This is a genomic window from Acinetobacter sp. WC-323, assembly GCF_000314615.1.
Lineage (GTDB): Bacteria > Pseudomonadota > Gammaproteobacteria > Pseudomonadales > Moraxellaceae > Acinetobacter > Acinetobacter courvalinii.
Window position 1 is genome coordinate 115,343 of sequence record NZ_AMZS01000046.1, and the last position, 57,671, is coordinate 173,013.

Consider the following 57,671-nt stretch of genomic DNA (forward strand, 5'->3'; position numbering starts at 1 on the left):
TCTGACGACTAAGGAAGGCAGGAAGCTGGATAATGTCTGCAACTTCAGCGACAGGCGCTGCCTGGTAAGGTTCATGGACATCGGTAATGATTGGCACATTAAAATGCTTTTTAATATCTGCCAACCATTCGATGCCCTTTTCCAGACCGGGGCCACGGAATGAATTCAGGCTCGAACGATTTGCCTTGTCAAAGCTTGCCTTGAACACGTAAGGAATATCTAAGCGTTTGCAAATATCAACATACGTTTCAGCAATTTCAAATGCTAAATCTTTCGATTCAAGTACGTTCATTCCGCCAAATAATACAAATGGCAAATGATTTGCCATTTGTATATCGCCTAAACGTACAACTTCTTGTGGTTTTAATTGTGACATTTAAACTATCCCAGTTTATTTAAAACTCAGTATTTACTTTTGGTGCTGATTTTTAGCAGCCCCGATAAAACTAGCAAATAATGGGTGTCCATCACGTGGTGAACTTGTAAATTCCGGGTGGAATTGTACAGCAATAAACCAAGGATGTTCAGGAATTTCTACAGTTTCAACTAAATGTTGTACTGATGAATAACCTGAAATTTTCATACCAGCTTGTTCAAGTGCCGGGATAAAACGATCGTTCATTTCATAACGATGGCGATGACGCTCAGTAATTTCAGCTTTGCCATAGACTTCACGGGTCTTGGTGCCTTCAACCAGTTCTGATTTTTGTGCACCCAAACGCATGGTACCGCCCAAGTCAGACTCAAGGCTACGTTGCTGTAACTCACCACGTTCGTCTAACCATTCAGTGATTAAACCAATCAATGGATATTTGGTTGAACGGTTAAATTCTGTTGAACTTGCTTCTGGCATCGCTGCAACGTTACGTGCATATTCAATCACGGCCAATTGCATACCTAAACAGATGCCAAGGAATGGAATCTTGTTTTCACGTGCATACTGAATCGCTTTCATTTTGCCTTCAGTACCGCGCTCACCAAAACCACCTGGGACCAAGATCGCATCAGCTGTACTTAAAACACTAATGTCTTGCTGTTCAAGCTCTTCAGCATTGACATAATCAATCTGAACTTTAACGCGGTTCTGGATACCTGCATGTAGAAGTGCTTCGTTTACAGATTTATAAGCATCTGGAAGTTCTACATATTTACCGACCATTGCAACACGTACTGTGTATTCAGGATTCAATAATGCTTCAACAACATTGTCCCAATCTTCAAGATTTGCTTCTGGAAGATCATTGAAACCAAAACGTTCGCAAATCAAGTCATCAACATTCTGTTCGTAGAATGTACGTGGAATTTGATAAATGGTTTTAGCATCTTTACATACCACAACGGCACGCGCTTCAACATTGGTGAACAATGCAATTTTACGTTTGGTATCAACATCGACATCGTATTCAGTACGGCAGATCAGGATATCTGGCTGAATACCAATTGAAAGAAGTTCTTTCACAGAATGCTGGGTTGGCTTGGTTTTCAATTCCGCAGCAGATTTGATATAGGGTAACAAGGTCAAATGCATCAGCATTGTGCGTTTATGACCCAACTCAACCATAAGCTGACGGACTGATTCCATAAATGGAAGTGATTCGATATCACCAACAGTACCACCAATCTCAACGATTGCAACGTCGTAACCTTCACCTGCGCGAAGTACGCGTTCTTTAATGTTATCGGTAATATGTGGAATAACTTGAACCGTACCACCCAGGTAGTCACCACGACGTTCTTTGTTTAAAACGTCCTGATATACACGACCGCTGGTAAAGTTATTCAGTTTGGTCATTTTCGCACGACGTAAGAAACGTTCGTAATATCCCAAATCTAAGTCAGTTTCAGCACCATCCTCTGTGACGAAAACTTCACCATGCTGAAATGGACTCATGGTACCTGGATCGACATTAATGTATGGATCCATTTTTACCATAGTGACTTTTAAGCCACGAGCTTCCAAAAGTGCAGCAACAGAAGCAGCAGAAATACCTTTACCTAGTGATGAAACCACACCACCAGTGACAAAAATAAAATGGGTCATTGAGTTTCTCGTACAATCGAGCCGAAATCGGCCTACAATGTTGGGCAATTTTACTGTACTCTGCCCCTATAAAGCAAAGTCAAACCGCATCAATTCAAAGAACTATAAACAACTGGTTATTCTATCAGCATTTTCGATAAAAATTTACGGGATTTGTCGATTTTTCATCCTTAAATTACGTTTCATCGTGCAAATTTGTCCTCAACGCCGTTAAAAATCTGTTTTTCAATTTCTACAAATGAACCATTCGGCTGACGACAATTTGCAAGCAATTATAAAATATAAACAAACTCAACAAAGCATGGGGATTTCTTCACTTACTTTTACTGTTATAATTGCGGCTGTCCTTATTCAATATGTTGTTTTAGCAATGGCAAATAAAAAACTTTTAATTTGTGCAGCACTGGCGACTGGTCTTTTATTAACTGCGTGCGTGAAAAAAGAAGAACCTAAAAACGAAGAGCAGCAAGACCAGACCACGACTGAAACTCAAACTCAGCCACAACCTGAACCTGAACAAATTCAGGAGTTTGAATCGCTAGAAAGTGTTGATAAGCAAGAGGCTCCTGCGGCTGCTGTTGAAACAACGCGTGAACAAACTGAAAATACCACCACTGAAATTCGTCGTGAAATCCGCCCTGCTCAGACTGAAACACCTGATGCAACCGAAACGCCACGTACTGAACAACCAAAACCGGCTAAGACAGAACAGCCTAAAGCTGAGCAATCTGTAAAAGCTGAACCAAAACCAGCGAAAGTAGAGCAGCCTAAAGCTGAACCAACTGCAAAAGCGCCAAAATCATCTACACCAGCTCAAAGTGAAGATGATGCTGTTGCCGCTGCCATTGCTGCTGCTACGCCTGCATTAAACAACTAATGTTTTAATCGCTTGCTGTAAAAAGCCATGAGCTGACTCAATTACAGCTCATGGCTTTTTTATTTCTACAACATTAATAGTTCTTAAAGAAATCAGCCATCAAACGTGAAGCCCAGGATTTTACACTTAACGTTTCATAGAAACCGCAATGACTACCCTTCTTGGTGGTGACCACGGCTATATTTTCCATCTGCTGTATGGCTTCTTTATATGGCTCCAGATTCTTGATTGAGCATACTGGATCATCTTCGGCATTCAAAATCATCAATGGAATTTTGACATTTTCAAATACATAGATCGGGTTGATGGCCTGACAATAACTTTGATAATCCTGAAATCCTGCCATTTCAAAATATTCTTTCTCAAACTCTTCCAGGCTGGTTGTGGCAAGCACTTTTTCTATAGATGCAAGCTGTGTCCATGTGTTCTGATAGGGATAAATGAAGTATTTAAACAGCTTCTTGGTCATCATCTTGCTATAAAATGGATGAACATTCTTAAAGCCAATTTCTGTGTTATAGCCTGGACACATTGCAAATGCAGCTTTGAACGGTGTATCTGCACCTTGTTCACCGAGATAGCGTACTAGCAAACCGGTACCCGCAGAAGAACCAACGGCATATAAGTCTGATTCCGGAAACAAGCCTTGAATATGCGCCAATTGTTCTTTTAGATCACTGGTCGAACCAAATAGTGAAATGCGTGGCACAGGCATCGGTAACCCCGCATGACCACGGCGCAAACACAGCGCAATTCTCCATCCGGTATATTCATGCAAGTCTTTGACCAGTTCGCGCATACTCTCAGGTGTCCCAGTAATGGTATGCATGATCACAACCGTTGGCGTATCTGCCGGTAAATCATAGCCATACCATGCAATTGCCGTTACCCCACCATCCTGCATGTGCAATTGCTCGATTCGATCATATTTGAGTTTGACCATCTTTTTACGAATCACATCAAAATACAGAAGATGGAGATGGGTATTGCTCAGCCACGGTGTTGGACGATATTTTTGCTTTAATTGCGGTAATTTTTCCAGAACATCTTTAATTTTCCCTTTAGGGTCATAATACATTTTCGGTTGTTCGGCACCGAGCACTGTATCAAAAAGTTCTGAACCTAAAACTTTGATTTTATCTAAAGCTGATATACCCATATCTAGTACCGCCTCTAATGATGAGTAAATGTTTGTCGCACTAAAGTAGCGACCTGTTGTCCCCAGATGGCATAAATTTCTTTGCCAGGATGAAAACCATCGCTGGCCATTGGCAGATTCATCGCCTGAAAAGTTTCTACATCATATTGAATGAAATGAAATTGTGGCTGCGGCGCCAGCCATTGTTGTAATACTTGATTCATCTGTTCTGCATATTGTCCAAATAACCAGGCCAAAGGATTCGGCAAGGCTGGAAAATGCTGCATCGGTGGTACACCAGACACAATAATAAGCTTGGGCTGAAACTGTTGTTGGATATAACTAAAAAGTTGTTTTTGCTGTTTCAACCAAGACTTTGCCGAAGTCAGTTTGGTGACGTCATTGACACCAATCGAGGTGACGATTACATCATAACATTGCTGATCTAACTGTTGTACTGTTTGGTAAACTTGTGCAGTGGTATCGCCTGTTTTTGCTTGCAGTTTCCATTGTAAGCGATATTCATTTTGCAACTCGGAAATGATGGCGCCCGATAAAGCCTGTTGTTGGGTTTCCACTCCCACGCCTGCAGCAGCTGAATCTCCGATAATCAGCAGAGACAATGGCTTGCCTTGGCCAATAATACCTTCGCGCGCGCCATCGGCCTCTAAAAGTCGTGGTGTATTTTTACGAACTTTCGTACCCTGAATGAGTAATACAGGCAATAAAGCCAAAGTTGAAAGTTTTAACCACATTTTAAATCTCTTTATATTACTTAGGCTATTTTTAGCACTTTAGTTGGGTTGATACTTGGCAAATCTTGCGCCCATCTTCTCTGCCAATGCTGCCAAACCACTCATCGGACGGATCATGACTTCAAAATCAATGATTTTTCCTTGCGCATTAAAACGAATCATATCAATACCCTTGAGCGATTTCCCGCTGACATTAGCACTAAATTCCAGCACTACATTCTCACCATCTTCAGTATAAAATTCACGGTGATAAGTAAAGTTCTCAAATACCTGAATCACATTGGTCAAAATAAAAAAGACCACATGTTTGCCTTCATAAGGTTTATAAGCAACGGGTGAGCGGAATACCACATCTTCTGCGAGCAAGTCATTCAACGCAGACAAATCGCCAGCTTTGATCATGTCATGCCAGATTGCTAAGGCTTGTTTTGTTGTTTCAAGTGTCATTGTTATTTTCCTTCCTATCTAAAAGTGAATGAGCACTTCCTCTCATGAGAAAATACTCATTTCCACCTTATAAAACAGCTGCTAATTCAGCACCTTGACGAATTGCACGTTTGGCATCCAGCTCACCTGCTTCTTTCGCGCCCCCAATCAGATGAACATTTTTACCATCTGCTTTAAGTTGGTCGAACATTGCAGTATAGGATTCCTGACCCGCACAAATCACCACATTGTCTACCTCAAGCACCCGGCTCTGACCATCGACGGTAATATGTAGACCTTGGTCGTCAACCTTGTCGTAGCTTGCTCCTGCAATCATTTTCACATCACGATGTTTTAAGCCAGTACGGTGAATCCAGCCCGTAGTTTTACCTAAACCAGCGCCAACAGATGCTGTCTTACGTTGTAATAAGTAAATTTCACGTTCAGACTTTTCCAACTCAGCTGCTTTTAATCCGCCGACATGCTGGTAAGTTGTATCAATTCCCCACTCTGCATAGAACTTTTCAGGGTTTAAGCTGCCACTATCCCCTTCGTGAGTTAGATATTCTGCAGTATCAAAACCAATACCACCGGCACCAATAATGGCAACACGCTTACCGACAGGTACACGCTCTTTTAAGACCTGGATATAGCTCAACACTTTAGGATGATCAATACCTTCGAATTGTAATTGACGCGGTGTTACACCTGTTGCAATCACGATATCATCATAGTTGGCCTGACTTAGCTCTTCGTAAGTGGCTGTATGATTCAGCACTAACTCAATATTCGGCTGTAATTCAATCTGGCGTTTGAAATAGCGTAAGGTTTCGTAGAATTCTTCTTTACCCGGAATGGTTTTGGCGATATTGAATTGCCCACCAATCTGGTTGCTGGCATCAAAGACTTTTACTTTATGACCACGACTGGCCGCATACACCGCAAAGCTCAAACCTGCTGGACCAGCACCAATCACTGCAATATTTTTGACTGCATGGGTTTCTTTGAAAATCAGTTCAGTTTCATAACACGCATGGGGGTTGACTAAACATGTGGCAATCTTCATAGAGAAGATATGGTCTAAACAGGCCTGGTTACAACCGATACAGGTATTGATCTCATCGCTACGGCCTTCACTGGCCTTTAATACGAACTCAGGATCGGCCAGCATTGGACGTGCCATAGACACCATATCTGCATGACCAGAGGCCAATACATGTTCCGCCATTTCAGGCGTATTGATACGGTTTGAAGTAATCAAAGGAACTGAAACTTCACCTTTGAGCTTTTCAGTCACCCATGTAAATGCTGCACGCGGTACTTTGGTTGCAATGGTGGGAATACGCGCTTCGTGCCAGCCAATCCCTGTATTGATAATGGTTGCACCCGCTTTTTCAATTTCTTTCGCCAGTTGAATCACTTCTTCCAGCGTTGAACCACCTTCAACCAGATCCAGCATCGACAAGCGATAAATAATGATGAAGTTCTCACCGACCAACGCACGGGTCCGCTTTACGATTTCAATCGGGAAACGAATACGGTTTTCATAGCTACCGCCCCATTCGTCATCACGATGGTTGGTACGGGCCGCAATAAATTCATTGATCAGGTAACCTTCCGAGCCCATGATTTCAACCCCATCATAGCCTGCATATTGGGCAAGCTTGGCGCAGTTGGCAAAGTCATCGATGGTTTGCTGCACTTCGGCTGAAGTGAGGGCTTTGGGTTTAATCGGGTTAATTGGCGCCTGAATCGCAGAGGGTGCCACAATCTCAGGCTGATAAGAATAACGGCCAGTATGCAAAATCTGCATGGCAATCTTACCGCCCGCCTCATGCACAGCTTGGGTAATCACTTTATGTTTGTCTGCTTCGTCAATACTATCGAGCTTAGACGCATGCGCGAAAGTCAGGCCAGCATCGTTTGGTGAAATCCCGCCAGTGACAATTAATCCAACATCCCCTTTGGCACGTTCCGCATAGAATGCAGCCATACGCTCATAACCTTGAGGTGCTTCTTCCAAGCCAACATGCATAGACCCCATAAGCACACGGTTTTTTAAAGTGGTAAAGCCCAAATCAAGTGGCTTTAATAAATGTGGATAAGCTGACATGTTTTCTCCTTTGGCTCGCATTCTGCTTGCTAATGCAACTTGTTGCATAAAGTTATAAACAAGATTTGATTTTTATGCAACATATTGCATAATTCTGATGAGTCATTTTTTATTATGGAACATCATGTCACTCGCCCATGTTTTATTGACCAGCCTATTAGAGAAACCGAGCACAGGTTTTGAACTGGCTCGTCGCTTTGACCGCTCAATGGGCTTCTTTTGGAATGCGACTCATCAGCAAATATATCGTGAACTCAATGGTATGCTGAAAAAAGGATGGATTTCGACATTAGAAGAACAAGCTGCAAATAGCCGAAAAAAGACCTATCAAGTGGAACAACTGGGTAGAATACAACTGGCTGCATGGATTGAACAGCAAAGCGAACCTGCACAATTACGCGATGATCTTATGGTCAGGTTAAGGGCTGAAGCTCAACTGGGCGGCAATAGCATTTTGCCGGAGCTGGAACGCCATCTATCGCTTCATAAGGAAAAATTAAGCCTTTATCAAGCCATTCATGCTAAAGATTTTGACAATAGCGAACCCACCAACCGTGTGCTGTTCATCCATAAAATGATTCTTGAACTTGGTATCATTACAGAAAGTGAATGGATAAAATGGTTGGAACAGATGATCCCTCAATTGAAAAAGTTTGAGGAAGCAAACGAGACTGGAGAACAATAATGCCATTTTATAGCATGCCGGATCAGGAAAAATTATTTGTACGACGTGTCGGTGAAGGTGAACCTGTGCTGGTGTTGTCAGGTCTGGGCATGCAAAGCTGGCAATGGCTGCCTTTCTTATTTGCCAATCGCAAACAATATGAATTTATCATTCCAGACTGGCGCGGTTTTGGCGGTTCAAAACATTGTGCGATTCCGGATCTCGATGCAATTTCGAGCCACTGGAATGATGTAAATAGTCTCATTGAGCAATTAAAACTGGATCAGTTCATCCTGATGGGCTATTCCATGGGAGCGACCACAGCCATGCATGGCATGAAGCATGGTAATTTGGCCGAGAAACTCAAAGCATATTTACATATTGACCAAACGCCAAAGATCTCAGTCGATGAATCCTGGCAGTATGGCTTATTTGGTGAAAAGCATCCGCAATTTAAAAGCCTCCTGCTCGATATTCAAACCTTGTTGCTCGAGTACAAATACGCACAGAAGCTTGAAGATTTACCGAATGATATTCGCTATAAGCTAGTGAGCTTATGGGGCGCCTTTATTGAGCTACAAGGCAGTAATAACTATAGTCCGAAAATTTTCAAACTGGCGCTCAATCGTCCTTTCCTACAAAAGTATTTACTCCCGATTCAACGTCTGGATTACTTGCTTTGGTATGTAGAAAACTATCTTAACCATGATGAAGATTATCGCGATGCAATTCGCCAGTTAAATTGCCCGACAACCTTCTTTATTGGTCGAGAATCTACCCTGTACCCTGAAATGGGACAAACCCTGATCGCAGAGAGCTTGTCAAATGCGACAGCGGTTTATTTCGAACGCTCTGGGCATACGCCTCTGATTACTGAACCAAGAAAGTTTAGTCAGGAAATTGGTCATTTTCTTGCAGCTCATTCCATTCAGGCCGCTTAAATTAAGCTGAATAAAAAAAAGCCAGTCTGATGACTGGCTTTTTTAGCTTTAGTTTTTATGTCGCATTTGTTCAGCCACATCCAGCAAAGCCTGTGCTGTTTTATCCCAACCCAGACAACCATCAGTAACTGACTGACCATAGGTCATATCACAGGAAATTTTTTGATTACCATCCACCAGATGACTCTCAATCATGACACCGCGTACTTTCGATTCAGCACGCTCTGCAATGATTTGCTGCAAGACTTGGGGTTGTTTTAGCGGATCTTTGGCACTATTGCCATGACTACAATCAATCACAAGCGCTGGTAAATGCTTATGTTTGAAATGCATGGACTGGATTGACGCCAAATCATAATTAGTACCATGATTTGAGCCGCGTAAAATCAAGTGTGGTAATGGATTACCTGCACTATGCAGGATCGCAGGCAAACCCTGTTGGGTCATCCCTAAGAATTGATGGCCATGCAGTGCTGATTGAATCGCATCTAAAGCAATTTGAATCGAGCCATCGGTGCCATTTTTAAAACCAATGCTGTATGGCATGTGGCTAGCAATTTCACGGTGAATTTGTGATTCGCTGGTTCGCGCACCAATTGCACCCCAAGCTAGCAAGTCATCAAAGTAACCCGTTGCCATTGGGCTCAGAATCTCACTGGCAATCGGCAAACCTTTTTCTATTAATTGTAAGTAAAGTTCGCGGGATTTTTCTAAACCCAGTTGTAAATCTGATGATCCATCTAAATTTGGATCGTATAAAAAACCCTTCCAGCCCACTGTGGTACGTGGTTTTTCAATGTAGGCACGCATCACCAGGAAAATCTGATCTTTGACTTGTTCTTGGAGTTGTTGCAGTCGATCAGCATATTCGAGTACTGCGACAGGATCATGAATCGAGCAAGGCCCGGTAATCACCATTAGACGATGATCTTGTCCTGATAAAATATTTTGAATCGTTTGACGATGTTTTGAAATTTGCTGCGCTAAAGTTGCAGACAAGGGATACTGCGCTTTGAGTTGTGATGGCAAGCTAAGCATTGATTCTTTTGTGTGTGTTTGTGGTTGTGTCAAAGCAGTATTTAAAGCATTCATTTTTCAATTCCTTTGGACTGGCCTTCTTCGCAGTCCTTTTCATTTATTTGAGCGAGAGTGATCTAAGCGATGTTGATTTTTTTGCAAAGTAAAACCAGGTGATCTTGCTAAAATATGAATAATTAAATGTGTACATGCTATTTCTCCTAAGATGATGATTGTTAAAGCATAAAAAAACCTGATCGGTGTTGCCGATCAGGTATTAACTGGTTGGGCAACCCTTTTTGCTGCCCGAAACGCATCAGGCAAAGATTAATATTGCCAAAAATAAAAGTATGCGTTTGTGTTTACAGTATGCTTTAACATGTTTATTTCAAATATCTAAAAAACTGTGTCTAAGTATTAAATTACGCACTATTTCAGCATTTGACAAGCATTTTTTATGTTTTTTTAATCAGCACTTCAAAATCCTGAAATTTGACCTTTGCTCGCTTAACTCATAGAATAGATGAAAAATACAGCAACCCGAGATTACGCCAATGAAGTAAGTCCTATTTTTATCATCAAAATCCATTTTTATTTTTGATGTGCAAAATAGACTTATCTATCATTTAGCAACATTCCTAAAATTATCTATATTTCTCTATTTTGCATATCCTGTTTATGAGGTTTCTTATGACTCAGCAGGCATGTATCGTTTCAAATCTATCGCTTGAATTGGCGCAGCACAAAATCTTTGATCAGCTCTCATTCCAGCTTCCCTTAAATCAGTTTTGCGGGTTGATTGGACGTAATGGTCAAGGTAAATCACTATTGATGTCCCTGCTTCAGGGACAATCGACTGAACTCGCTTATTCAGGTCAAATTAACTGGCAATGCCCACATCAGCATCTTGCTCAGCTTCAGCGTGTACAAGCCCATACCATTGCTCAAGTGTTGGATATTGAAGATTTATATCAGTGCTTTGAACGGATTCAGCAAGGTACGGCTTCATTTTCCGATTATGATCAAGTTGAACAGCTCTGGCATTTACCCACCGAATGGCAACACCTGCTAGAAAGTGCAGGATTACCTACTGCACTGGATACATCGACTCAACATTTGAGTGAAGGCCAAAAAACCAAGCTTGCGCTTTGTCGGTTATTTCTTCTTAAAGATCATTATCTTCTTCTAGATGAACCGAGTAATCATTTAGATACTCAAGGACGACAATGGTTGATTGAGCAAATGGCACAACACCCTACCGGCGGTTTAATTATCAGTCATGATCGACAGTTGCTGTCTCATGTGCAGGGTATTTTTGCCTTAAATCAACTGGGGCTACATTACTACGGTGGCAATTATGCACTCTACCAGCAGCAGCATCAGCGACAAGTCGAAGCATTGTCAAATGCAGTGCAGCAAGAAAAACGCGAGTTAAAACAGCTGAAAGAACAACAGCATCAGAATCAGATGAAAGCACAAAAGCGTAAAAAAACAGGTGAAAAATTAAGAACCTCTGGTTCTCAGGCTCCTATTTTATTGGATGCCAAGAAAGAACAGTCTGAGCAATCGCTTTCACACCTGCGCAAACAGCAGAGCAAACAGCTTGCAGATGCAAAAGATGAGCTGCAGCAAAAACAAACGCAACTGGAACATCTTAAATCCCAGTCTTTTGAGTTTACTCATACGACGGGTAAATCAGGTGAAATCTTACGTTGCCAGCAATTACAACTGACTTACACAAAGACCAAGCCGATTGATCTAGCTCTATCAACGGGTGAAAAATTGCATTTACGTGGTGCAAATGGTACGGGCAAATCCACTTTACTCAAAACTATTCAAGGCTTAATCCCGCCACTTACAGGAGAAATTTATTGCAAAGCTAGTGTTGTCTATCTGGATCAGAATCTTTCATTACTTAATGAAAATCTATCTGCCGTTGAATATCTATGTGGTTTAGATTCAAATCTGACCGGACAACAGGCCCGTACCCTATTAGGCAACCTACAAATCCGTAGAGATAAAGCCCTGAGCTCTTTAACAACATTGAGCGGTGGAGAACGTTTGAAAGTGGCATTATTGGGCTTAAAACAACAAGCAGTTGAGCTGTTACTTCTCGATGAACCAGAGAATCATCTCGATATTGAATCTCGTGAATTACTGGCCCAAGCGATCCGCTCTTTTAATGGCGCTGTGATACTGGTGTCGCACGATGAAAGCTTTGTTGCAGAATGCGGGATCCATGCAAGCTATGTACTCAGTTAATTTCTATAGGACTTAATCTCAGCATGGCGACAATCTGTACCATGCTGATGTTTATTTAACGCACCAAACCTTGCGGCTGCAGAATAATCAGGCAGGCGCCGCAAACAACAACAATCCCGCCCAAAATATCCCAACTTGTCAGCATGACCTGGTCAACATAGCGTAACCACATCAAAGCTGTAAAAATGTAGATCCCACCATAAGCCGCATAGATACGCCCCGATGCAGCCGGATGTAAGGTTAGCAGCCAAACAAATACAGCCAGACTTAAGACTGTAGGAATCCATAACCAATGTGACTTGCCTTGATTTAAAATCAAATAAGGAAAATAACAACCTAAGATTTCAGCAATTGCCGTGATGAAAAATAACCCAAATACTTTAAGTACTTGGGTTATTGAGAAAGAAAGTTCAAACATTAAGCAGGTTCAGCACTCGGGTTAATATGATCTTCAAATACTTCCAGTTTTAAACCGACTTCTTTGCCATTTTCTGTTTTCACAGAAACTGCAACGTTACCGCCATGCTCAGCAAGCTCACCGAATAGAATCATCTCGGCAAGTGGCTTTTTCAGATGTTCCTGAATCAGACGCTGCATCGGACGAGCACCCATCAGACGGTCATAACCGTTGGTTGATAACCAGTCACGTGCACTTTGATCGACATCCAGCACCACCTGTTTCTCATCCAGTTGCGCTTGCAGCTCGGTCAAGAACTTATCGACCACTGAATCAATAATCGTGGTTGGAAGTGCTTTAAATTGTATCACGCCATCTAAACGGTTACGGAATTCAGGTGAGAATGCACGTTTCATTGCATCCTGATTGTCTGAACTATGATCTTGTTCAGTAAAGCCAATGCTGGCACGGACTATACTTTCAGCACCGATATTAGTGGTTAAAACAATAATCACATTTCTGAAATCTGACTTTCGGCCGTTGTTATCGGTCAACGCACCATGGTCCATGATTTGCAACAACAAATTAAATACATCTGGATGTGCTTTTTCAATCTCATCAAGCAACAGTACACAATGCGGATTTTTATGAATCGCATCAGTCAGCAAACCACCTTGATCATAGCCCACATAGCCCGGAGGTGCACCGATCAAACGGGAAACCGCATGACGTTCCATATATTCCGACATATCGAAACGAACCAGTTCGACACCTAACAGCTTGGCGAGCTGTTTGGTAACCTCAGTTTTACCTACCCCTGTTGGGCCAGCAAAAACAAAACTACCGACTGGTTTATCTGGTGCTTTCAAGCCTGCACGAGACAATTTGATCGCTGATGAAAGTGCCGTAATGGCTTCATCTTGCCCAAATACCACACGCTTAAGATCACGTTCCAGATTCTCAAGCACGGACTTGTCATCTTTAGAAACCGTTTTCGGTGGAATACGGGCAATTTTAGAGACAATATCCTCGATATTTTCAACAGAGATAGTGGTACCATCTACTTCCGCTTTTAAACGGCGTTGCGCACCTGCTTCATCAATCACGTCAATGGCTTTATCTGGCAAGAAACGGTCATTGATAAATTTCGCAGACAACTCCACAGCCGCAACTAACGCTTTATCATCGTATTCAACATGATGGAAATCTTCGAACTTGTTTTTCAAGCCACGTAAAATTTCAATCGTTTCATTGATACTCGGTTCATTCACATCAATTTTTTGGAAACGACGAGACAATGCATGATCTTTTTCAAATACCTGACGATATTCCTGGAAAGTGGTTGAACCAATGCAACGCAAGCTACCATTTGCTAATGCAGGCTTGATCAGATTCGATGCATCCATGGTGCTACCCATGCTCGAACCAGCACCAATAATCATATGAATTTCATCAATGAATAGAATCGCATTTGGATTCTTTTTCAAAGCATTCAATAACTGTTTCAAACGCTTTTCAAAGTCACCACGATACTTGGTACCTGCGACCAGTGCACCGATATCCAGACTATACACTTCAGCATTTGCCAATGGTTTTGGCGCTTTCCCGTTCACGATTAACCAAGCTAGACCTTCAGCAATTGAGGTTTTACCGACGCCCGGATCACCCACTAAAAGCGGGTTATTTTTACGACGACGACATAAAATTTGTGCCGCACGCTCAATTTCTTTTTCACGTCCAATTAAAGGATCTGTTTTACCCTTTTGAGCTTCAACATTTAAGTTAAGGGTATATTGCTCCAATGGGCCTGCATTGGCAGACGCCGCATTTTCACCTTCAATATCTTCAACTTCTTCCTCAACCTGAATCTCATCTTTACGTGTGCCATGAGATAAGTATTGAGTCAGTGTCAGACGGTTAATTTGATGACGTTTAAGCAAATAAACGGCAAAAGAATCACGTTCCGAATACATTGCAACCAGTACATCCGCACCTTCAACAGTACGATCGCCGCCGCTTGACTGAACATGGAAAATGGCACGTTGCAGAATTCGGTCAAAACTCTCTGTCGGATGAGGCGCCTGTTCGCTATTATCACCAAGTTTCGGGGTATGTTGCTCTACATATTCCTCTAGTTCTTTACGCAAAGTAACGATATCAGCCCCACAGGCTTTTAACGCATTTACGGCTGAATCATTATCCAGCAAGGCAAGCAACAAATGTTCAACTGTCAGAAACTCATGTCTCTTTTGACGAGCCATGCTAACAGCCAAACGTAACGATACTTCTAATTGACGACTGAGCATGTAACCCCCTTATATCTTGGGCTCTATCAAAAAAAGAGAATCTTTTAATGAAAAAGCAAATTATTAACTTGATCCGCTGAGCTTCTGTAAACGTGGTTGAATCTACATCTACAAGTCTCTTTGCTTCATATTCTACTGTTAGCATTAGTTGACTATCTTGGTCAAGTTTCAAAACAAAGTATTGTTGTAAAAACTCAATTACAAAGTAGATAAAACCCAGCCATTTGATTAAATATTCAACAAATTTGATGATTTACTTAATAAATATCAGAATAATGTAGTTAAAGTGAATTTTTCAAATGTTAATTAGGCTTCATAAAAATCAAGCCAATATGAATTAACATTTTAAGGATGAATACTAAATCTCAATATCATCAGGCGCTAAATTCCTGAGAAGCGTAGAGACTTCTCAAGAGTTTTTGCTATGCGTTTATAGAGCAGGAATAAGTTTTAACGCCTTCACTCTCAGTATAGGAGCCATAACATGGCGCAAGGTCTTGCGCTCGGAACAAAGCTTCACTTTTCTTAACGCTTTCACTCGCAACATATGAGCCATAACATGGCGCAAAGTCTTGCGCATGAGGAATGGAATTCCGCAAGTGCTTCGCTTTTCTTAACGTCTGCACTCACAGCATAGCTGTTCGTCTTGCGCAGCTAAAAAGCTTAGCTTTTCTTAACGTCTGCACTTACAGCATAGCTGTTCGTCTTGCGCTCGGAACAAAGCGTTGCTTTTCTTAACACTTACACTCACAGCGTAGCTGTTCGTCTTGCGCAGCTAAAAAGCTTCGCTTTTCTTAACACTGCTCAGGTTCGATCTGGCATAACAATGGATGACCTTGCGCGCGGGCATAGTTATTCACCTGATTGGCTTTGGTTTCAGCGATATCTCTTGGATAAATGCCTGCTGTTCCCTTACCTTCATAATGAACGGTCAGCATCACCTGACTGGCCTGGTCAAAGTCCATACCAAAATAACTTTGTAGAACTTCAATGACAAAATCCATTGGGGTGTAATCATCATTCATTAAAACCACCGCATATAATGGCGGACGCGTTAATTCAGGTGGGGCTGTTTGTACAACCACTTCACCTTCATGATCTTCCTGCGAATCACTTAAACGTGGATTTAAGTGCCAATCGACATAACCTGATTGATGAAAAGAGTTTTTCACTTCACTTAAATTCATTTGACGCTTGTATCTTCGCATATCCAGTTCTTAATCTAAAAAATTATTGAGCATTCGCTTCGGCTTGAGGAATTTCTGACACAAAAGCAGAACTTACATCCACAGGCTTACCACGTTGCCAGCTAAAACGTTTAATGATCGGTGTACCTGATCCAGTTAAGCGCACTTCAATAAATTGCGGCGTAAAGCCTTTTGGCATGGTCCAGCGGCCAGTTAAACGCTCAAAATCCTCAAAGTTGAAGTTTTTATCTTCTAAAGGTACGACTAAAACTTCAGTATCTTTAATCAGACGTAATTCGACTGAACCTGAAGCACGGCGTTTGTTCGGGCTGACCTGAACAAGATCAATCTGATATTCATACGCATTTTCAGGTAATGACTTAATTGCCATATTTTGAATCGTTAAACTTACACCACCACGTTGTCTGAGGATTTCACGATAAATCGCATTCATTCCCTCAAACTGGGCTTTATCTGCATTGGCCTGATTCACAGATTTGAATAGATCATCTGCGTTGCCTACTGCCATATCACGCTCTTGTACAGCTGCATTTAAGCTCTTACTCACAGCATCCAAAGCGGTCTTCTGTTTCTGGACAACATCGACCAATTGTTCCGCATCAGCATCGTAACCAACAACGGTTAAACCCTGACGGTGTCCGACAGTATAACCCAGCATAAAACTACTACCGATCAGAACGGTAGCACCAATAATCAAAGGTAAATTCGTTTTTAAAAACTTATTTTTTTCAACGGAACTGTCTGGTGAAGTAGTCGGTTCAACGTTTTCCATCATCATCTCTATCGTTATGATTTGCATCAAAGCACACATTAAAATCGAAATTTAAATGTGTGTGAAGTAAAAAAGCGTTTTTTATGGTAATAAACCAATGCCTTCTAAGCCAGCAGCCTCATCGAAACCGAACATGAGATTCATATTTTGAATCGCCTGACCCGCTGCACCTTTGACTAAATTGTCCTGAGCCACCAACACAATCAGCTTATTCGGCTGCGGGCGATAAAGTGCAATTCTGAGCTCATTCGCACCGCGAACACTACGAGTTTCTGGTGAGCTATTTGCAGGCATCACATCAACAAAACGTTCATCTTTATAGAAATCTTCATAAAGCTTCTGCAAGTCTGCTTGCTGACCCTGTTCATTTAAATCCACATAAATCGTGCTCAACATGCCACGAATCATCGGAACCAGATGAGGAACAAAAATCAGCTGATCAAACTGTCCTTTTTGACCTGAAATATTTTCCAGTGCTTCAACAATTTCTGGATGATGACGATGCCCAGCAACGCCATAGGCTTTGAAATTATCTGCATTTTCACTATAAATCATGCTAAGACTAGCTTTACGACCCGCACCAGAGACACCAGATTTCGCGTCAACAATAATACCTTGCGTATTGACGAGCTGAGTATTCGATTTCAACAAAGGTGCCAAGCCCAATTGTACCGTTGTTGGATAACAGCCAGGATTACCAATGACTTGAGCCTGTTTGATCTTTTCACGATTTAATTCAGTTAAACCATAAACAGAATCTTTCAAAATCGTTGGACAGCTATGTTGCATGCCGTACCATTTTTCAAATTGCTCAAGATTTTGCAAGCGAAAATCAGCTGCTAAATCAATCACTTTAGTACCAGCAGCTGTTAAGATTTCTGCATGCTGCATGGCAACACCATGCGGTGTTGCGAAAAACACCACATCACATTGTTTCAACTGTTCTAAATCCAGATCTGAAAACTGAAGCGTCGTGTGGCCACGTAAACTTGGGAACATATCCGCAACGCGCTTTCCTGCTTCTGTACGAGAAGTGAGAATACGAACTTGAACCTGTGCATGTCTAAGTAATAGACGTAATAGCTCAACCCCTGTATATCCAGTTCCACCAACAATACCAACAGAAATCACGTGTGACACCTCTAGCTTTCATTTAGGCCAGTAGTATGGCAGTTTGCCCTGTTTTACACAATCTTCAAGTCTCTAACTTTTAACAAAATAAAGATGGGTTAGCTAAGAAATTGATAGGCTGGCCTTCATTCTTTATGCTTACAGAATGTTTAATAAAGTTCAAAACAAACGGTTTGAAGCAAAATGATTTCACCATTGGTCAAGAAACACTATTGTTTCCACTAGCGATTCGAATAGAATAAAAAAACATTGCGGTAATAATAAATTTCATGGATGCAAAACTTTGGAGAGCTGGAATGCCTTCTTTGAAACAAAAACAAAGATTAAATCACTATATTTGCTTGGGACTCAGTACCCTGCTATTAAGTTCAACATTGGTTGGATGTGGAAGTGGTGAAAGTGAAGCTCCGCTTCCGACTGAAACTCCAACGACACCGACACCCAGCCCAAGAACCTTAAATGTTAAAGTACCGGTGGAGATGCGTAATATAACGATTAAGGTTTATGACAATACAGACAACACTTTAATTTTAGAACAAAAAGCCAATACCACTACCAACCTTGTGCTTACCTTACCTCAAAACATCCAGAACCGGATTTATAGAGTTGAATTAACAACCCAGCCAACTGCACTTATTTATAATCCATTATCAGGTCAATACGATAACGTATCTACTACTTTAAACGCACTCATTGAATTTAATCTCAACTCAACAAGTAAAAATGTTTTTATTAATCCAAACTCAGAAGCGATTTATCAAAGAGCGCTTATTCGTTCGGGTTACCTTCCAAGTGATACAAAAATTGATCCAACAGGGATTAGCAGCTTACACCTTAAACTGGCTTCCAATGATGTGAATACCGCTTTATTAAGTGCTTTTAATAGTATTGATCTACCTAATTTAAGTCCTGCCTATTCACTCAGTAGTTTTACAACCCAAGATGTCGCTGATTTCCCCGCACTTTATACAAGTATTTTTTTCAGTTTTGGTTATATTCAACAATGGGCTAACACCTTCCCAAACGACTTCTTTAACGAATTTACCAAGAATCTGGCAGTCGATTTAAGAGATGGGCAACTTGATGCAAAAAAAGTTCGGGGTGATAAAACAACTTTAAGAACACTGATTACCACTGCACCAGAAAATGTCGATCCCGCTCAAAATACGCTGTTAAAAATCGCTGCGAACCAGAAAACAATTCGGGATCAATATGGTGCCTCTCTAAAAGAAGCGACCTTAGAACTGGCAAAGAGCTATCAGCAAGATTCAATCAACCTACCAGGCTATAATTTATTACAACAAAAAGTTTATGCTTTCGATCCTCAAATAGAATCTAACGATTCATTTCGCGTTTCTGGCGCTGGAGATTATCGTCGCGCAGTTGGCTTTGTAGATACCACTGCCACCTGCAATGGCTCTGCTTATCCATGTAAGCAAGGCTTAACTGGCATTAATCTGGTGAATGTGAATTTACCTTCTATTGAGTATTTAATTGGTCATTATGACGATGGTAATGGCTGCCAACTTAATGTGCGGGCAAATGGTGTACTTGAACTGATTAAAGGTTCTCAAAATTATCGCTCAACTCTTGATGCCGACAGTACTGATAATCTATTACAAGTCGATAAAACCACTCATGAATATCTCCTCAATAGCAGCTCATCTCAGCCGACTAACCCGACCTTCCAGTACAATTTCATTCAGATCAGAATCAAAGCCAATCAGGTAATCAGTGCAAATGCTGGGCTTGACAATCGTAAAGCTCCCGATCAACTGCAAACAACACAATTACAATGTAGTTTTTAAAAACTTAAAATATTAATGAAGGCACTGGAATTTCGATTCCAATGCCTTTTTAAAATAATATAAATAAAATCAAAATATAATTTTAACCAAACCTTAACATTTTATTATTACTATCCATTTCAACTAATATTTAGGTTGAAATTAAATGAAACTTAAACCATTACTTTTACCCGCTCTTATTTCATTGCTTGTTGGTTGCGGAAGCGACAATGATTCCGCTAATAATAACCAGCCATCCCCACAACCCAAACCACCAACAACAGAACCTCCGATTTCCTCTCCCAACCCACAGCCCGGAGAATTATTAGAACCGGGTGCAAACGGTGATATTCGTCAGTTCGGTGGTGCAACCCGCTTAAAACAAGAACGTACCCAAGCTTTAAAAAATTCTTTAAGTGACAAGACCGTAAAAAATATTATTCTGTTTATTGGCGATGGCACCAGTGATTCCGAGATTACCTCAGCCAGAAACTATGCCGAAGGTGCTGCGGGTTACTTTAAAGGTTTAGATGTACTCCCTTTTACCGGAAGTTATACCACCTATGCGCTGGATAAGAATGGTGCAATTGATTATGTTACAGACTCGGCAGCTTCTGCGACGGCATGGGCTTCAGGGGTTAAGACCTATAACAATGCACTTGGTGTAGATATCTATCAAAAACAGCATGCAACTATTCTGGAACTCGCCAAGAAAGCTGGTTTTGCAACGGGGAATGTCACCACCACAGAGTTACAAGATGCAACGCCTGCTGCCTTGGTTTCGCATATCAGCGCACGTAAATGTTATGGACCAAATGAAACCAGCAAACGTTGTCCCGAAAGCGCACTTGAGAAAGGTGGATTAGGTTCAATTACCGAACAGCTTTTAACAACTCGAGCAGACGTGACTTTAGGCGGCGGTAAGAAAACATTCTATGAAGTAGCAAAAGCAGGTCCTTTCCAAGGCAAGACATTATTTGAACGCGCGAAATTAGAAAACTACCGTATCGTCGAAGACCTCAACGCGTTAAAAGCAGTTGATCGTGCCAATCAAAACCAACCTTTACTCGGTTTATTTGCAGATGGAAATCTTCCTGTGATCTGGACTGGTCCCGCAACTCAATTGAATGGACATAAGAAAGAAGCGGAAAGTTGTAGAGATAATGCTGAATTTAGTGCTTCTACACCCCGCTTGGCTCAAATGACTGAAAAAGCCATTGAGTTACTTCAACCCAACCCCAAGGGTTTCTTCTTACAGGTTGAAAGCGGTTCAATTGATAAAAGAAATCACGCAGCAGATCCATGTGGTCAAATTGGTGAAACAGTACAACTCGATGAAGCGATTCAGGTTGCCTTAAAATTTGCAAAACAACATGGTGATACCCTGATTATTGTTACAGGTGACCATGCGCATACCAGCCAGATCATTCCTGTGGATGGAGACAGTCCTGGCCAAACAGCAGCACTTAAAACCAAAGATGGTGTCGAAATGGCAATCAACTACGGCACTGCACCTGAAGGTAAAAGCCAGCATCATACCGGCGCCCAGGTTCGTACAGCCGCTTATGGTCCGCGTGCTGCCAATGTATCAGGCTTACTCGATCAAACTGATTTATTCTTTATTATGAGAGATGCTTTAGGCATAAAATAAAATAGTTTTAAGGACAGCAGTCTTTCGAGGCTGCTGTCATTTACATGAAAGCGATCATGTTAAAATTCTTTCATTTATCCAAATGCTATACTCAAAATAATTATGTTATTTCAATTTATTCATGTCTTTAAAATATCAAATTCCGACCTTGCTGGTTTATTCCAGAGTCATACTCGGTTTTCTCATCGTCGCAGTGACTTTATTTCAACCTGAATTTTATCCAATCTATACCGTTATTTTTCTTAGCCTTGGTCTGCTTAGCGATATCTTTGACGGCATGCTTGCCCGGCATCTCGGGGTTTCAACTGAACGCTTACGCCGACTTGATTCTAATGTTGATCAAATCTTTTTTATTTGTGCAATCGTTTCAATTTACCTGCAACAGCCGGCTTTTTTCCAACAACATCTCTATCCAATCATTATTTTAGTTGCATCTGAAATGGCGATTTATGTGGTGAGTTTCATTAAATTTTGCAAAGAAGTTGCCACCCATAGTTTCGGTGCCAAAATCTGGACTTTATTTTTATTTTCACTGTTGGTACAAGTGACTCTAACAGGACAATCCCACGTTCTATTTCTGATTGTGTTCTGGTTAGGAATTCTGACCCGTGCGGAAATCATTGCCATCATCCTTGTGCTGAAACACTGGCAGAATGATGTTCCAAACCTTAAACAGGCTTGGCGTATCCGAAAAGGTTTAGCTGTGCAACATAACCGCTTTTTTAACGGTTAGTCCTTTTTATAGTACCAGCTCGGCAATTGAATTTGCTTCAGTTGCTGACGATGGATCAGATAATTTGGATCATATTTGGCAACTTCATTCCAGAACGCCGCACTATGATCAAAATGTCTGGTATGTGCCAATTCGTGTACACAAACCGCCCTGACATTGTGTTCAGGCATCAGCGCCAATGCGGCACTGAGCATAATGTCATGTTTGGAGCTACAACTGCCCCAACGGGTTTTCGGATTCCGAATACTACAGGATTGATAAGCCAAGCCGATTTCCTGACCAACCTGATCCAGATACTCAGGTAAAAATTGCTTGGCATAGGCCATGACAGCCGCCTGTAACGCTTTCTCCGATGCCGTATTTCGTATAAAGATGGTTTGTTGTTCCCAATCAAACTTAAAAATATGTCGTTGTGATCGTCGAATGATCTGAAACGGTTGGGAATGAAAAAATAATGAAAGTTGCTCGGGAAAATCTAGGTTGTGATTAAATTGTTTTTGTTGTCTGACCCAGGTTTCAACCAGCCATTGCTCAGAATTATTTAAAAACTGCTGGATCTGTTTTTTACTGCAAAATAGTGGAACCGTTAAACGAATACCTGTAGGCTCCACACGCAAGCGCAGATTTCTCGCCCTTGCATGTCGAACCACTTTAATTTCAGGTAATAAGGTTTCTAAGGAAACTGCCTGCATTATTGTGCAGTACGCTCTTCGATACCATTATTGGTTGCAACAATCGCAATACTCGCTGCATTGAGTGCAAAGATACCGTTCGTGACCACACCTGGAATATCGTTAATGGTTTTTTCCAGCTCAAGCGCATTGAGAATGTTTAAATTAAATACATCCAGAATCACGTTACCGTTATCTGTTACCACACCTTCACGGTAAACCGGATCACCGCCTAAAGCGACGATTTTACGTGCTACAGCAGAACGTGCCATTGGAATCACTTCAACAGGCAACGGAAAATCACGGCCTAACTGATCGACCCATTTTGAATCATCAACGATACATACAAATTTCTTTGCGATCGACGCAACGATTTTTTCGCGGGTTAAGGCAGCACCACCACCTTTAATCATATGCATATGACGATCAATTTCATCAGCACCATCTACGTAGGCATCCAGACCACCCACAGAGTTCATATCAACCACTTCGATGCCGAGCTTCTGCAAACGCTCTGCTGTTGCATTCGAACTGGCAACTGCCGCCTCTAATTGCAATTCAGGCAATAAATCAATTAAAAAATTAACGGTACTTCCTGTTCCTACGCCCAAAATGCCGCCTTTAGGCAAATGTTTCAAAGCTGCTTTTGCCGCAGCTTGTTTTTTTTCATCTTGGGTTGCATATAGACTCATGACTTCACTCAACTATTTTGACATTTGCTGCAAGAAAACAGCGCAAATGCACGGGGGTTTGCTACAATGATCGTCTATTTTAAACTGTTATAGGGAAGAAGAACATGCTGTCTCGTGTGGTACGACAAATTTTACAAGCAACGGTTTATGATGTTGCAATTGAAACACCGCTTGAAGCAGCTCCACGAATTAGTCAGAAAATTAATAATAACATTCGATTTAAACGTGAAGATTTACAACCTGTGTTCTCTTTCAAACTTCGCGGTGCTTATAACCGCATTAGCCAGTTACCTAAAGATCAGCTTGAGCGTGGTGTGATTTGTGCATCCGCAGGTAACCATGCGCAAGGCGTAGCGTTATCTGGGAAAAAATTAGGTATTCATGCCATTATTGTGATGCCAAGCACCACACCGGATATTAAAGTTCAAGCCGTCAAAAGTCTGGGTGGCCAAGTGGTGCTACATGGCGATAGCTTCGACGTTGCCAATAAATATGCCAAACAACGTGCAGAAGATGAAGGACTGGTTTTCATCCCGCCTTATGACGATGAGCTGGTGATTGCCGGTCAAGGCACCATTGCCAATGAATTACTGCGTCAATGGCGAGATGTTGAATATGTATTTGTAGCTGTGGGCGGCGGTGGATTGATTGCAGGTGTTGCAGCCTATCTCGGTGAAGTCGCGCCACACGTTAAAGTCATCGGTGTTGAATACGAAGAATCAGCATGTTTAAAAGCGGCACTCGAATCCAATGAACGCGTGGTATTGCCGCATGTAGGTCTATTTGCTGACGGTACAGCGGTCGCTCAAATTGGTGAATTACCTTTTGATGTGATCCGTTTACGTAAATCGGATAATTCAGGCCCAATCGTTGAACCTGATATCGTAACGGTTGATACAGATGAAATCTGTGCTGCCATTAAAGATACCTATGATGAAAATCGTAGTATTGTCGAACCGTCCGGTGCAATGGCCTTGGCTGGCATCAAGAAATATGTTGCAGAGCATCAATTGACCGGTAAAAACATGGTCTCGATTGTATGTGGCGCCAACATGAACTTTGACCGTTTACGTTATATCGCAGAACGTACCGAGCTAGGTGAACGCCGTGAAGCCATTTATGCCGTGACGATTCCTGAACAAAAAGGTGCATTCCTCAACTTCTGTCGCGCATTGCAAGGTCGTAACATTACTGAGTTTAACTATCGCGCGAGCTCAAGCAATCTGGCTCAGGTCTTTGTCGGCATCAGCCTCAAAGGTGGTGAAGCTGAGCGTCATGAAATTCACAACATGCTGAAACAGCAATATGAAGTCGATGATCTGTCTGATGATGAAGTGGCAAAACTGCATATCCGTTATCTGATTGGCGGTCATGCCAATATTGAAAATGAGCGTTTGTTCCGTGTTGAGTTCCCGGAACGTCCAGGTGCACTACTCACCTTCCTTGAGCGCTTAGGGCCAACTCATAATATTACCCTATTCCATTACCGTAATCATGGTGCAGCAGAAGGTCGTGTACTGGTCGGTCTGGAAGCCACGGATGCCAAACAGAATCCAGATGGGTTGATTGAAACACTGGAACAGATCACTTATCCATATGCCGAAATCAGTAACAATATTGGTTATCAGCGTTTCCTTAAATAAGCAGTTTAATGACTTAAAGCCGGCTTGATGTCGGCTTTATTTTTTCGTCCCTGTTGATGGGTTGCGCGACAACAACACAAAATCATTACAAACGGAAAATCATTCCATTTTAAAATGAACAAAAAGACATTTTTATCATTTAGTTAAGGACAGTTATGGCACAGTTTGCAGTTATTGGTTTAGGCAGTTTTGGGGCAACTGTTGCGTTAGAACTCACCCAACTGAAACATGATGTCATCGGGATCGATACCATCAAACGCAATGTGGAAAATTTGGCAGACCGTATTACGCATGCAGTGATTGCCGATGCTACAGATGAGTATGTTCTGGAAGAACTGAATATCCAAAATTGCGATGCCGTGGTCGTTGCCATTGGAGAAGATATTGAGGCCAGCATTCTTTGCGTACTCAACCTGAAAAATTTAGGTGTTGAAAAGATTCTAGTCAAAGCCAAAACCAAGGCCCATCATACGATTCTTTCCCATTTAAATGTCAGTAAGATTATTCATCCAGAAGAAGACATGGGGGTTCGTGTTGCTCAGGCATTGAACTATCCAATGGTAAGCCGCTATATGGCACTGGATGACGATCATTATATTGTCAAAGTTCCAGTCAATGAAAAGCTCAATAATGTCAATTTATCGGGGATTTTGAAGCAAGAGCCCAATATCAAACTGTTATTACTTAAACGCGACCAGCAGATTTTTTATGACACTGATCCAAATTTCACCTTAAAAACAGATGATGTGCTGATTTTAGAAGGCTCGCTTAGTCACCTCAGAAAACTTTCAGGATGTTTTGCATAACATGGCATTGAAAATAAACTCCCAAAAAATTTTCAACCTGAGCCCGCCTTCTTTGCTGGCCATTGGTTTTTTAAGTTTTATTGTCATCGGCACATTATTATTGAAACTCCCGATTGCCAACAAAGGCAACGTGAGCTGGATGGATGCCTTATTTACTGCGACATCAGCGGTGACCATTACCGGTTTATCCGTAGTGAATCTAAATGAGTCATTCAATCATTTTGGGCAGTTTATTATTCTGTTATTGATCCAATCCGGTGGCTTGGGCTTTATGACCTTCGCCATACTGGCAGCGTTAAGCCTAGCACCCAAGTTAGGTCTTAAACAGCAAATGATGGCACAGGACAGCCTTGGCCAAACCAGCCTATCTAAAGTCACCTTTGTCGCCAAAGGCGTGGTGTTATATACCCTACTGTTTGAGCTGATTGGTGTTGTGATCTTAACCGCCTCGTTTGCACCGATGTACGGATTTGCCCGCGGGCTTTATTACGCTATCTTTTACAGCGTGTCTGCCTTTAATAATGCTGGCTTTTCCCTATTCGACAACAGTCTGATTAATTTCCAGAGCCATTACCTGATCTGTTTAACCATTAGCCTGCTGTATACCTTAGGCGGGATTGGTTTTCTGGTTCTGATCGATGTTAAACAGAACAAACGCTGGAGCAAACTGACACCAAACAGCAAACTGATCCTGAGTACCATCGCGATTCTGAATCTGGTCGCATTTATCCTGATCTGGTTATTAGAATCCAATAATCCGCTAACACTCGGCTCGATGAGCTTAGGTGAACAAGCCATGAATGCCTGGTTTCAGGCCACCGTTCCTCGATCTTCTGGGTTTAATACCATTGATACTGGCGCAATGGAACATAGTACAGCCTTGCTGACCATGTTATTGATGTTTATTGGGGGTGGCTCTCTGAGTACCGCAGGCGGGATCAAGGTGGGTACGTTTGTGATCCTGTTGCTGTGCGTGCTTTCTTTTTTACGGCGTAACGAAGAAATCCGAATCTTTAATCATTCCGTTTCAGCAGAAACAACCTATAAAGCTCTGGCTGTGACGGCAATTACAGGCATGCTGGTGTTTGTCGGTTGTTTTATCATTTTCCTGCTTGAACCAAAGCTGGATGTGCTCGACCTGATGTTTGAAGTGGTTTCTGCCGCCTGTACTGTCGGTTTATCACGTGGCGCCACAAGCCAGTTACATGACGGCAGTTTGTTTGTACTGAGTCTATTGATGTTTACAGGTCGACTGGGACCTTTAACCCTTGCCTATTTGATTGCAACACCGAAAAAGAGCCGTTTAAAACACGCCAATGCCAATATTCAGATTGGATAAGCATGAGTAGGCTGCTCAATTACGATCACTTGCTGGCAGATGCCATGAGCTTGGCGTTGTTGCTCGAATACAGCTTTAGACATCACATCAAAATGATCACAGAAACTGACTTCCTGTTGATCAATTGAATACAGCAAGGACTGATTACCCACTCCTTGCAAGGTGTCGTAAAACACAATCACAAAATAACCACGTTCAAAAGCATGCTGAATTTCAGCATAGGTTAAGGCAGCCTCAACAGGAATTCCGAGACGCTGTGCCTCAACATAATACTGCTTTTCATGTTTATCGATATTGGGATCAGGCGCCGTATAAAATGAAACGCTATAACCTAATTTCGTCATAGCTACAGCCAGCGCAATCGTGAATGTGCCATCTATACGATCATGACCACACAGCTGGATCAGGTCAGCAATATCAATATGAGTTTGATATTGCTTTAAGATCAGCCATAGGGCAAACACCCCACAATTTGCTTCAAGCTGTAATAAGGGTTCTGGAATATGTAAACTCATTTAATACCAGTTCATCAATGAAACACCCAAGCCCGCATAGGTTGCACGATGGTTGTAATCAATCAGACTTTCACCATAACCGTCAAATAGTTGCAAATGACCACGCAACTTCCCTGTGATCGGGAATGCCCAGTCAAACTGCACCGCACCGTGTGAACGATCACCACCTTTTAAGGAGTGACGCAACATCAGAGAAAAGTCGTTATCGCCCTTCCGGTAAAATGCAGTTAAATCGCCACGGCCAATATAATCTTTAATATCCGGGTTATTGTCATCTTTAGCATCTTCTTCAACGCGATACCAAGGACGCAACATAAGTGCAAAGTTATCTTTTTCAAAACCAAGATTAAAAATCACACGGTTCCAGCTCCGCGATAACGGATCAGAACGGCCATTGGACTGGTGATTCAAGGTCACTCCAAGCAAGCGCGCATTCAGACCCAAAATTTCATAATTGGTTCTAAACATCAAGCTGGCTTCAGGCTCGTAATTGGTCTCACGGAAAGGTCGCGACTCATCCGAATTATAGACTTGCCAGCGTGAGGACTGGGTATAGCCTAACCAGAGGTCACCGTTATCGCCAAAGATATTTTCCCAGGCCTTGGTCTTGAATGAGATCTGAAACTTGGCTTCACTCGAAGTGAGTTCTTGCTTGTCTTTGACCGTATTTTCAGGATTTGGACTACTCGGAAATTCATTTTTGTCGCTGGTCCAGAATACAGGCAACAAATACACAGGTTGATAGGCACGGATATTCCATGTACCCAACTTGCTGTCTTCTGAGAGTTCCCAACGGCGATCCAGCAAAGAGACATTTGGGTCAAACTTTGGCGCAGCGCCCAGAATATGCAGATCACTCACCTTCTGAACCACTTTTTCCTTTAAAGATTCAGGTTGAGCTCTCGCCGTACTGGCTGCAGCCGGTGCGGCCGCCACAGCGACCGCGGGTTCTGGCGCCTGCAGTTGTGACTGGATCACCACCGGTGCCTTAAAAAGTGCATCATAACATGCCAGACGCTCAGCATTTGAAGCCAAGGCCACACACGCATCCGCGGTTGCAGGACTGGCAGGTGCAGTCGCTTCCGCGTGTGCCAGCGATGTAGTCAAGCCAAGTATCGTCAGGACACTTAACTCCAGATAACTACGCTCAAAAGATTTGAACGCCATAGATTTCTCCAATTTTTCTTTTAATTGACTTGCTTGATGCTAAACCCAAGTTTCTGCAATTCTTCACGTTTCGCAAATGGCGCAACCACTGCTTTTACAGGTTTTTGAGCCAATAAGTACTGTTTGGCAACGCGTTGTAAATCGTCCAAATTCACGTTTAATAAACGTTCACGCAAAATCTTGCGGAATTTTGGTGTACGTGCATGCAGTAATGCATAACATGCTGTAATCGCTTCACCCGCTGGAGAACCTGGTTTATCCATACTTGCGACTAAGCCCAGAATCGCTTCTTCAAGTTGGTGCGGCTGTTGCTCGGTATTGATTAACCATTGCACACTGGCTTCAAAATCATTAAACGTTTCAGCTAAGCGTGGATCACGGTAGCTATAGAAACGGAACGAACATGCGTTACCATCATAGCTTGCACCACCGCCATAGGCACCGCCTTTTTCACGAATGGCACTATGCAGGAAACCATTGCGTAAATAGGCAGCCAACACCATCAACGGTGCTGCATCCGGATGCGCCACATCTACCGCCTGATAGGCTGACGCGCAGAATTGAACATTGGCTTGAATCAACCAAGCTTCATCGTCTGAAGTATTGACCTGTTCAACTGACGTTAAACTCACAGGTGCCTGATCAACAGCCAGTTTGTCCCAGACATTTTGCACTTCTTCCACCAAACGGTCTGATTGATGTTCTTCACAGACCAATAAGAATTGTTTAGGCGCTTGTAGTAACTTGCGGTGAATGGCCTGTAACTCGCCAATCAATGCTTGATAAGCAGTATCATCCTGATCAATTTTGGTCACCAAGTCACTGAGCCAGTTTAATGCGCCTAAACCTGTGTTGTGATAATCACGGCGCGCCAAGGCACTCATTTGTCGAGAAGCAGCCTGCATTGCATAGCTATGACCAGAGCCAGACAAACGTGACTGCCAACGCGTTTTACGCTGCTGTAATAATTCAATAATGCGATCTTTCTCATCGAAACGGAGCTGCTCAAAAGCAAGTTTCAATAATTGAATGGCATCCAGTTTTTGGGTCAGCGATTTAGTGGTTAAAGTAAGCCATGCACTGATCCGGTCTTTGTCGTCGACCTTACTACGCAAAGAAGCGCCCATGCCTAAACCGCCACTGACGGCTGTCTGAATCTGCTGGAATTCAAGATAATCATATTCACCAGCACCGACCTCACCCATCAGGATAGACAGCAAGTTGAAGTAAGGTGACTGAACAATCTCATCCGGAATCTGAATCAATACCTGTTGATAGTAAATCCCATTGGTGCCTGCATGGTATAAATTTAATGGCGTATCCAGACCATTACAGATAATCTCACGCAACTGGCCTTGAACAATCTGCAACTCGGCCGGGACATCTTCCAGACCGACTTTTGGTAGTAGCTCAAGGTTGTCAGGGGTGTCCTGACGCTGTTTTAATGCTGCGGTTTTTGCTTCAATCTCGATTTTCTGTGCATCGGTTAAAGTTGCAGTAATTTCAGCCAGTCGCGCCTGTTCTGCCTGTTGCTCTTTCACCGATTTGGTTGCATCCGGAACCAAGGTCATTTGTACACGGTGCGGGTTATCCAGCAAATGAGTCTGAATCAGGTTTGATAACCACATCGGGTCTTTCAACTCTTCTTTGACTTGTTCAATCGCAGAATCCACATCCCAGACATGCACCGGATCACTATGGTGAATGGCACTACCCAATCCATTTAAGATCAGGCTTAAACCGTACGGCGTACCATCACCATTAATTTCACGTTGATGTAATTCAATTTGATGCAGGATGGCATCGACAAAATCAGTATCAACCGGCTTGGAAGCCACCTCTTTCAGAATATCCAGAATGCCATGTTTAAAGGTTTCTGCATGTTCAGCATTTGAACCTTGCACCCCGCAATAGAAGGTCATTTCAAAGTTGCTGTCATCAACGCCCATTAAAGGACCTGTTGATTGTGCATAACCACAGGTTTCCAAATAGTGACGTAATGGCGAAGCCGAATTCTCTAATAGAATCCCTTCGACCAAACGCATCCCTAGGCGTAGTTTGGTATCACTGGTTTCTGGCAACAACCATGACATCACATGATAAGTTTTATCTTTTAGGTCTTCACTATCAACCGCATAGCTTTCAGTCACTTCGACCGGAGCCGTTAAACGCTTCTCAGGTTTTGAGTATAAGGTCGTGCCTTGAGAGAATTTGTGTAATGCCAGCATCTCAAACTGTTCTTGCAGGTCATAGGCGCTTTGGTTACCAAAGGTCATGAATACGGCATTACTTGGGTGATAATGGGTTTTATAGAAATCAACCAGTTGCTCATAGCTTAAATCTGGAATGTCTTTCGGATCACCACCAGAGTTATAGTGATAAGTTGTTTCAGGGAACAAATGGTGCGCAAGTTGATGATAGAGCTGATCGGTTGGAGAGCTCATCGCGCCTTTCATTTCATTAAAGACCACACCTTTGTAAACCGCCTGATCATTTTCCAGCTCGATACGGATTCCTTCTTGAGCAAAGTCTAAAGGGTTCAGATTGGCAGCAAAAGCGGCATCTAAATAAACAGACAGTAAGTTTTGAAAATCTTTTTTGTTTTGGGTTGCAAAAGGATAAGCGGTCCAGTCTGCCGCAGTAAAAGCATTCATGAAAGTATTCAGCGAACGGCGGATCATCAGGAAAAACGGATCGCGTACCGGAAACTTCTCGGAACCACATAATGCGGTATGCTCTAAAATATGTGCCGTTCCTTTTGAATCCATGGGCTGGGTTCTAAATGCCACCAGGAATACATTTTCATCATGATTGGTGGCCAAATGATAGTGAACTGCACCAGTTACTTTATGCTTATATTCTGAAACTTGAATATCGAGTGCTTCTACATGGTGTTGACGTAATAGCTGAAACGCGGGATGAATAGTTTGGGTAATGCTTTCAGTAACATCTACAGTCATGTGATCTCCAATTTATCTCTATTAAATCATTACGATTGATTATAGAGAGTCTACCGAAGAATACGTATCGATATCCATGTAAATTACTCTATTTTTGTAGAAAAATGCAGCGCCTAAGCGAAAACAACATTTCCTCAAATCTTCTAGAAATTACCCTATGCTATTCCAACAGATTGATCACCCTGACTTTAAATAGGAATCAGCGGCTGGTGCAGTATCTGTGAACAGATTAAGTCACTCAAAATAAGCCTTTATTTATGATTGGCTCTACTCCTAGAAAGATAGATCGGTTCTCTTGACCCCAATATTGCTCATCTGGTCATCTTGATTTGTCTGTAATGCCACGATTTGCTGAATTTTCTTCAACAAACTATTGTAATCCTGAGCATTGGTGTAAACTTTGCTTTTTGATTTTTACTGTGATGACAAACATGGCAACTGTTGATCTTTTTGCAATTGGTAATGCACTCATTGACCAGGAATTTAAGGTTTCAAATGAGTTTCTAACGCAACAAGGATTGCCAAAAGGCACAATGCATTTGGCCGATGGCGAAACACAGGCAAATTTATATCAAAAATTACAAGCGACCCAAAGCTATAAAGGCCAAGCCAGTGGCGGTTCGGCAGCGAATACTAGCGTTGCTTTTAGTGCTTTAGGCGGTACTGCATTTTATGGTTGCCGTGTAGGTAACGATGAACTTGGCTCAATCTATTTAAGCGGTTTAAACGAAGCAGGTATCCAAACAGCCACCCAATCTATCAGTGAAGGCGTAACAGGCACCTGTATGGTGCTGATTAGCCCGGATTCTGAACGCACCATGCAAACTTATCTCGGTATTACTGCTGAACTGACCGCAGAACAGATTGACTTTGAACCGTTAAAAACAGCGAAATGGCTCTATATCGAAGGTTATTTATCGACCAGTGACTCGGCACGCATCGCCGTAAAGCAGGCACGCGCCCTGGCCAAAGCACACGGTGTTAAAATTGCCCTGTCGCTTTCTGATCCTGCAATGGTGCAATATGCTCGTTCAGGTTTAGAAGATCTTCTGGATGAGGGTGTGGACCTGCTGTTCTGTAACGAACAGGAAGCACTGATGTTCACCGAGACAGAAAATCTTGAAGCTGCAATTGAAATGCTGAAATTAAAAAACCAGCAGCTTGTGATCACGCAAGGTGCCAAAGGTGCAGTGATTGTAGATGCAGCCCATCAGTTCCATGTCAATGGCCGTGCAGTGGAAGCCGTCGATACTAACGGCGCGGGCGATGCATTCTCAGGTGCGTTCCTGTATGCAATTAATGCAGGTTTAAGCTTGGAAGCTGCCGCTCAACTTGCTATTTTAATCTCTAGCGAAGTTGTAGCACAATTTGGTCCACGTCTAAGTGTCGAAAACTACGCAGAACTTTTAGAACAATTTAAAAAAGCTCAACAGGAATGTGCTTAACATGGAAAAGATTTGCATGACTGAAGAAGTCCCGGAGCGTGAGTCTCGTGCATACGATACAATGAAAGGGACCACCATTTTCATTACTCAAAAAGATGGCAGTTTTTATGCCTATCAGAATGTTTGCCCGCATTTGCAAACAGAACTTGAGTTTTTGGAAAACCAGTTTCTGGATCAGGATCGCGAATATATCCAGTGTTCTACTCACGGTGCATTATTTTCTGTCGAGACAGGTGAATGTATTTCAGGTCCCTGTCTGGGTGAATTTCTTGAAAAAGTAAATCTGGAAGTGCACTCGGATGGTGGTATCTATATTGATTGATGCTTAAATCATGAATTCTGCAATGACTGAGTTTTTTCTCAACTACTACCTGATGCCATTTCATATGAGCGTCGTGGCTTTAATTGTGCTCAGCATTGCAGAAACCATTGGAATCTTTATCGGTTTACGTCCGAGTCATCTGGTGAAGAAACTGACACCGGAATGGTTACTGCACTCACCTTTGCTGGATGTAAAGTTTTCCAAATACCTGATTTTTGTTTTCTTACTGATTAACTTTAGTTTTGCAGGCTATTTTCTGGAATTGTCGTTCTTTGCCTTACAGCATTACTTTATTTCACCCTATTATTTATTTGTTCCTGCGCTGGTCATCGACATCTTCTTTACCGTGTTTATGATTCACTGTCTGGATCAGGTCATTAAACCCAAAGTCATCCATACCCATACCAATCTGGTGGGCCGGCTCGCAACGATCTCAACAGGTAATGCCCGTCCAGGTTTTTCAGCTCAGGCGCGTGTTCGTGATGAATTCGGACAACTGTATTATGTACAGGTTGAACCCGAATACGGCGAACTTGAATTGCAGTCACAAGTGTTGCTGATCAGTCAAAAATCAAATTCGCACTATCTTGCCAAGAAGATTTCGCTTTCCAATAATCTGTTTACTCCAGACTAATACTTCCCCAATAACGTTTAAAACGAACTTTAAGCGCAAACCAAACACATTGTTACAAAACTACACAATAAAAAGTTTAGATTTATACCTTCCATTTTTAAATGATTCGTGATCTAGAAATCCCCAAAAAACAAAAGTGATGTTTATCACATTTTTGCAAACAAATCCAAGCTAAATACTAGGTTTTATGAAAATGAGATCGTAAAAATATTTTAAATCGATAACTAAAACGATAAGCCTATGTATATATTATATATTTTATATTCATACCATTTTAGTTGGTTTAAATTTTATTTAATTTATTTTAAATCATAGCTTTTTAATCAGGTTTAATATTATAAATACAACTGTTTTAATCAGATTTAAAATTTAATTCCAATTATTTTAGTTGGTTAAATTAAATATTTTAATTTTTTATAAAAAATAAATATAAGTTATTGTTTTTAATATCTTATTTAAAATAAATTATTTTAAAATCCTTAAAGGTTTATTTTTAATACTTTTTATTTAATAATGTTTTACATCTTTTAAAAATGTGTATGAGGCTAAGTTCTATGAACACGAGTTCTCAAGATCCAAATCGGCGGCTCATCCGAGAAATCACGCTTATTCTTATTATTAAAGTTGCACTTCTCTTGGTGATTAAACACATCTGGTTTGACGCCCCTACGATTCCAAAAGATTTTAACAATGAAGTTGCCGAGCGTATTGCTGGTGACATGTCTAAAACTCAGGAGACACGTTGATGATTTCTGAAAGCGTGGTCGATCTTTCGCGGTTCCAATTTGCAATGACCGCAATGTATCACTTTCTTTTCGTCCCTCTTACTTTAGGTCTGGCTTTTATCCTTGCCATTATGGAAACCACCTATGTGATTTCTGGCAAGGAAATCTATAAGGACATGACCAAATTCTGGGGAAAACTCTTCGGGATTAACTTTGCCTTAGGTGTAACCACTGGTCTGACCATGGAATTCCAGTTTGGTACCAACTGGGCCTATTATTCTCACTATGTCGGCGATATTTTCGGTGCCCCGCTTGCCATTGAAGGTTTGATGGCCTTCTTCCTTGAATCCACCTTTATCGGTTTGTTCTTTTTTGGCTGGGATCGCCTGTCTAAAGTCCAGCATTTAGGTGTGACTTGGCTGGTTGCAATTGGCTCGAATATGTCTGCCTTGTGGATTCTGATCGCCAATGGTTGGATGCAAAACCCGGTCGGTGCTGCATTTAACTACGAAACCATGCGTATGGAACTGGTGGACTTCGGTGCGTTGATCTTCAACCCGGTTGCTCAGGTGAAGTTTGTGCATACCGTTTCAGCAGGTTATGTCACAGGTGCGATCTTCGTCCTTGCGATCTCGAGCTACTACCTATTAAAGAAACGTGACTTACCGTTTGCACGTCGTTCATTCGCGATTGCTGCCATCTTCGGTTTAGCGTCAACACTTTCTGTGATTTTGCTTGGTGATGAATCAGGCTATGAACTCGGTGATGTTCAAAAAACCAAACTTGCTGCAATCGAAGCTGAATGGCATACCGAACCGGCACCTGCTGCATTTACCTTATTTGGTCTCCCAAATCAGCAGGAAATGCGTACCGATTATGCGATTAAAATTCCTTATGTGATGGGGATTATTGCTACGCGTTCTACAGACAAAGAAGTGACTGGTTTACGTGACTTGATGAAAGAACATGAAGTGCGTATCCGTAACGGTATGGTGGCTTATAGCGAGTTAGAAAAACTGCGTGCGGGTGACCGTTCTCCAGACTTACTGGCTTCATTTGAGAAAAATCAGAAAGACTTAGGTTATGGCCTACTCTTGAAAAAATATTCTCCAAATGTGGTTGATGCAACTGAAGAACATATCCAAGCCGCGACCAAAGATACTATTCCAAATGTCGCTGCTCTGTTCTTCTCATTCCGTGCGATGGTGGCTTCTGGCTTCCTGATGTTATTGCTCTTCCTTTTAGCAACCTGGTCCGTGGCAAAACGTAATGCCGAAGATAAACCTTGGTTACTTAAATTTGCTTTGTTTGCTCTCCCGCTCCCATGGATTGCAGCTCAAACAGGTTGGTATGTAGCTGAAGGCGGACGTCAACCGTGGTCAATTGGTGAAATCTTACCAACACACCTGTCTGCTTCAAGTATCAGTACAGGCGATGTATGGGGTTCAATTATTGCGCTGGCTGCGTTCTATACCGTACTGCTGATTATCGAAATGTACTTAATGATCAAATTTGCGCGTCTAGGACCAAGCTCGTTACATACAGGTAAATATCACTTCGAAAAACTCGAAGCAAAAGCTGGGGAGGCTCAGTCATGATCGAATATGAACTCCTAAAAATTATCTGGTGGGTACTGGTTGGTGTTCTGCTGATTGGCTTTGCCCTCACCGACGGTTTCGATATGGGCTCAATGGCACTCATGCCATTCGTAGGTAAAACCGATTCTGAACGCCGTGCTGCAATCAATACGATTGCCCCACACTGGGACGGTAACCAAGTCTGGTTCATTACCGCTGGTGGTGCGCTATTTGCAGCCTGGCCAATGGTTTATGCCGTCGCCTTCTCAGGCATGTACTGGGCCTTGCTTCTGGTTCTATTTGCCCTGTTCCTGCGACCTGTCGGCTTCGACTATCGCTCTAAATTAGAGAATACCCAATGGCGTACTTCTTGGGATTGGGGGCTATGTATCGGTGGTGCAGTGCCTGCACTGGTGTTTGGTGTGGCATTCGGCAACTTGTTCCTCGGTGTACCCTTCAGCCTGGATGACACCTTACGTTCACAATATACCGGTAGCTTCTTTGCCCTATTAAATCCCTTTGCACTGATTTGCGGTATTGTCAGCTTATCGATGCTATGTGCACACGGTGGCGCCTGGTTGATGCTACGTACCGATGGCGATTTACATAATCGTTCTGCCAAGGCAACTCAAATCATGGCAATTGCCTTCCTTGTATGCTTCTTGGCTGCTGGTGCCTGGTTATTCTTCGGCAATATCTCTGGTTATAGCTATGCGACTGCGGTGAATACCAATGCTGCGCTGAATCCGCTTGCCAAAGAAGTGGTGACCAATGCCAATCATGGTTGGTTCAATAACTATGCCACCTATCCGATTACGATGGCTGCACCTATTGCTGCAATTTTAGGTGCACTATTGGTCATCATTAGTGCAGGCAAATATAAAGCGGCTGCAAGTTTTACAGGCACAAGCTTGATGATTGTCGGTGCGATCCTGACTGCCGGCTTTGCATTATTTCCGTTCTTGTTACCATCAAGCATTGATCCAACATCAAGCTTGACCATGTGGGATGCTGTTTCCAGTCATAAAACCCTCGGGGTAATGACGGTTGCTGCATGTATCTTCGTACCTCTCATTTTGATCTATACCTCTTGGTCGTATTACAAAATGTGGGGCGTCATCACCAACAAACACATTGAAGAAAATTCACATAGTTTGTACTAATCAGGAGATGTGACATGTGGTATTTTGCATGGATTCTAGGCATTTTGATGGCATGTTTTGCAGGTGTGCTCAGTGCACTGTATATCGAACACCATCAAAATTTAGATGAGGAATAATAAAATGGCTGAAGCAATGACAACACCGAAGAATCGTAAAGCGCAAGTGCTTGCAATGACCATTTCGTTTTTGTTGGCATTGCCCCTTGCTGCTATTTTACTGGTCCATCCATCGCTGATGCTGGATGCTAACGGACACTATAATCATAGCCTGCTGATGCTGGTAATGATTGGAATCTCTGGTGGCTTCGTGCATGGGGTTGGTTTTGTGCCAAGATTCTGGTTATGGAAATGGTTATTTAGCCCTTATATCGCCTGGCCTTTGATGGTTCTCGGGTACTTTATCTGGTTAGGCCAGTAAGTTATTTTCCATTACTGTATCTTTTAAAAAAAGGCTGCCAGATCTGGTGGCCTTTTTTAATTTAGACCGTCAATAAAATTCTTATGAAGTAGCCTGATAAATTGCTCTTTGTTAGTACGATCTTAATAAATTTCTATATAAGCTCTAATTCTGTTAAAATTTAAATAAGAATTATTATCATTCCTATTTGCAGATTTTACCTATGTCTTTAAAACTACTCGGAATCATAATTTCGCTTCTATCCTGTCTGGGTCTTTATCTCAGCCATCCCAATCAGATTTTCTTAAAAACCCAACTGGGTCGTTATTCTTTTTATATAGCCCTCATCGGTTTATTGCTCGGTTTAAGCATGTTGCTTTATGCGTTGCCTTTACTCGTGGCAATCTTGATCTGGCTTGCAATTGCGACACTGGTCTGGTCGTTCGCACCTCTGCTGATGCTCATGAGAAGGTCGAAGTGAAATGAATCTACTCAAACAAAAACTTCAACCAGACTGGTGGACAAAAACGCTTACGGGTTGTTTTCTTGGCTTGAGCTTTGCGATGGCGATCGGTGCAATCATTGTTCTACTCAGTAAATCTCATACAGATTCTTCCCTAGCCCCTCAGTTAGGCATGTGGTCGATCCCGTGGTTCTGGCTATTTAGTTTCTTTATGGCCTATTTCATCCCGAAAGGTTGGCAAAGTATTGTGATTTTCAGCATTGCGAATGTGCTTGCTTATGCCCTGTTGTTTTGGTTGAGAGGTTAAAAATGAAAGTTCGCGCAGATATCATTAAAACAGGTAAAAATCTTCATACATGGGTCGGAGTCAGCGCCGGTATTCTTCTCTTCATCTGCTTTTTTGCTGGTGGACTAACCATGTTTCAGCACCAGCTGAGCCAATGGGCAACGCCTCCTCAACAAAAACTAGCGGCCATTCAACCTAACCAATATAACCAGCTCGTTGCACAGGTACAGGCACAATATCCAGAGACAAAGCAAGCCTTTACCCTGAGTTTTAGCTCACCAGAAGGCCATAATGCACCGATTCAATGGCAAGCAGCACATGAGCCAGCGGAAGATCATCATGGAGTTGATATCGCTCAAACCAGTATGTTGGCAACACTCGATGCCAATGGTCAGTTGATTGCACAACAAGAGAATGTATCTAAATTAGGTTGGCTGATTGAACAACTCCATGAAACCGCAGGTATTCCCGGCATGATGGGACATCATACTACTGGTGTTATGGTGATGGGTGTGGTTGCAGTTCTCTACTTTCTTGCAATCATGTCCGGTCTGATCGTGTTATTGCCGACATTGATCAAAGATTATTTTGCGATCCGCCCAGGTAAAAATAAGAAACGTTTTTGGTTGGATACCCATAATGTCATTGGCATCACCAGCTTACCTTTTCATATCATTATCAGTGTTACCGTCGTTGTTTTTGCCTTTCATGATATTTTCTATAGTGCACTTAGCCAGCTGGTCTCAAAAGACAAACCACTTTTTGAACGACCGCCTGCGGTAAAAATTGTTGATCCAGCTCCACAGCTCGATGTAGAAAAGATTTTGCAGAATATACAGAAAGTTGCCCCTGAGTATCGCATTGATGGTATCCGTTTCAACCAGCTGGATCATCCTGAACGGGCCTCTGCATTCGTTGCACTGTATCATCCGGATCGGATGCTACGGGGTGATACTTTTGATTATATGAATTTTAATCCTTATCAAGATTCACCTTATGCAACTAAAACCCTCTCAACAGAAGAAAGCACGGCTGCGTCACTGATCCGTTCTATGTTCGCACTGCACTTTGGTAATTATGGTGGCGAACCCATTCGCTGGATTTATTTAATCTTTGGTTTAGGTGGGGCTTATTTATTTTATTCTGGCAATATCCTGTGGATTGAAACCCGCTTAAGGAAACAGAAAAATCCTAAACTGCCCGCTCCACAACAACGTAAGGATGTGATGTTTATAGCTAATCTTACGATCGGTGCGTGTCTAGGTTGTATACTGGCAATATGTGTGAGCATGCTGGCTGGACGTTGGGCTTACGTCATCCCAATGCAATTACAAAGTCATAACCATGTATTTATGTATAGCTACTATTTTGTATTTACTGCTTGTATTTTATACAGTTTTCTTATTGGCGCAGCCAAAGCATTAGCTCAACTCTTCTTTGCCATTGCGGTAATTTTATTGCTGATTCCATCCACCTCTATTCTCGCTTACCTATTTCCTATTCAAGGGTTATGGTATTCAACAGGATATTTAATCTGGATAGATATTGTTGCGATATGCTTCTCTTTACTGTTTTTACGCTTTTACCAACAAGCCAGAGATCGAGCACAAAGTGCACCAAATGGTTCGATCTGGTCTACTCAAAAACCAGAGCATGCAGTTCTGACAGAAAATCAGGTTTAACGTACTGCTAGATATTAAGAAAGAAACACTCTAATTATTTTTTAGAGACATAAAAAAGCCGATGAGATCATCGGCCTTTTATGGATATGAAATTTAGTTGCTTTGACCAGCTAACCATGCCATGAATTTTTGACGTTCAGCCTTAGATGCTTTTTGCCATAAATCTGCCATTTGCTGATCGGTCGTCTTTGCTGTTCCCGTTGGGACTGTCGTTGTGACTGCAACCGGCGCAGAGGCAACAACCGCTGCTTGTGAAGTAGCTCCTGAATAAACAGGTGCTGGCTGGTTTACAGCATTGTTTTTATTCTTTTGCGTTAAATCCAGGGTACGGCTTAGGAAATTATTTCCTGTAAACCAAGGTTGCGCTTCATTGTTCGCACCGGTTTGTTGTACTACAAGTTTTTTATTTTGATCATATAAAGCAACTGTGGGTTGATCAGCATATTTTTTGGCAGCATCAAAGTCTTTTGGTGCATTTACAAGTGCCAGACTATAAGACTGATTATCCTGCAGGTTAGGTGCCTGAAGCGTAACCACACCGGATTTAACGATGTCATGTTCACCATTCAAATGCTCGAAATATTCACGATAACGCACATTGACCAGCAAATTACCAGGATCGACCTGATAATTATTTTTCTTTGAAGGAATTAATACATTGTTTACTTCCTGACCATTTACAGCAAGAATCACGATTTCTTCAGGTGCAGTGATTGTGACTGCTGAAAAAACTAAACTACTTGATAATAACCCTAAAGCAGCAACACCAACTCTTAAAGACATTAGACTCTTCTCGTTATAAACAATTTATGAAACCGTATGCACTATGCAATGCGATTATGACGATTTTATGACAAAAATTAAAACTGTCTATTGCAACAATTTAGCTTTTTTTCAGATATCTACAGCACAAAATCAACATAAGCCAATAAATTGATTTAAGCTATTATTTATAAAGAGAAATATTACATGATTTAAAAATGCCTACAAAATCTTTCTGCAATTTTTCACATAAGTGACCTAGCCTTTGATTTTGCTAAAGTTCAAACAAGTATCACCGCGATTAAAGGTTTATTCCAATAAGCTTTGTTCTATTGTTATGAATGTGATCGAAAAAACATTTCAAGCCTTTTAAATCATCATATCTCAGCAACAGGATCAACCTTGCAATGTGGGCGTCTAAAAACGCCAGACATCACTTTTGCCAGATTAAATCTCAGTTCGGGCTTACAACATAAAATAAACATATCAGTACTGCGAGCATAATGCTTGCAACCACCAAATAGAAATCTACCGTATTAAAGCTTTTTAAAAACTTAAAAATATTCATAATTATCAACCTCTTTTTATTAAAATTTTTATATCAGATTGGATGTAACACTTTACAATAAGTTTGTAATTAGAGTGTTTCAATTGTTACTAATAGGTAAATAAAACTGTGTAATTATATCTAAATCAAAAAAAATCCAGCATAAAAAACCACCCACAGGTGGCTAAAGACAGACTTTGATAGTTAATTGGGGTTAATAAAATAAAAATATACAATCAACATCAGCAACACAATACTTGCCAGTGTTAGATAAAATCCTGTTGTATTAAAGCTTTTTAAAAATTTGATAATATTCATACTTTTCAACCCCTTGAAAAGTAAATTAAAGTAACACAAAAAGTTAGATTTTTAACCTATTTTTTTACCAAATAGTAAAAAATAATTGTTCAACCTTCAAGCTCACCTGCACTGCTTTTATAAAATAATTTCACCTATACAAAATTGATTCTCAACGAGATCAGCCACGCATGAGAATTGATCTTTTCATCAGCTTATTTATCAAGAGTACATTAATCCGCCTATAAAAATAGCGATACTCGACGACATGAGAGGTCGCTTCTTAGAGAGCAAAGATGTGGATAGTACAATAAACTGCCTACCCCATCTTTAAGACACGGGGAACTTTTTAATCTCCGATAGGAATCGTTAATTTAAGCTGGTCACTTCGATGCGCTATAGGCGAAGGATTGTATTTTACAATTTTCTGTTGATAGTCCCGATTTGAAATTACTCCTCTATTACGGGCTTTTGCTAATGAACTGAGTTGTTGACCATTTCCATGCGCATCTAAAGCCCCATAATGTCTATGCTCCAGATAATACTGGGCTCTATCATGCGGACTCATGTTAGCGGTATTTGCTTGAATTTCGTGTAAATTCTCTAAATCTTGAGTGCGCTGATTGATCTGATCCTGTTCTTGCTGTTTCAATGACTCAAAAAAATCGACCTGCTGATCGTTTTTGAGCTCCAATTGGGTGTCCTCCTTCTGCAACACCAATATAGACTGAGGCTTAGCCAATAAATCATCAGCACTAAACACCGAACCAGAAGCAACCGTACTTATAGAAAGAATTAGTATTTTTTTCAAAAAAGCCACCCATTAAAAAAACAAATAAAGACAAGTGTATATTTTACACTTTTCACATAATTATTTCAAATTTAGCATTATAAAACAAAAACTTATAATTAAACCCACAAATCATAACCAGTTATAAAAATGACCAGGACTCAGCAATTCCAGCTTCCCAATCTCATACTTTTCAAGGGAATTAATTCACGCGTTGATGTTTGTGCCCAAGCTCAACTCTCCTGGGCTTAATTATCTTTTGACACTTTTTAAGCCATTTTTCTAAAAGATATTGAGATCATTCGATTTAAATATTTTTTAATAATTTCATTAACAGGAAAACAGCATTTCTAGCTGGATAAAACAAATAGCGCACAAACCGAAACCCTTAACCCTTTTATTTTCAGGGATATTGAAAAAACAAACTTTAGGAGAATTTCGTCATGAACAACCTGAATAGTGAATATCAAGAATTAAATCAGCTACTTAAAGGCATTAAATTTGCCATGATCACGTTTATTACTGAAAAAGGTCATTTGCATTCAGCACCAATGACCACACAGGATACTGATTTTGATGGAGTGGTCTGGTTTTTAGGCTCTAAAAGTTCTGAGCTTGTAAAAAGTATTCCTCAAAACAATCAAGTCAATTTAGGCTATAGCAATATATCAAATAATGACTACGTCTCGATTAATGGTGTGGCTGAGTGTGTAAATGACCCTGCAAAGCTGGATGAAATATGGTCTTCGGCTTATGAGGCATTCTTTGAGCAGGGTAAAACCGATCCTGACATTCAACTGCTTCGTGTGAACTGTAATGGAGCCCAATACTGGAAAGGTTCAGGTAAGATAGCGACCCTTTTTAAACTGGCTAAAGCTTCGGTCACAGGTGAATCGGAACAATTGGGCACAACCAAAAGCATTTCCCTGTAAGTTGCTTGTGTTTATTCAAGACAGGCTTCATTTAGTCATACATTCAGCATGTAATAACCTGTACTTCATTTTAACTGTTAGACCTCTTATACTTCACGTAGAAATGATGTCTAGGCTATCCATTAGGATATACAGGTTAAATGCAATCTGCATATTTTATGCAAATAAAAAAAGAGCACCTTGAGTGCTCTTTTTACTGCGCAGTCTTTACTTAGTTAAAAGTTTTGAAACGTGCTGCATCATCCATATATGTTTTTTCACCCGCAGCAGCTTCGATAGAACCGAATACCAACTGAGCGCGTAATTTCCAGTTCGCAGGAATATCAAATGTTTCTGCAACTTCAGCATCAATAATTGGATTGTAATGTTGTAATGACGCACCAACACCAATTTCAGATAAAGCAGTCCAAGTGGCAAACTGTGCAATCGCACTTGAATGTTCTGACCATACCGGGAAGTTATCTGCATATAACGCAAATTGTTCTTGTAAACCTTTCACAACATCTTGGTCTTCATAGAATAATGCTGTACCAAAGCCTGCTGCAAAGCTATCAATTTTCGCACTTGTATTAGCGAAAGCTTCTGCTGGAACCATTTTACGTAATGTTTCGCGTACGATTTCCCAGAACTTAGTATGAGATTCACCATATAAAGTCACAACACGAGAAGTTTGTGAGTTAAATGATGACGGGCTTTGTTTTACAGCTTCACGGATCGTTTCTTCAATTGTGGCTTGGTCTACGGTCAGGTTTTTACCAATTGCATAAATTGTACGACGTGATTTAATACTATTTAAGAAGTTGCTCATGTTGTTATTCCTACCTTGTGCCCTGGGGCGTTATCTTGGATTGAATGTAGTGTATAACGACATATTTTTTAGGAATAGTCTAAAAAATATGACAGATCGTTTTATTTTTGAAACAATTAAAATCCTGTTGCATTAATCCGCTTCTGCGCTCGCTTCTTCTGCCTCAACCACAGGAATCACCCAGTCTTTTGAAATCATTTTGTATTTCTTCTGTCCTGCTTGATCGAGTTGCTTGAGTAAATAAGACATCCTTAAATAATGCTGTGCATCCAGATCTCCCTGTTCGGCTGCCTTAAAATACCATTGATGCGCTTTATTATTATTTTTCTGCACACCTCGCCCATGCGCATACATCACCCCCAGATTATATTGCGCATTGCTATCTCCTTGATGGGCTGCACGTTGATACCACTCAAAAGCCTTTTTATGATTCTGTGCGATCCCTTTGCCATTTTCATACATCCAGGCTAAATTATTCTGAGCGTTTACATTTCCTTGATCTGCGGCCATAAGATACCAATGTACTGCTTTAGCATTATCTTGTTCAACTCCGTCGCCATCTGCATACATCGTCGCTAAAGAATATTGTGCTTCACTATCGCCTTGTTCAGCATTTTGGGTGAGTGTGTTTATGGCATCAGTCACCCCTAAGGCCAACACCGGACTTGTACCTAAGAGACTGGTTAACATAATAAAGGCTAAAGGTTTTAATAAAAAATTCATGGTAAAGGCTCTTTTTTAAATTATTAGTGCGTTTTTTAACCGCTTATTTTTAAACAAAATAAAAGCCGAAAACTCGGCTTCTATTACATATAAAAAACGATTTATTTATCTGTTTCAAATAAAGCAGCAACGAATGATTTTGCTGAGAATGGACGTAAATCGTCAATCTTCTCACCTACACCAATATAGCGAATCGGCACATGAGTACGGCTTGCAATATTGAACAAGACGCCACCTTTTGCTGTGCCATCCAGTTTGGTAATGGTGATACCGGTGAGACCAACAGCCTCGTCAAACAGCTGTACTTGATTAATCGCATTTTGACCAGTGCCCGCATCTACAATCAGCATGATTTCATGCGGTGCGGTTGCATCGATCTTTTGCATGACACGTTTTACTTTTTTCAACTCTTCCATCAGGTTGGCTTTGTTTTGCAGACGCCCAGCGGTATCTGCAATCAAGACATCAATGCCTTTGGCGCGTGCACTTTCAAATGCATCAAAGATCACCGACGCACTGTCAGCCCCATGGCCCTGTGCAACGACTGGAATGTCATTACGCTCACCCCAGATTTGCAATTGTTCTGTTGCGGCTGCACGGAAGGTATCACCCGCTGCCAACATGACTTTCTTGCCTTCACCCTGTAAACGCTTGGCCAGTTTACCGATGGTTGTGGTTTTGCCTACGCCATTTACACCCACCATCAAAATCACATACGGTGATTTATTCGGATCAATATGTAGCGGTTTAACACGTGGCGCCAATAAAGCAACCAATTCTTCTTGCAACGCCTTATATAAAGCATGTGAATAGATTAAATCTCCACGCGCAGTACGTTCAGTCAGATTCGCAATAATGGTTTTAGTCGCATCCACACCAATATCTGCCACTAAAAGCTGCTCTTCAACTTCTTCCAAGAGCTCATCATCAATTTCTTTACCGCCAATCAGAATGTTGACCATACCATCCGTAAAACTACGGCGGGTTTTGGTCAATCCATCTTTCATGCGACCAAAGAAACCTGTTGATTTAGCTTCTTCTTCAACCACTGGCGCAACAGGTTCTACCGAAGCAGTAACAGCTGGCTCTACTGGCTTTTGTACTGCAGGCTCTATAATGGGAACATCGACAGCAGGTAAACTTGGTAAGGTGACATCATCATCGCCGATATCAGCATTTATCAAGAATTTATTTTGCATATTCGATTGCTGTTGCATGTCGATTCCTTGAAAGTAAAGCAGCTTTTAAAATGGGGCCAGTCTAGCATAAATTGCTATCCTTTTCCCGAATAAGGCAATGCATTCATTTATAATGGAAATGAGTCGATTAAAACTCACTCATCTTCTTTTGCCATCGCTGGATATTGTTTAATCCGGTTCGATTCAAATTGGTAAGCATTTAATAGTTTTAAATAATTAATACGGCGAATGGGAGTCTGCTCTAACACCTCAATAGCCATATGCTGGGTCCGCGGATGGCTGGCCTGATGAGCAAACTGCACCACTTGCTGATATTGCAATGAACTGACTGGACGTAATAATGCGTTATACGCAAGTATAAAAATGGACAAAATAATAATAGCGACCAAAATATTATAAAATTGGTCGAGTTTGAATCCTACTCTGGATTGCATCAATTTATGTTTAGAAAGTATAGACAACATAACCTACCTCGAATTAGAGGTAGTGTATGTCTCTGATTCGCTTAGGACAAGTACCACGTTCAATAAGTCACAATTCCACAACCTATTGAACGTGCAAATAACTTTAGCCGTGATTAACTGACCAGCGAACGTACAAAAGCAAAGTACAGGATAAATGCGATTATTACCAAAACAATGAAAATCGCAAACATACCGACTCCACTTTCTGCATCAGCGGGATGTAAATCATCATCGTCTGCAATATTCCTCAGCTCTCCATCATAAATTTTATAAAAACGGTCTTTCTGCTCAGGACTTAAATGGCTGGCAAAGTCATACACACGTTTGCGTTGTGCCAGACAGTAGTCACCTAAATGAATTTCCTGATGAAAGATCGCTTCATCCAGTAATTTACGGTGATGATGCGCTAGCGCAATGATCTGGCTTTCTAATGGTGGAACATCAACATTCACACCATCGATGACATTTGACATGTTATTCTCCTTTTCTCTTATTCTCACTTTGATTCTACTTAAAATTATTTGTGGTAAATGTTTAATCGTGTAAGCTTTTATTTACGCAGAATTGCTGAATATATTTGACAATTCCATCAATTTGTCATATTACTTTAATAATTCTAAGTTAAAGTAGCTTAAATTCGAAGTAGTATAACTTTGGATAGAATTTGCGGTAATCATAATTAAAATAAGGAGTTATTATATGATTCAACATGTTACACACCATGAACTAGAGCATCTATATGCAAATGCGGTCAATACAATTCAATCGCAAAAAAACTTCCAAGATGCAGTAAAAGAGCTTGAGGAAGTTGCTAAAGCAGGCCACGGCAAAGCGGCACTATTTTTAGCAGAATTGTATTATCAAGGCTTCCGAGTAGAACGAGATTCCTTAAAAGCCCAGTATTGGCAGAAGATGGCAACCCTCCAAGCTTAAAGAAACGTCCTTGCGCTATATCAAAGCTTTTATCGCTTTGATTTGCTCAGGTGGCGTTTTTTTAATGCCTGTTAAATTATAATATGTAAAATGATCTCCACTTATCCATTTGTACTGTATTAAAACATTGAGCTACCCAGATCAAATTTTCTGTTCAATAAAAACACAATAATTCTATTTTATCCAACGCCTTAGCTTACAAATTCAAAGAACTTACCAATCAATTATCTAAGCAACTACAATATTTGCTTACGATTTTAGTCAATTGTTAAACATAAATGACATCTAGATTTCTTATAATGAGCCATAAGTTTAAGAATATTAGTTCAATAACATGTATCGCTTTAACCATTTTCAGCCGGTTTCACGAGAGTTGATGATTAAAATTTCAATTCTAAAAACAATGATGTACTGTGGTGCACTTTGGGGCCTTTACCATCAAGGTTGGGCAATCAAATCAGATCAGGACGGTCATGTCTTCCCTTTCTGGCTCAATGGGGTTCAAGCCCATCGTTATGCCAAGGCCAACTGGAAACACTACACGCCACGGAAAATTACCCCCAAGGACTTTCATGAGTCCTTGCTTCCCACCTTAACCCGTTTACAGGTTGAACCTGCATTATTCAACTCATCACACCGTAAATTTAAGCTTTCAACCCAGCAAATGCAGCATTTCTTTTTTATGCCACGCGAAGCGGTCATACCTGCTTAAAACATACCTGCAGCCCAATGATGACTTTTTGAACATTTATGCGCAAAAGTTATCATTGGAATGAAATTAGCGCTTTGCAATTAAAAAAAATACCGTTAAGTTAAATGAAAACGACAATACAACACAGGTGGATAAACAATGACAATCGTTGCTCAAGTCATCAAGAATAAAGCAGTACAATCCATTTTTACGATTTCACCCAATGCGACTGTACTTGAAGCAATTAAGATCATGGCCGAGAAAGGTGTTGGTGCCTTGGTTGTTGCTGAAGATGAAAAAGTCGTTGGCATTTTTTCCGAACGTGACTACACCCGCAAAATTGCCCTGATGGAACGTTCTTCCAATAATACGCCTGTTGCAGATATTATGACCTCAAAAGTGATCTCGGTCAGCCTGAATCATACCGTAGAAGAATGTTTACAACTCATGACCGATCGACACTTACGTCATCTGCCAGTACTGGATCAGGAAAAGCTGGTGGGCTTTATCTCGATTGGAGATCTGGTAAAAGCAGCGATGGACGATCAACGTATTCTGATTGAACAGTTACAACAATATATTTCTGGTTGATTTTAATCAAACATAAAAAAGGGCAAATGAATTGCCCTTTTTTATGAATATTAGCTATTTAAGCTTTGAGAAAATTCTGGATGGCAGGGACCAGACGTTTAAGCAATTCATCTGCTTGTGCTTGAGTCATATTCAAAGGTGGGAGTAAACGCACCACAGAACCCGCAGTCACATTAATAATCAACTGATATTGATCACGTGCAATAGCAACCAGCTCGGCACAGTCTTTTGGCAATTGGATCCCGATCATCATGCCGAAACCACGCACCTGAACATGATGATCCGCCAATTGCGCGCTTAACTGATCAACAATATACGCCCCTACGGTTGCCGCATTTTCAACAGCATTCTCTTTTTCCAGCGTATCCAGCACGGTATATACCACACGTGAACCCAATACCGTACCGCCATAGGTTGAACCATGACTGCCTGCACCCAGCAAGCCTACCGCTTTACCTTGGGTCATCACCGCACCTACAGGAAAGCCATTCCCCAAACCTTTTGCCGTGGTCATGACATCAGGAATGATATTGGTATGCTGATAAGCAAAATATTTACCGGTACGGCCATTCCCTGTCTGGATCTCATCTAGCATCATCAACCAGTTGTGCTGATTACATAAAGCACGTACCTCTTCCAGGTAGCTAAAGCCCTGAGGTGCAGTATTTACCCCACCTTCGCCTTGAATGGGTTCAATCAGGATCGCCACGATATCTGGATGAGTAATGGCTGCTTCCTGAATTGCTTCAACATCGCCAAATGGCACACGAACAAAGCCCTCTACCAAGGGAGCAAAACCTTCCTGTACTTTCTTGTTACCTGTTGCAGATAAGGTTGCAAGTGTACGGCCATGGAAAGATTGTTCTGCCACTAAAATTTTAGGATTGGCAATCCCTTGTTGCGATCCGAACTTACGCGCAATTTTAATCGCACCTTCATTGGATTCCGCCCCGCTATTGGAGAAGAAGATTTCCTGCATTCCTGACACTTCAGCCAGTTTCTGGGCAGCAGCAGTTTGCCAAGGAATTTCAAATAAATTACTAGTATGAACCAGAGTTGCAGCCTGTTCAGCGATCGCTTCAGCAATTACCGGATGGGCATGCCCTAATCCACATACCGCAATCCCGGTTAATGCATCTAAATACTCGGTTCCATCTGCGGTATATAAATGCGCCCCTCGCCCTCGTACAAAGCTGATCGCCTGACGACCATAGGTCGCCATAAGATGTGTGGGTTGATCAGGTTGCACGGGAGCAAGAGTGATATTAGTCATAACAAACTCAATCTATCAGTAGTTGTAGTGGAAAAAGTTATATAAGCAAAAACTTGCATAGATTGAAAGCTTAAAGTCACTTTTATACAAGAAAAATCTTTTGCAATCCTCCGCCACGCTTTTTTTTAGGTATAATGCAGAAAGATTAGTAGAGGATCCTATCTATGACGGAACAAGCGCGTGATACAGTAGCGTTAATTCGTGATCAAATTGCGAAACACCCTGTTTTACTTTACATGAAAGGCACTCCACAATTCCCGCAATGTGGTTTTTCTGCTCGTGCAGTAGAAGCACTTAGCCAAATTGGTCGTCCATTTGCCTACGTAAATATCTTGGAAAATCAAGATATTCGTGCAACTTTGCCGCAAATTGCAAACTGGCCTACTTTCCCACAACTTTGGGTCAATGGCGAATTGATTGGCGGTAGCGATATTATGCTTGAAATGTTCCAAAATGGTGAGTTAAAGCCATTGGTTGAACAGTACAGCCCAGCGCCTGAAGCATAAGCTGTAAAGCAAAAAGCCAATCACATGATTGGCTTTTTTATTGGAAGCTGTTTAGTTTTGACTAAAGCCTACGTAGCGAAATAAGCCTTCTAAGCCTAGATCGGCTTTAAAAATTTGCATTTCAGGATAATTTGCCTGACTCACCGTGGCGAAAATATTCATATTCGGATCTTCATGAATTTCATCAACCGATTGTGACAAAACCTCGTCAAAACGATCGGCGATAAATTCAAAGCCTAAGTCCATGGCCATAAATAAGGTATGTTCACAAGGTTGGATATACTGTTCCTGTTCCCAGTCTAAAACAGCATGCTGACAAAACGGGCACGTAATATTTTGAGTTGCATCGGCAATATGAATAAGTTGATAGGACATAATAATAAAGCATCAAAAATTTGATCCAGTTTAAAAGAATATGATGCCTGAATCTATCGTCTATACTTTGAATGAGAGGATTTCAATCATGGCAACACTTGAACGGGCGATTTCACTTGCAGCAGAACGGCATGCAGGCCAAGTGGACAAAGCCGATGCCCCCTACATTCTGCATCCTTTGAGAGTGATGCTCAACGTGCCGGATATAGAGCACAAAATCGTTGCGGTTTTGCATGATATTCTAGAGGATACCGCCACCACGACGGATGAGCTATATGCGCTTGGTTTTCCAACGCATTTGATCGACGCAATTGTTGCCCTGACAAAACAGCAAGGCGAATCCCGTATACAGGCTGCGCAGCGCACGGTACAGAATCCGATTGCACGTATTGTGAAACTGGCCGATCTCACCGACAATATGGACTTATCACGGATTCAGTCTCCGACAATGAAAGATTTTAAACGATTGAAACAATATCAACAGGTTCGAGATATCTTATTATACCAAAATGTTTAATAATTACATTTATACTGTTTTAACCTGAACACAATAAGCTGGAGTTTATAGCGTAATGCTAACGGATTTAGATGATTTTTATTGCTTTGCGCTGGTGGTTGAACACGGCGGTTTTAGTGCAGCAGAACGTGCAACCGATATTCCTAAATCTAAACTCAGTCGTCGGGTATACAACCTCGAAGAGCAACTTGGCGTACGTCTGATTCAGCGTAGTTCGCGTCATTTCGCCGTGACCGATATCGGCATGGATGTATACCGCCATGCACAAGTCATGATGAATGCGGCGCAAGCAGCGCATGATGTGGTCAATCATTTAAGTAGCCAGCCGCGTGGTGTGATCAAAGTCAGTGTGCCGGTCGACATCGCCCAGAACCAGATGGCAAAAATCCTGCCAGCTTTCTTGAAAAAATATCCTGAAGTACGTGTTCAGATGATGGTGAGCAATCGCCGTGTAGACGTAATTAATGAAGGTATTGATCTGGCCTTACGGGTGCGCTCTAAACTGGATGATGATCCAAATCTGGTGCTCAGACAGTTTGAAGCGATTGAACAACGGCTTTTTGCCAGCCAGGCCTATTTAAATGAATTTGGCAATCTCACTACACCAGAACAGCTCCCTGAACATCGAATTATCAGCATGGCTGAAGATCATCTTGATCAGCAATTTCTGTTAACAGGTCCAGATCAGCAGCAGAAAAAGATTAAGGTCAACCCGGTCATTATGGGATCAAATCTTTTGATGCTGGCCGAGCTAGCAACACAAAATTGTGGAATTGCTTTATTACCTGACAGCATTGCACAAGACTTTGTTAAAACAGGACAGCTGGTAACCGTATTACCTGAGTGGACCGCTCCACATGGTATTTTCCATGCCGTCTATCCATCCCGCCGTGGCTTGTTACCCGCTGTACGCGTCTTTATTGACTATCTGGTTGAGCAGCTTACCCAATGCTCAACAAAGAAAAGGCCCGGTTGATTTCCGAGCCTTTTCGACATCACAATAATAATTAAACGGCTGGATAATGCCCTGTACCTTCCGGCCACGGGGTAAGTAATTCAAAACCATCATCCGTTACCGCAACCATATGTTCCCATTGCGCTGACAGTGATTTGTCTTTGGTCACTACCGTCCAGCCATCATTTAGCTCTTTGACATGGGGCTTACCCGCATTGACCATCGGCTCAATAGTAAAGACCATGCCTTTTTTCAGGATCATACCCTGACCCTTTTGTCCATAATGTAAAATATTGGGCTGTTCATGATAGATACGGCCAATACCATGCCCGCAATATTCTCGAACAATACTGTAGCCGGCATTCTGGGCAACGGTCTGGATTGCATGCCCAATATCACCCAATGTTGCACCCGGTTTGACGGTATGGATACCTGCCAACATGGCTGCATAAGTGGTTTCGACCAGTTTCTTGGCCTCCGGGCTTGGTTGGCCGACAAAATACATGCGGCTGGTATCACCGAAATAGCCATCTTTAATCACGGCAACGTCGATATTCAAGATGTCACCGTCCTGCAAAATCTTTTTCACAGAAGGAATCGCATGACATACTTCTTCATTCACAGAAATACAGGTCGTCTTGGTAAAACCATGATAACCAACATTGGCCGGAATCACCTGCAAGGTATTCACAATATAATCATTGCAGATATCATCTAAATATTCAGTTGAAACACCCGGTTTAATATATGCACCGATCATTTCTAACACTTGTGCCGCCAAACGACCTGAGATTCTTAATTTCTCAAGATCTTGTTCGGTTTTAATGGTCACAGTAGAAGCTCTCATTCGAGATTTTCCTTATTCATCTATCAGATTAATTTCACATGCAAGCAAAAGATATGAGGGCTGCATAAAGTATTTCAATAGTTGTACGCGCTTGCATAGAAATCTTCAATCTTTTTAAGACTAAAAGTGTACTTTTATTTTACATTTAATTTCGATTGTGCTGATTGAGAAAAGACATCAGCATTTTTTATTTTCTGAGTTTTAAAAACCTTTTCAATGCATTAGCTTTACCATAGCTAATTATATGATTTTCATAATTTCTTTTTAGTCAAAAAACAGACAATTTTCACATAAATTAGTTTCAAAAGAACGCTTTTTTATTCTAAAATTTGCACTTTTATTTTATGCCTCCCTCTTTATGAATCAACTTCGTACAGGAGATATTATTGCTTTAGGGTTTATGACCTTTGCGTTATTTATTGGCGCAGGCAATATTATCTTTCCTCCTATCGTTGCGCAGCAGGCTGGTGAACATGTCTGGCTGGCCGCTTTCGGTTTCTTAATTACTGCAGTTGGTTTACCTGTGATTACAATCATGGCTTTATCTCGCATGAAAGGCTCGATCGAAATCATCAGTTCGCCGCTTGGCCGTTTCTTTAGCTTACTGCTTACCATTGCTTGCTACCTGACTGTAGGACCGCTATTCGCGACACCTCGCACAGCTACCGTTTCTTATGAAATTGGCTTTGCACCTTATTTTGGTACTTCAGGTAGCAGCCTTTTTATCTATAGTATTGTTTATTTTGCTTTTGTGACTGCAGTTTCGCTGTATCCCAACAAACTGCTTGATACTGTAGGCCATGTGCTGGCACCTTTAAAAATCATTGCCCTGGCCATTTTAGGGATTGCCGCTTTTGCTATTCCAACCGGTCTGATTTCACCTGCAGTGAATAACTATGTCAGCAGCCCAGTATCTGAAGGTTTCGTCAGTGGTTATCTCACCATGGATACCTTGGGTGCTTTGGTATTCGGTATTGTGATTATTCAGGCAATTCAATCTCGTGGTGTCACAGATACTAAGCTCATTACCAAATATGCCATTATCGCAAGTTTGATTGCCGGTGTAGGACTGACCCTGGTCTATATCAGCTTATTTAAACTGGGTTTAGGCAGTCACGAAGTTGCGCCTGACGCAGCCAATGGTGCCATCATCCTTCATGCTTATGTACAGCATGCGTTTGGTGATTACGGTTCTTACTTCCTCACCTGTCTGATTTTCCTTGCCTGTATGGTCACTGCGATTGGTCTGACTTGTGCTTGTGCAGAATACTTTAATGAATTAACCGGTTTATCTTATAAATTGCTTGTTTTCATTCTGACTGGCTTCTCGTTATTAATTTCCAATCTGGGTTTAACCAAGCTGATTGCTTTCTCTGTACCTGTACTCAGTGCCATCTACCCGCCAGCTATTGTTGTGATCATGCTCAGCTTTTTCTGGAAACGTTGGAATAATCCTTCTATTGTGGTTGGATCAGTTACCGCTATTGCGTTCCTATTCGGTATTGTTGAAGCAATTAAAGCTGCCGGCTTTACCGCACAACTTCCAGCATTTATTCAGCACTTACCTTTAAATGAACAAAACCTTGCATGGTTACTCCCATCCTTGGCTGTTCTGGTAATTGCGATTGTGATTGACCGAGCGATGGCTCAGAAAAAGTAAAATGATTTGTCGTTAAAATAATGTTTTACCCAAACATGATTTTAGCTATACAAAAAATGTTCTTTTATCCAATGTTCATTTTTTGTTTACGACAAATCTTTCTTTTTTGATCAGGCAAGCATAAAAATTACTTATTTACATTGATGTGGTGATAGTAGATATTTTACGATAAAGTGATATCACTCACTTTATATATCCCTTATAAATATTTCATATTGTAAAAATATCGACCAATATTTAACTAAAAAATACTATAAATTAATATAAAAAATACTTTAAACCTTTATAAATCAATACATTCAAAAATTTATTTTCAAAATTCCCCTTTTTGCTCTTGAAATGCTCAGAAAATACCAGTACAACTTAAAAAACAATTCAGACAAAAACGCATGGTTTTGTCGTCACAACAAGGAGGGATGGAGATGTTATCAATACATTTCAACAAGCAAGTCTTCATTAACGCTCTGAAGGCAAATGATACAGTAGTATATGCAACCACAACGCTCGCCTTAATGGTTACGTTGTTATTTCAAGGCACAATTAAAGGTAATTTAAAACCTGAATATTTTGCATATGCATTGATTGTCTCTGTTGCCTTTTGTATGTGGGCGATCGTCGATCGAAAGTTTCGACAGTTAAGCGTAGCACGCCAAAAAAATTCTCTAGGGAGAATGGATGAGTAATCATCCATTTTTTTTAATTTAAAAACTTTACTATTGTTCCACATAACAATACTGTTGTAGCGCCTAACTCGACAATAATTAAACTTAACATCATTAATGACATGCACCATGCTGGCAAATTCAACCGCCCCATTTTATGCGGTTGCTTAAACTGATTGGTGGTGTCCTTTAATACACCATGCAAGATATAAATCAAAATCGACATCGCAAAAAAGAATAAGTTTGCAACAACACAGAATAAAACAAGCTGATCAGATAAAACCGTGAAATAGCTAAGTGCAGCTAAAATCAGGCTTGCCGATGCATATAGCAGACTACTCCGATGAGCGATATCCACATAATAGTGTGCTCTGGCCAGTTCAGACTGTCTGATCTGATAATACTTCCAGACTCCGGTTACCATCCCCACCCAAAGAAAAATACCACTAAATACAATAGCCAATTGCGTTGCTGTATTTAATACATACATGTTCTTTCCAGTTTTCCTATACTTTGTTTTATACGGTTATATAACATAAAGTTTGACTTTTAAGTCATTTTTTAAACGGGTTTCTTTTTGGAACTTATGTAAAGTAATCCTATATATACATCAGAGTAACGTTTCCATGAATAGCATTGAATCTTTCTGGATCAGTTGCAAGGACGGTTATCAACTTGCTGCTCAATTCTATCCAGCACTCAATTCCGATAAGTCTTACCCGATTCTAATCTGCCCAGCGACTGGTATCACCAAAAATTTTTATCATGCATTTGCCCAATGGTTGAATCAACAAGGTTATCCAGTATTGAGTTTTGACTTCCGTGGAATTGGGGAATCCTTACATGGTGCATTAAAAGACTCAACAGCAAGCATTAATGACTGGGGAATGTATGATATTCCTGCTGCAATTGAGGCATTGTTGAATCGTACACAAGCGGAAAAAGTCATTATTGTTGGCCATAGTGCCGGAGGACAACTGCTTGGCATCGCATCAAATTATCACAAGGTTGCCAAAGTATTAGCAATTGCGGGCTCAACAGGCCATGTCAAAGGCCTCAAAGGTAAAACCAAGGTACTCGCACCGCTGATGTTCAATGTCATTTTCCCAGTTTCGAGCTTTGTTAAAGGTTATGGCGCAACCCAATTTATCGGGATGGGTGAAAACCTGCCTAAAAATGTTGCAAAACAATGGGCTGAGTTTTGTAGTAAGCCCGGTTATGTCATGAATGCCATAGGAAAAACTATTTTTGAAGATTATCATCAGCAAATTCAATGCCCTATCACCTCGTTCTGGGCAACCGATGATGAAATTGCCACGCACAGCAATGTCAAAGATTTACTTCGTTTGTATCCGAATGCACAGACCAAATTAATTGAACTGAATCCGCAACAGCTTGGATATAAGCAGATTGGACACATGCTGATGTTCAAGA

59 protein-coding genes (2 of these 59 running past the window's edge) are annotated in these 57,671 nt (G+C 41.3%); 31 read left to right on the plus strand and 28 right to left on the minus strand.

Translation table 11 applies throughout. The features are described 5' to 3' along the window. A protein-coding gene (gene kdsA / locus ACINWC323_RS08145; RefSeq protein ID WP_005286061.1) for a 3-deoxy-8-phosphooctulonate synthase crosses the window boundary here: on the minus strand, positions 1-376 show its start. Its footprint begins 482 nt before the window's first position; 376 of the gene's 858 nt are visible here — the first part of the coding sequence; its start codon is at positions 374-376; its stop codon lies beyond the left edge, outside the window. Positions 377-409: 33 nt separating this feature from the next. Next, positions 410-2,041: a CTP synthase gene (gene pyrG, locus ACINWC323_RS08140; protein ID WP_005230692.1), complete on the minus strand. Its 1,632-nt coding sequence runs from the start codon at positions 2,039-2,041 to the stop codon at positions 410-412. A gap of 370 nt (positions 2,042-2,411) precedes the next feature. On the opposite strand from pyrG, the gene ACINWC323_RS08135 reads away from it, so the two are divergent. After that, positions 2,412-2,918, plus strand: coding sequence for a prolipoprotein diacylglyceryl transferase (locus ACINWC323_RS08135; protein ID WP_009512748.1), 507 nt, complete (start codon positions 2,412-2,414; stop codon positions 2,916-2,918). Positions 2,919-2,991: 73 nt separating this feature from the next. Here ACINWC323_RS08135 and ACINWC323_RS08130 read toward each other — a convergent pair whose 3' ends face one another. From ACINWC323_RS08130 to ACINWC323_RS08115, 4 genes are all read right to left on the minus strand, one after another. Further along, entirely contained in the window at positions 2,992-4,077 is a 1,086-nt protein-coding gene (locus ACINWC323_RS08130) for a YheT family hydrolase (protein ID WP_009512688.1), read from the minus strand. Positions 4,078-4,091: 14 nt separating this feature from the next. After that, positions 4,092-4,811, minus strand: a complete 720-nt coding sequence (locus ACINWC323_RS08125; RefSeq protein ID WP_009512787.1) for an SGNH/GDSL hydrolase family protein — start codon at positions 4,809-4,811, stop codon at positions 4,092-4,094. Positions 4,812-4,850: 39 nt separating this feature from the next. Continuing rightward, on the minus strand, positions 4,851-5,258 hold the full coding sequence (locus ACINWC323_RS08120; protein ID WP_005286072.1) for a nuclear transport factor 2 family protein: 408 nt from the start codon (positions 5,256-5,258) through the stop codon (positions 4,851-4,853). A gap of 67 nt (positions 5,259-5,325) precedes the next feature. Beyond that, positions 5,326-7,350, minus strand: coding sequence for an NADPH-dependent 2,4-dienoyl-CoA reductase (locus ACINWC323_RS08115; protein ID WP_009512719.1), 2,025 nt, complete (start codon positions 7,348-7,350; stop codon positions 5,326-5,328). Between the two features lie 124 nt (positions 7,351-7,474). On the opposite strand from ACINWC323_RS08115, the gene ACINWC323_RS08110 reads away from it, so the two are divergent. Next, complete coding sequence (locus tag ACINWC323_RS08110; RefSeq protein ID WP_009512527.1) at positions 7,475-8,035, plus strand: PadR family transcriptional regulator; 561 nt, start codon at positions 7,475-7,477, stop codon at positions 8,033-8,035. After that, complete coding sequence (locus ACINWC323_RS08105; RefSeq protein ID WP_005286081.1) at positions 8,035-8,955, plus strand: alpha/beta fold hydrolase; 921 nt, start codon at positions 8,035-8,037, stop codon at positions 8,953-8,955. Before ACINWC323_RS08110 ends, ACINWC323_RS08105 begins: the two co-directional genes overlap by 1 nt. A gap of 48 nt (positions 8,956-9,003) precedes the next feature. Here the strand turns inward: ACINWC323_RS08105 and ACINWC323_RS08100 are convergent, their stop codons facing one another. Further along, positions 9,004-10,047 (minus strand): 3-deoxy-7-phosphoheptulonate synthase, encoded by a 1,044-nt coding sequence (locus ACINWC323_RS08100; RefSeq protein ID WP_009512791.1) that lies wholly within the window; start codon positions 10,045-10,047, stop codon positions 9,004-9,006. Positions 10,048-10,662: 615 nt separating this feature from the next. On the opposite strand from ACINWC323_RS08100, the gene ACINWC323_RS08095 reads away from it, so the two are divergent. Next, complete coding sequence (locus tag ACINWC323_RS08095) at positions 10,663-12,234, plus strand: ATP-binding cassette domain-containing protein (RefSeq protein WP_009512898.1); 1,572 nt, start codon at positions 10,663-10,665, stop codon at positions 12,232-12,234. Between the two features lie 55 nt (positions 12,235-12,289). On the opposite strand, the gene ACINWC323_RS08090 is transcribed toward ACINWC323_RS08095, so the two are convergent. The 5 genes from ACINWC323_RS08090 to argC all read right to left on the minus strand — a co-directional run bounded on the left by ACINWC323_RS08090 (position 12,290) and on the right by argC (position 18,048). After that, positions 12,290-12,652: a YnfA family protein gene (locus ACINWC323_RS08090; RefSeq protein WP_009512586.1), complete on the minus strand. Its 363-nt coding sequence runs from the start codon at positions 12,650-12,652 to the stop codon at positions 12,290-12,292. Further along, on the minus strand, positions 12,652-14,937 hold the full coding sequence (gene clpA / locus ACINWC323_RS08085) for an ATP-dependent Clp protease ATP-binding subunit ClpA (RefSeq protein WP_004772396.1): 2,286 nt from the start codon (positions 14,935-14,937) through the stop codon (positions 12,652-12,654). The genes ACINWC323_RS08090 and clpA overlap by 1 nt, the downstream gene beginning before the upstream one ends. 794 nt (positions 14,938-15,731) lie before the next feature. After that, on the minus strand, positions 15,732-16,145 hold the full coding sequence (clpS, locus tag ACINWC323_RS08080; RefSeq protein WP_162137911.1) for an ATP-dependent Clp protease adapter ClpS: 414 nt from the start codon (positions 16,143-16,145) through the stop codon (positions 15,732-15,734). Between the two features lie 22 nt (positions 16,146-16,167). Continuing rightward, the gene (locus tag ACINWC323_RS08075; protein WP_005230716.1) at positions 16,168-16,917 is read right to left on the minus strand and encodes a DUF6776 family protein; all 750 of its coding nucleotides are present in this window, start codon (positions 16,915-16,917) and stop codon (positions 16,168-16,170) included. Positions 16,918-16,998: 81 nt separating this feature from the next. Next, on the minus strand, positions 16,999-18,048 hold the full coding sequence (gene argC / locus ACINWC323_RS08070; protein WP_009512921.1) for an N-acetyl-gamma-glutamyl-phosphate reductase: 1,050 nt from the start codon (positions 18,046-18,048) through the stop codon (positions 16,999-17,001). Positions 18,049-18,344: 296 nt separating this feature from the next. Between argC and ACINWC323_RS08065 the strand changes: the two genes are divergently transcribed. The 3 genes from ACINWC323_RS08065 (at position 18,345) to ACINWC323_RS08055 (ending at position 22,219) form a co-directional block, all read left to right on the plus strand. Further along, positions 18,345-19,856 carry a hypothetical protein gene (locus ACINWC323_RS08065; protein WP_009512690.1) on the plus strand — a complete coding sequence of 504 codons (1,512 nt, stop codon included), beginning with the start codon at positions 18,345-18,347 and terminating at the stop codon, positions 19,854-19,856. A 145-nt stretch (positions 19,857-20,001) separates the two neighbouring features. Continuing rightward, complete coding sequence (phoA, locus tag ACINWC323_RS08060) at positions 20,002-21,486, plus strand: alkaline phosphatase (RefSeq protein ID WP_009512813.1); 1,485 nt, start codon at positions 20,002-20,004, stop codon at positions 21,484-21,486. A gap of 121 nt (positions 21,487-21,607) precedes the next feature. Then, the gene (locus ACINWC323_RS08055; protein WP_009512712.1) at positions 21,608-22,219 is read left to right on the plus strand and encodes a CDP-alcohol phosphatidyltransferase family protein; all 612 of its coding nucleotides are present in this window, start codon (positions 21,608-21,610) and stop codon (positions 22,217-22,219) included. Here the strand turns inward: ACINWC323_RS08055 and ACINWC323_RS08050 are convergent. Next, positions 22,216-22,911, minus strand: coding sequence for a M48 family metallopeptidase (locus tag ACINWC323_RS08050; protein ID WP_009512826.1), 696 nt, complete (start codon positions 22,909-22,911; stop codon positions 22,216-22,218). The genes ACINWC323_RS08055 and ACINWC323_RS08050 overlap by 4 nt on opposite strands. Beyond that, a complete protein-coding gene (gene rpiA / locus ACINWC323_RS08045) occupies positions 22,911-23,582 on the minus strand; it encodes a ribose-5-phosphate isomerase RpiA (RefSeq protein ID WP_009512766.1) in 672 nt (223 codons plus the stop codon). Before rpiA ends, ACINWC323_RS08050 begins: the two co-directional genes overlap by 1 nt. A gap of 104 nt (positions 23,583-23,686) precedes the next feature. On the opposite strand from rpiA, the gene ilvA reads away from it, so the two are divergent. The 3 genes from ilvA to ACINWC323_RS08030 all read left to right on the plus strand — a co-directional run bounded on the left by ilvA (position 23,687) and on the right by ACINWC323_RS08030 (position 27,370). Next, entirely contained in the window at positions 23,687-25,225 is a 1,539-nt protein-coding gene (gene ilvA, locus ACINWC323_RS08040) for a threonine ammonia-lyase, biosynthetic (RefSeq protein ID WP_009512876.1), read from the plus strand. Between the two features lie 155 nt (positions 25,226-25,380). Then, positions 25,381-26,031, plus strand: a complete 651-nt coding sequence (locus ACINWC323_RS08035) for a potassium channel family protein (protein WP_009512521.1) — start codon at positions 25,381-25,383, stop codon at positions 26,029-26,031. A 1-nt stretch (position 26,032) separates the two neighbouring features. Beyond that, positions 26,033-27,370, plus strand: coding sequence for a TrkH family potassium uptake protein (locus ACINWC323_RS08030; protein ID WP_005230730.1), 1,338 nt, complete (start codon positions 26,033-26,035; stop codon positions 27,368-27,370). On the opposite strand, the gene ACINWC323_RS08025 is transcribed toward ACINWC323_RS08030, so the two are convergent. From ACINWC323_RS08025 to ACINWC323_RS08015, 3 genes are read right to left on the minus strand one after another with little or no spacing between them, the layout of a single operon-like run. Continuing rightward, positions 27,358-27,885: a cysteine peptidase family C39 domain-containing protein gene (locus ACINWC323_RS08025; protein ID WP_009512767.1), complete on the minus strand. Its 528-nt coding sequence runs from the start codon at positions 27,883-27,885 to the stop codon at positions 27,358-27,360. The two genes, ACINWC323_RS08030 and ACINWC323_RS08025, sit on opposite strands and share 13 nt — an antisense overlap. Then, on the minus strand, positions 27,886-29,052 hold the full coding sequence (locus tag ACINWC323_RS08020; protein ID WP_009512941.1) for a phospholipase A: 1,167 nt from the start codon (positions 29,050-29,052) through the stop codon (positions 27,886-27,888). A 20-nt stretch (positions 29,053-29,072) separates the two neighbouring features. Further along, positions 29,073-32,012 (minus strand): insulinase family protein, encoded by a 2,940-nt coding sequence (locus tag ACINWC323_RS08015; protein WP_009512594.1) that lies wholly within the window; start codon positions 32,010-32,012, stop codon positions 29,073-29,075. A gap of 431 nt (positions 32,013-32,443) precedes the next feature. On the opposite strand from ACINWC323_RS08015, the gene ACINWC323_RS08010 reads away from it, so the two are divergent. The 11 genes from ACINWC323_RS08010 to ACINWC323_RS07960 all read left to right on the plus strand — a co-directional run bounded on the left by ACINWC323_RS08010 (position 32,444) and on the right by ACINWC323_RS07960 (position 40,705). Next, positions 32,444-33,457 (plus strand): adenosine kinase, encoded by a 1,014-nt coding sequence (locus tag ACINWC323_RS08010; RefSeq protein ID WP_032881542.1) that lies wholly within the window; start codon positions 32,444-32,446, stop codon positions 33,455-33,457. Between the two features lie 16 nt (positions 33,458-33,473). Continuing rightward, a complete protein-coding gene (locus ACINWC323_RS08005) occupies positions 33,474-33,779 on the plus strand; it encodes a Rieske (2Fe-2S) protein (RefSeq protein WP_104021878.1) in 306 nt (101 codons plus the stop codon). Between the two features lie 22 nt (positions 33,780-33,801). Next, on the plus strand, positions 33,802-34,413 hold the full coding sequence (locus ACINWC323_RS08000) for an OB-fold-containig protein (RefSeq protein ID WP_005230735.1): 612 nt from the start codon (positions 33,802-33,804) through the stop codon (positions 34,411-34,413). Positions 34,414-34,967: 554 nt separating this feature from the next. After that, positions 34,968-35,159 carry a cytochrome oxidase putative small subunit CydP gene (cydP, locus tag ACINWC323_RS07995; RefSeq protein ID WP_009512933.1) on the plus strand — a complete coding sequence of 64 codons (192 nt, stop codon included), beginning with the start codon at positions 34,968-34,970 and terminating at the stop codon, positions 35,157-35,159. Then, a complete protein-coding gene (locus ACINWC323_RS07990) occupies positions 35,159-36,736 on the plus strand; it encodes a cytochrome ubiquinol oxidase subunit I (RefSeq protein WP_005230736.1) in 1,578 nt (525 codons plus the stop codon). The genes cydP and ACINWC323_RS07990 overlap by 1 nt, the downstream gene beginning before the upstream one ends. Further along, entirely contained in the window at positions 36,733-37,878 is a 1,146-nt protein-coding gene (gene cydB, locus ACINWC323_RS07985; RefSeq protein WP_009512526.1) for a cytochrome d ubiquinol oxidase subunit II, read from the plus strand. The genes ACINWC323_RS07990 and cydB overlap by 4 nt, the downstream gene beginning before the upstream one ends. A gap of 14 nt (positions 37,879-37,892) precedes the next feature. Next, positions 37,893-37,994 (plus strand): cytochrome bd-I oxidase subunit CydX, encoded by a 102-nt coding sequence (cydX, locus tag ACINWC323_RS19790; protein ID WP_000270276.1) that lies wholly within the window; start codon positions 37,893-37,895, stop codon positions 37,992-37,994. 4 nt (positions 37,995-37,998) lie between these two features. Continuing rightward, a complete protein-coding gene (locus tag ACINWC323_RS07975) occupies positions 37,999-38,295 on the plus strand; it encodes a cyd operon YbgE family protein (protein ID WP_005257841.1) in 297 nt (98 codons plus the stop codon). Between the two features lie 202 nt (positions 38,296-38,497). Further along, positions 38,498-38,755 (plus strand): hypothetical protein, encoded by a 258-nt coding sequence (locus ACINWC323_RS07970; protein WP_005286138.1) that lies wholly within the window; start codon positions 38,498-38,500, stop codon positions 38,753-38,755. A gap of 1 nt (position 38,756) precedes the next feature. Beyond that, the gene (locus ACINWC323_RS07965; protein ID WP_005286141.1) at positions 38,757-39,044 is read left to right on the plus strand and encodes a hypothetical protein; all 288 of its coding nucleotides are present in this window, start codon (positions 38,757-38,759) and stop codon (positions 39,042-39,044) included. A gap of 2 nt (positions 39,045-39,046) precedes the next feature. After that, positions 39,047-40,705, plus strand: a complete 1,659-nt coding sequence (locus ACINWC323_RS07960) for a PepSY-associated TM helix domain-containing protein (protein WP_032881543.1) — start codon at positions 39,047-39,049, stop codon at positions 40,703-40,705. A 93-nt stretch (positions 40,706-40,798) separates the two neighbouring features. Here ACINWC323_RS07960 and ACINWC323_RS07955 read toward each other — a convergent pair whose 3' ends face one another. Together ACINWC323_RS07955 and ACINWC323_RS0119105 are read right to left on the minus strand one after the other, a co-directional pair. Then, positions 40,799-41,488, minus strand: a complete 690-nt coding sequence (locus ACINWC323_RS07955) for a YccT family protein (RefSeq protein ID WP_009512556.1) — start codon at positions 41,486-41,488, stop codon at positions 40,799-40,801. Between the two features lie 1,172 nt (positions 41,489-42,660). Further along, positions 42,661-43,122: a hypothetical protein gene (locus ACINWC323_RS0119105; protein WP_032881544.1), complete on the minus strand. Its 462-nt coding sequence runs from the start codon at positions 43,120-43,122 to the stop codon at positions 42,661-42,663. A gap of 422 nt (positions 43,123-43,544) precedes the next feature. On the opposite strand from ACINWC323_RS0119105, the gene ACINWC323_RS07950 reads away from it, so the two are divergent. Then, a complete protein-coding gene (locus tag ACINWC323_RS07950; RefSeq protein WP_005286161.1) occupies positions 43,545-44,033 on the plus strand; it encodes a pyridoxamine 5'-phosphate oxidase family protein in 489 nt (162 codons plus the stop codon). 211 nt (positions 44,034-44,244) lie between these two features. Here ACINWC323_RS07950 and ACINWC323_RS07945 read toward each other — a convergent pair whose 3' ends face one another. The 5 genes from ACINWC323_RS07945 to ACINWC323_RS07925 form a co-directional block, all read right to left on the minus strand. After that, positions 44,245-44,841: a nitroreductase family protein gene (locus tag ACINWC323_RS07945; protein ID WP_005230755.1), complete on the minus strand. Its 597-nt coding sequence runs from the start codon at positions 44,839-44,841 to the stop codon at positions 44,245-44,247. Positions 44,842-44,973: 132 nt separating this feature from the next. Beyond that, on the minus strand, positions 44,974-45,564 hold the full coding sequence (locus tag ACINWC323_RS07940; protein WP_009512890.1) for a tetratricopeptide repeat protein: 591 nt from the start codon (positions 45,562-45,564) through the stop codon (positions 44,974-44,976). Positions 45,565-45,665: 101 nt separating this feature from the next. Further along, positions 45,666-46,781, minus strand: a complete 1,116-nt coding sequence (gene ftsY, locus ACINWC323_RS07935) for a signal recognition particle-docking protein FtsY (RefSeq protein WP_009512730.1) — start codon at positions 46,779-46,781, stop codon at positions 45,666-45,668. Between the two features lie 116 nt (positions 46,782-46,897). Next, positions 46,898-47,227, minus strand: a complete 330-nt coding sequence (locus tag ACINWC323_RS07930; protein ID WP_005230763.1) for a hypothetical protein — start codon at positions 47,225-47,227, stop codon at positions 46,898-46,900. Positions 47,228-47,340: 113 nt separating this feature from the next. Next, a complete protein-coding gene (locus ACINWC323_RS07925) occupies positions 47,341-47,700 on the minus strand; it encodes a hypothetical protein (protein WP_005230764.1) in 360 nt (119 codons plus the stop codon). Between the two features lie 226 nt (positions 47,701-47,926). Between ACINWC323_RS07925 and ACINWC323_RS07920 the strand changes: the two genes are divergently transcribed. The 3 genes from ACINWC323_RS07920 (at position 47,927) to ACINWC323_RS07910 (ending at position 49,442) form a co-directional block, all read left to right on the plus strand. Further along, a complete protein-coding gene (locus ACINWC323_RS07920; RefSeq protein ID WP_005230766.1) occupies positions 47,927-48,160 on the plus strand; it encodes an SEL1-like repeat protein in 234 nt (77 codons plus the stop codon). A gap of 334 nt (positions 48,161-48,494) precedes the next feature. Next, positions 48,495-48,872, plus strand: a complete 378-nt coding sequence (locus tag ACINWC323_RS07915; protein ID WP_009512710.1) for a DUF2750 domain-containing protein — start codon at positions 48,495-48,497, stop codon at positions 48,870-48,872. 138 nt (positions 48,873-49,010) lie between these two features. Further along, positions 49,011-49,442: a CBS domain-containing protein gene (locus tag ACINWC323_RS07910; RefSeq protein WP_005230768.1), complete on the plus strand. Its 432-nt coding sequence runs from the start codon at positions 49,011-49,013 to the stop codon at positions 49,440-49,442. 58 nt (positions 49,443-49,500) lie between these two features. Here ACINWC323_RS07910 and ACINWC323_RS07905 read toward each other — a convergent pair whose 3' ends face one another. Next, positions 49,501-50,715, minus strand: coding sequence for an aspartate aminotransferase family protein (locus tag ACINWC323_RS07905; protein WP_032881545.1), 1,215 nt, complete (start codon positions 50,713-50,715; stop codon positions 49,501-49,503). 164 nt (positions 50,716-50,879) lie between these two features. On the opposite strand from ACINWC323_RS07905, the gene grxD reads away from it, so the two are divergent. Then, entirely contained in the window at positions 50,880-51,221 is a 342-nt protein-coding gene (grxD, locus tag ACINWC323_RS07900; protein WP_004772459.1) for a Grx4 family monothiol glutaredoxin, read from the plus strand. Between the two features lie 51 nt (positions 51,222-51,272). Here grxD and ACINWC323_RS07895 read toward each other — a convergent pair whose 3' ends face one another. After that, a complete protein-coding gene (locus ACINWC323_RS07895) occupies positions 51,273-51,596 on the minus strand; it encodes a hypothetical protein (protein WP_009512600.1) in 324 nt (107 codons plus the stop codon). Positions 51,597-51,684: 88 nt separating this feature from the next. Here ACINWC323_RS07895 and ACINWC323_RS07890 point away from each other — a divergent pair, with 88 nt between their 5' ends. Continuing rightward, positions 51,685-52,113 carry a metal-dependent phosphohydrolase gene (locus tag ACINWC323_RS07890; RefSeq protein ID WP_009512647.1) on the plus strand — a complete coding sequence of 143 codons (429 nt, stop codon included), beginning with the start codon at positions 51,685-51,687 and terminating at the stop codon, positions 52,111-52,113. 55 nt (positions 52,114-52,168) lie between these two features. After that, complete coding sequence (locus ACINWC323_RS07885; RefSeq protein ID WP_005230772.1) at positions 52,169-53,089, plus strand: LysR family transcriptional regulator; 921 nt, start codon at positions 52,169-52,171, stop codon at positions 53,087-53,089. 31 nt (positions 53,090-53,120) lie between these two features. On the opposite strand, the gene map is transcribed toward ACINWC323_RS07885, so the two are convergent. After that, positions 53,121-53,915: a type I methionyl aminopeptidase gene (map, locus tag ACINWC323_RS07880; RefSeq protein WP_009512913.1), complete on the minus strand. Its 795-nt coding sequence runs from the start codon at positions 53,913-53,915 to the stop codon at positions 53,121-53,123. A gap of 358 nt (positions 53,916-54,273) precedes the next feature. Between map and brnQ the strand changes: the two genes are divergently transcribed. Both brnQ and ACINWC323_RS0119110 read left to right on the plus strand, forming a co-directional pair. Beyond that, entirely contained in the window at positions 54,274-55,575 is a 1,302-nt protein-coding gene (gene brnQ / locus ACINWC323_RS07875) for a branched-chain amino acid transport system II carrier protein (RefSeq protein ID WP_005286189.1), read from the plus strand. A 422-nt stretch (positions 55,576-55,997) separates the two neighbouring features. Then, on the plus strand, positions 55,998-56,258 hold the full coding sequence (locus ACINWC323_RS0119110) for a hypothetical protein (protein ID WP_005230776.1): 261 nt from the start codon (positions 55,998-56,000) through the stop codon (positions 56,256-56,258). Positions 56,259-56,271: 13 nt separating this feature from the next. Here the strand turns inward: ACINWC323_RS0119110 and ACINWC323_RS07870 are convergent, their stop codons facing one another. After that, the gene (locus tag ACINWC323_RS07870; RefSeq protein WP_009512518.1) at positions 56,272-56,727 is read right to left on the minus strand and encodes a hypothetical protein; all 456 of its coding nucleotides are present in this window, start codon (positions 56,725-56,727) and stop codon (positions 56,272-56,274) included. Positions 56,728-56,863: 136 nt separating this feature from the next. Between ACINWC323_RS07870 and ACINWC323_RS07865 the strand changes: the two genes are divergently transcribed. Next, positions 56,864-57,671: the 5' portion of an alpha/beta hydrolase family protein gene (locus ACINWC323_RS07865; protein ID WP_009512675.1), read on the plus strand. The gene runs 50 nt beyond the window's last position; only the first 808 of its 858 coding nucleotides appear in the window; its start codon is at positions 56,864-56,866; the stop codon falls past the right edge of the window.

Coding starts and splice junctions, on each gene's coding strand:
- clpS (WP_162137911.1), bottom strand. CDS start 16,145: ATGCGAAGATACAAGCGTCAAATGAATTTAAGTGAAGTGAAAAACTCT.
- ACINWC323_RS08105 (WP_005286081.1), top strand. CDS start 8,035: ATGCCATTTTATAGCATGCCGGATCAGGAAAAATTATTTGTACGACGT.
- ACINWC323_RS07990 (WP_005230736.1), top strand. CDS start 35,159: ATGATTTCTGAAAGCGTGGTCGATCTTTCGCGGTTCCAATTTGCAATG.
- phoA (WP_009512813.1), top strand. CDS start 20,002: ATGAAACTTAAACCATTACTTTTACCCGCTCTTATTTCATTGCTTGTT.
- ACINWC323_RS08050 (WP_009512826.1), bottom strand. CDS start 22,911: ATGCAGGCAGTTTCCTTAGAAACCTTATTACCTGAAATTAAAGTGGTT.
- brnQ (WP_005286189.1), top strand. CDS start 54,274: ATGAATCAACTTCGTACAGGAGATATTATTGCTTTAGGGTTTATGACC.
- ACINWC323_RS07915 (WP_009512710.1), top strand. CDS start 48,495: ATGTATCGCTTTAACCATTTTCAGCCGGTTTCACGAGAGTTGATGATT.
- ACINWC323_RS08130 (WP_009512688.1), bottom strand. CDS start 4,077: ATGGGTATATCAGCTTTAGATAAAATCAAAGTTTTAGGTTCAGAACTT.
- ACINWC323_RS08095 (WP_009512898.1), top strand. CDS start 10,663: ATGACTCAGCAGGCATGTATCGTTTCAAATCTATCGCTTGAATTGGCG.
- ACINWC323_RS08015 (WP_009512594.1), bottom strand. CDS start 32,012: ATGACTGTAGATGTTACTGAAAGCATTACCCAAACTATTCATCCCGCG.
- ACINWC323_RS07930 (WP_005230763.1), bottom strand. CDS start 47,227: ATGTTGTCTATACTTTCTAAACATAAATTGATGCAATCCAGAGTAGGA.
- ACINWC323_RS07975 (WP_005257841.1), top strand. CDS start 37,999: ATGGCTGAAGCAATGACAACACCGAAGAATCGTAAAGCGCAAGTGCTT.
- ACINWC323_RS08035 (WP_009512521.1), top strand. CDS start 25,381: ATGGCACAGTTTGCAGTTATTGGTTTAGGCAGTTTTGGGGCAACTGTT.
- ACINWC323_RS07945 (WP_005230755.1), bottom strand. CDS start 44,841: ATGAGCAACTTCTTAAATAGTATTAAATCACGTCGTACAATTTATGCA.
- rpiA (WP_009512766.1), bottom strand. CDS start 23,582: ATGAGTCTATATGCAACCCAAGATGAAAAAAAACAAGCTGCGGCAAAA.
- ACINWC323_RS08065 (WP_009512690.1), top strand. CDS start 18,345: ATGCCTTCTTTGAAACAAAAACAAAGATTAAATCACTATATTTGCTTG.
- ACINWC323_RS08115 (WP_009512719.1), bottom strand. CDS start 7,350: ATGTCAGCTTATCCACATTTATTAAAGCCACTTGATTTGGGCTTTACC.
- ACINWC323_RS07925 (WP_005230764.1), bottom strand. CDS start 47,700: ATGTCAAATGTCATCGATGGTGTGAATGTTGATGTTCCACCATTAGAA.
- ilvA (WP_009512876.1), top strand. CDS start 23,687: ATGCTGTCTCGTGTGGTACGACAAATTTTACAAGCAACGGTTTATGAT.
- ACINWC323_RS08030 (WP_005230730.1), top strand. CDS start 26,033: ATGGCATTGAAAATAAACTCCCAAAAAATTTTCAACCTGAGCCCGCCT.
- ACINWC323_RS07885 (WP_005230772.1), top strand. CDS start 52,169: ATGCTAACGGATTTAGATGATTTTTATTGCTTTGCGCTGGTGGTTGAA.
- cydP (WP_009512933.1), top strand. CDS start 34,968: ATGAACACGAGTTCTCAAGATCCAAATCGGCGGCTCATCCGAGAAATC.
- ACINWC323_RS08120 (WP_005286072.1), bottom strand. CDS start 5,258: ATGACACTTGAAACAACAAAACAAGCCTTAGCAATCTGGCATGACATG.
- ACINWC323_RS08010 (WP_032881542.1), top strand. CDS start 32,444: ATGGCAACTGTTGATCTTTTTGCAATTGGTAATGCACTCATTGACCAG.
- ACINWC323_RS08025 (WP_009512767.1), bottom strand. CDS start 27,885: ATGAGTTTACATATTCCAGAACCCTTATTACAGCTTGAAGCAAATTGT.
- clpA (WP_004772396.1), bottom strand. CDS start 14,937: ATGCTCAGTCGTCAATTAGAAGTATCGTTACGTTTGGCTGTTAGCATG.
- ACINWC323_RS07970 (WP_005286138.1), top strand. CDS start 38,498: ATGTCTTTAAAACTACTCGGAATCATAATTTCGCTTCTATCCTGTCTG.
- ACINWC323_RS07910 (WP_005230768.1), top strand. CDS start 49,011: ATGACAATCGTTGCTCAAGTCATCAAGAATAAAGCAGTACAATCCATT.
- ACINWC323_RS08110 (WP_009512527.1), top strand. CDS start 7,475: ATGTCACTCGCCCATGTTTTATTGACCAGCCTATTAGAGAAACCGAGC.
- cydB (WP_009512526.1), top strand. CDS start 36,733: ATGATCGAATATGAACTCCTAAAAATTATCTGGTGGGTACTGGTTGGT.
- ACINWC323_RS08135 (WP_009512748.1), top strand. CDS start 2,412: ATGGCAAATAAAAAACTTTTAATTTGTGCAGCACTGGCGACTGGTCTT.
- grxD (WP_004772459.1), top strand. CDS start 50,880: ATGACGGAACAAGCGCGTGATACAGTAGCGTTAATTCGTGATCAAATT.
- ACINWC323_RS08125 (WP_009512787.1), bottom strand. CDS start 4,811: ATGTGGTTAAAACTTTCAACTTTGGCTTTATTGCCTGTATTACTCATT.
- ACINWC323_RS07895 (WP_009512600.1), bottom strand. CDS start 51,596: ATGTCCTATCAACTTATTCATATTGCCGATGCAACTCAAAATATTACG.
- ACINWC323_RS07905 (WP_032881545.1), bottom strand. CDS start 50,715: ATGACTAATATCACTCTTGCTCCCGTGCAACCTGATCAACCCACACAT.
- ACINWC323_RS07965 (WP_005286141.1), top strand. CDS start 38,757: ATGAATCTACTCAAACAAAAACTTCAACCAGACTGGTGGACAAAAACG.
- ACINWC323_RS08000 (WP_005230735.1), top strand. CDS start 33,802: ATGACTGAGTTTTTTCTCAACTACTACCTGATGCCATTTCATATGAGC.
- ACINWC323_RS08100 (WP_009512791.1), bottom strand. CDS start 10,047: ATGAATGCTTTAAATACTGCTTTGACACAACCACAAACACACACAAAA.
- ACINWC323_RS08020 (WP_009512941.1), bottom strand. CDS start 29,052: ATGGCGTTCAAATCTTTTGAGCGTAGTTATCTGGAGTTAAGTGTCCTG.
- pyrG (WP_005230692.1), bottom strand. CDS start 2,041: ATGACCCATTTTATTTTTGTCACTGGTGGTGTGGTTTCATCACTAGGT.
- ACINWC323_RS08055 (WP_009512712.1), top strand. CDS start 21,608: ATGTCTTTAAAATATCAAATTCCGACCTTGCTGGTTTATTCCAGAGTC.
- ACINWC323_RS08075 (WP_005230716.1), bottom strand. CDS start 16,917: ATGGAAAACGTTGAACCGACTACTTCACCAGACAGTTCCGTTGAAAAA.
- map (WP_009512913.1), bottom strand. CDS start 53,915: ATGAGAGCTTCTACTGTGACCATTAAAACCGAACAAGATCTTGAGAAA.
- ACINWC323_RS07920 (WP_005230766.1), top strand. CDS start 47,927: ATGATTCAACATGTTACACACCATGAACTAGAGCATCTATATGCAAAT.
- ACINWC323_RS07955 (WP_009512556.1), bottom strand. CDS start 41,488: ATGTCTTTAAGAGTTGGTGTTGCTGCTTTAGGGTTATTATCAAGTAGT.
- ACINWC323_RS07940 (WP_009512890.1), bottom strand. CDS start 45,564: ATGAATTTTTTATTAAAACCTTTAGCCTTTATTATGTTAACCAGTCTC.
- ACINWC323_RS07950 (WP_005286161.1), top strand. CDS start 43,545: ATGAACAACCTGAATAGTGAATATCAAGAATTAAATCAGCTACTTAAA.
- ftsY (WP_009512730.1), bottom strand. CDS start 46,781: ATGCAACAGCAATCGAATATGCAAAATAAATTCTTGATAAATGCTGAT.
- cydX (WP_000270276.1), top strand. CDS start 37,893: ATGTGGTATTTTGCATGGATTCTAGGCATTTTGATGGCATGTTTTGCA.
- ACINWC323_RS08005 (WP_104021878.1), top strand. CDS start 33,474: ATGACTGAAGAAGTCCCGGAGCGTGAGTCTCGTGCATACGATACAATG.
- ACINWC323_RS08090 (WP_009512586.1), bottom strand. CDS start 12,652: ATGTTTGAACTTTCTTTCTCAATAACCCAAGTACTTAAAGTATTTGGG.
- ACINWC323_RS0119110 (WP_005230776.1), top strand. CDS start 55,998: ATGTTATCAATACATTTCAACAAGCAAGTCTTCATTAACGCTCTGAAG.
- ACINWC323_RS07960 (WP_032881543.1), top strand. CDS start 39,047: ATGAAAGTTCGCGCAGATATCATTAAAACAGGTAAAAATCTTCATACA.
- ACINWC323_RS07870 (WP_009512518.1), bottom strand. CDS start 56,727: ATGTATGTATTAAATACAGCAACGCAATTGGCTATTGTATTTAGTGGT.
- ACINWC323_RS07890 (WP_009512647.1), top strand. CDS start 51,685: ATGGCAACACTTGAACGGGCGATTTCACTTGCAGCAGAACGGCATGCA.